General features: G+C 45.4%; 53 protein-coding genes and 1 tRNA gene (1 of these 54 running past the window's edge). 38 read left to right on the top strand and 16 right to left on the bottom strand.

The window, feature by feature from the left end; genetic code table 11:
* The 3 genes from GY843_RS02185 to GY843_RS02195 all read right to left on the bottom strand — a co-directional run.
* A partial coding sequence (locus GY843_RS02185; RefSeq protein ID WP_297306082.1) for an ATP-binding cassette domain-containing protein occupies window positions 1-354 on the bottom strand: 354 nt, incomplete at its 3' end.
* A 109-nt stretch (window positions 355-463) separates the two neighbouring features.
* Window positions 464-1,939, bottom strand: coding sequence for a ketol-acid reductoisomerase (gene ilvC / locus GY843_RS02190; protein WP_297306083.1), 1,476 nt, complete (start codon window positions 1,937-1,939; stop codon window positions 464-466).
* 1,111 nt (window positions 1,940-3,050) lie between these two features.
* Window positions 3,051-3,127, bottom strand: a tRNA-Met gene (locus GY843_RS02195).
* A 236-nt stretch (window positions 3,128-3,363) separates the two neighbouring features.
* Here GY843_RS02195 and GY843_RS02200 point away from each other — a divergent pair.
* The 28 genes from GY843_RS02200 to GY843_RS02335 all read left to right on the top strand — a co-directional run bounded on the left by GY843_RS02200 (window position 3,364) and on the right by GY843_RS02335 (window position 32,094).
* Window positions 3,364-4,251, top strand: a complete 888-nt coding sequence (locus GY843_RS02200; RefSeq protein ID WP_297306084.1) for a DUF4198 domain-containing protein — start codon at window positions 3,364-3,366, stop codon at window positions 4,249-4,251.
* Between the two features lie 105 nt (window positions 4,252-4,356).
* Window positions 4,357-5,049 carry a response regulator transcription factor gene (locus GY843_RS02205; RefSeq protein ID WP_297306085.1) on the top strand — a complete coding sequence of 231 codons (693 nt, stop codon included), beginning with the start codon at window positions 4,357-4,359 and terminating at the stop codon, window positions 5,047-5,049.
* Entirely contained in the window at window positions 5,046-6,380 is a 1,335-nt protein-coding gene (locus tag GY843_RS02210) for a histidine kinase sensor domain-containing protein (protein ID WP_297306086.1), read from the top strand. The genes GY843_RS02205 and GY843_RS02210 overlap by 4 nt, the downstream gene beginning before the upstream one ends.
* Before the next feature lie 238 nt (window positions 6,381-6,618).
* Window positions 6,619-8,637, top strand: coding sequence for a TonB-dependent receptor (locus GY843_RS02215; RefSeq protein ID WP_297306087.1), 2,019 nt, complete (start codon window positions 6,619-6,621; stop codon window positions 8,635-8,637).
* 315 nt (window positions 8,638-8,952) lie between these two features.
* Complete coding sequence (locus GY843_RS02220) at window positions 8,953-11,019, top strand: TonB-dependent siderophore receptor (protein ID WP_297306088.1); 2,067 nt, start codon at window positions 8,953-8,955, stop codon at window positions 11,017-11,019.
* Window positions 11,020-11,096: 77 nt separating this feature from the next.
* Entirely contained in the window at window positions 11,097-12,815 is a 1,719-nt protein-coding gene (locus GY843_RS02225; protein WP_297306089.1) for a PepSY domain-containing protein, read from the top strand.
* Between the two features lie 85 nt (window positions 12,816-12,900).
* On the top strand, window positions 12,901-13,113 hold the full coding sequence (locus GY843_RS02230) for a hypothetical protein (RefSeq protein ID WP_297306090.1): 213 nt from the start codon (window positions 12,901-12,903) through the stop codon (window positions 13,111-13,113).
* Between the two features lie 153 nt (window positions 13,114-13,266).
* Window positions 13,267-14,025, top strand: coding sequence for a DUF3450 domain-containing protein (locus tag GY843_RS02235; RefSeq protein WP_297306091.1), 759 nt, complete (start codon window positions 13,267-13,269; stop codon window positions 14,023-14,025).
* Window positions 14,026-14,027: 2 nt separating this feature from the next.
* Window positions 14,028-15,401, top strand: coding sequence for a MotA/TolQ/ExbB proton channel family protein (locus GY843_RS02240; RefSeq protein WP_297306092.1), 1,374 nt, complete (start codon window positions 14,028-14,030; stop codon window positions 15,399-15,401).
* Window positions 15,391-15,909 (top strand): MotA/TolQ/ExbB proton channel family protein, encoded by a 519-nt coding sequence (locus GY843_RS02245; protein ID WP_297306093.1) that lies wholly within the window; start codon window positions 15,391-15,393, stop codon window positions 15,907-15,909. The genes GY843_RS02240 and GY843_RS02245 overlap by 11 nt, the downstream gene beginning before the upstream one ends.
* Window positions 15,906-16,316 carry a biopolymer transporter ExbD gene (locus tag GY843_RS02250; protein ID WP_297306094.1) on the top strand — a complete coding sequence of 137 codons (411 nt, stop codon included), beginning with the start codon at window positions 15,906-15,908 and terminating at the stop codon, window positions 16,314-16,316. Before GY843_RS02245 ends, GY843_RS02250 begins: the two co-directional genes overlap by 4 nt.
* The gene (locus GY843_RS02255; protein ID WP_297306095.1) at window positions 16,316-16,957 is read left to right on the top strand and encodes an energy transducer TonB; all 642 of its coding nucleotides are present in this window, start codon (window positions 16,316-16,318) and stop codon (window positions 16,955-16,957) included. The genes GY843_RS02250 and GY843_RS02255 overlap by 1 nt, the downstream gene beginning before the upstream one ends.
* Window position 16,958: 1 nt before the next feature.
* Window positions 16,959-18,161: a hypothetical protein gene (locus GY843_RS02260; RefSeq protein WP_297306096.1), complete on the top strand. Its 1,203-nt coding sequence runs from the start codon at window positions 16,959-16,961 to the stop codon at window positions 18,159-18,161.
* Window positions 18,162-18,167: 6 nt separating this feature from the next.
* The gene (locus GY843_RS02265; RefSeq protein ID WP_297306097.1) at window positions 18,168-18,905 is read left to right on the top strand and encodes a response regulator transcription factor; all 738 of its coding nucleotides are present in this window, start codon (window positions 18,168-18,170) and stop codon (window positions 18,903-18,905) included.
* Window positions 18,902-20,236 carry a sensor histidine kinase gene (locus GY843_RS02270; RefSeq protein ID WP_297306098.1) on the top strand — a complete coding sequence of 445 codons (1,335 nt, stop codon included), beginning with the start codon at window positions 18,902-18,904 and terminating at the stop codon, window positions 20,234-20,236. Before GY843_RS02265 ends, GY843_RS02270 begins: the two co-directional genes overlap by 4 nt.
* Before the next feature lie 134 nt (window positions 20,237-20,370).
* Window positions 20,371-22,326, top strand: coding sequence for a TonB-dependent receptor (locus tag GY843_RS02275; RefSeq protein ID WP_297306099.1), 1,956 nt, complete (start codon window positions 20,371-20,373; stop codon window positions 22,324-22,326).
* Window positions 22,327-22,461: 135 nt separating this feature from the next.
* Complete coding sequence (locus GY843_RS02280) at window positions 22,462-23,127, top strand: PepSY-associated TM helix domain-containing protein (protein ID WP_297306100.1); 666 nt, start codon at window positions 22,462-22,464, stop codon at window positions 23,125-23,127.
* The gene (locus GY843_RS02285; protein WP_297306101.1) at window positions 23,124-23,636 is read left to right on the top strand and encodes a DUF2271 domain-containing protein; all 513 of its coding nucleotides are present in this window, start codon (window positions 23,124-23,126) and stop codon (window positions 23,634-23,636) included. Before GY843_RS02280 ends, GY843_RS02285 begins: the two co-directional genes overlap by 4 nt.
* A 6-nt stretch (window positions 23,637-23,642) precedes the next feature.
* Window positions 23,643-24,476: a DUF4198 domain-containing protein gene (locus GY843_RS02290; RefSeq protein WP_297306102.1), complete on the top strand. Its 834-nt coding sequence runs from the start codon at window positions 23,643-23,645 to the stop codon at window positions 24,474-24,476.
* A complete protein-coding gene (locus GY843_RS02295; RefSeq protein WP_297306103.1) occupies window positions 24,476-24,784 on the top strand; it encodes a hypothetical protein in 309 nt (102 codons plus the stop codon). Before GY843_RS02290 ends, GY843_RS02295 begins: the two co-directional genes overlap by 1 nt.
* The gene (locus GY843_RS02300; RefSeq protein ID WP_297306104.1) at window positions 24,771-25,262 is read left to right on the top strand and encodes a hypothetical protein; all 492 of its coding nucleotides are present in this window, start codon (window positions 24,771-24,773) and stop codon (window positions 25,260-25,262) included. Before GY843_RS02295 ends, GY843_RS02300 begins: the two co-directional genes overlap by 14 nt.
* On the top strand, window positions 25,255-26,166 hold the full coding sequence (locus GY843_RS02305) for a zinc ABC transporter substrate-binding protein (protein ID WP_297306105.1): 912 nt from the start codon (window positions 25,255-25,257) through the stop codon (window positions 26,164-26,166). Before GY843_RS02300 ends, GY843_RS02305 begins: the two co-directional genes overlap by 8 nt.
* The gene (locus GY843_RS02310) at window positions 26,167-26,892 is read left to right on the top strand and encodes a metal ABC transporter ATP-binding protein (protein ID WP_297306106.1); all 726 of its coding nucleotides are present in this window, start codon (window positions 26,167-26,169) and stop codon (window positions 26,890-26,892) included.
* Complete coding sequence (locus GY843_RS02315; RefSeq protein ID WP_297306107.1) at window positions 26,892-27,770, top strand: metal ABC transporter permease; 879 nt, start codon at window positions 26,892-26,894, stop codon at window positions 27,768-27,770. Before GY843_RS02310 ends, GY843_RS02315 begins: the two co-directional genes overlap by 1 nt.
* Window positions 27,767-28,573 (top strand): hypothetical protein, encoded by an 807-nt coding sequence (locus tag GY843_RS02320; RefSeq protein ID WP_297306108.1) that lies wholly within the window; start codon window positions 27,767-27,769, stop codon window positions 28,571-28,573. Before GY843_RS02315 ends, GY843_RS02320 begins: the two co-directional genes overlap by 4 nt.
* 257 nt (window positions 28,574-28,830) lie before the next feature.
* Window positions 28,831-29,472: a helix-turn-helix transcriptional regulator gene (locus GY843_RS02325; protein WP_297306109.1), complete on the top strand. Its 642-nt coding sequence runs from the start codon at window positions 28,831-28,833 to the stop codon at window positions 29,470-29,472.
* A 205-nt stretch (window positions 29,473-29,677) separates the two neighbouring features.
* Window positions 29,678-31,660, top strand: a complete 1,983-nt coding sequence (locus tag GY843_RS02330; protein WP_297306110.1) for a methyl-accepting chemotaxis protein — start codon at window positions 29,678-29,680, stop codon at window positions 31,658-31,660.
* 17 nt (window positions 31,661-31,677) lie between these two features.
* Window positions 31,678-32,094 carry a hypothetical protein gene (locus tag GY843_RS02335; RefSeq protein ID WP_297306111.1) on the top strand — a complete coding sequence of 139 codons (417 nt, stop codon included), beginning with the start codon at window positions 31,678-31,680 and terminating at the stop codon, window positions 32,092-32,094.
* A gap of 136 nt (window positions 32,095-32,230) precedes the next feature.
* Here the strand turns inward: GY843_RS02335 and GY843_RS02340 are convergent, their stop codons facing one another.
* Together GY843_RS02340 and GY843_RS02345 are read right to left on the bottom strand one after the other, a co-directional pair.
* The gene (locus tag GY843_RS02340) at window positions 32,231-32,887 is read right to left on the bottom strand and encodes a FecR family protein (protein WP_297306112.1); all 657 of its coding nucleotides are present in this window, start codon (window positions 32,885-32,887) and stop codon (window positions 32,231-32,233) included.
* A 60-nt stretch (window positions 32,888-32,947) separates the two neighbouring features.
* Window positions 32,948-33,766 carry a pyruvate, water dikinase regulatory protein gene (locus GY843_RS02345; protein ID WP_297306113.1) on the bottom strand — a complete coding sequence of 273 codons (819 nt, stop codon included), beginning with the start codon at window positions 33,764-33,766 and terminating at the stop codon, window positions 32,948-32,950.
* A 222-nt stretch (window positions 33,767-33,988) separates the two neighbouring features.
* Here GY843_RS02345 and ppsA point away from each other — a divergent pair, with 222 nt between their 5' ends.
* Window positions 33,989-36,355 (top strand): phosphoenolpyruvate synthase, encoded by a 2,367-nt coding sequence (ppsA, locus tag GY843_RS02350; RefSeq protein ID WP_297306114.1) that lies wholly within the window; start codon window positions 33,989-33,991, stop codon window positions 36,353-36,355.
* 111 nt (window positions 36,356-36,466) lie between these two features.
* On the opposite strand, the gene rrtA is transcribed toward ppsA, so the two are convergent.
* Window positions 36,467-37,099, bottom strand: coding sequence for a rhombosortase (gene rrtA, locus GY843_RS02355; protein ID WP_297306116.1), 633 nt, complete (start codon window positions 37,097-37,099; stop codon window positions 36,467-36,469).
* 4 nt (window positions 37,100-37,103) lie between these two features.
* Entirely contained in the window at window positions 37,104-39,284 is a 2,181-nt protein-coding gene (locus GY843_RS02360; protein ID WP_297306118.1) for a VIT and VWA domain-containing protein, read from the bottom strand.
* A gap of 204 nt (window positions 39,285-39,488) precedes the next feature.
* On the opposite strand from GY843_RS02360, the gene GY843_RS02365 reads away from it, so the two are divergent.
* On the top strand, window positions 39,489-40,190 hold the full coding sequence (locus GY843_RS02365) for a hypothetical protein (protein WP_297306120.1): 702 nt from the start codon (window positions 39,489-39,491) through the stop codon (window positions 40,188-40,190).
* 184 nt (window positions 40,191-40,374) lie between these two features.
* On the opposite strand, the gene GY843_RS02370 is transcribed toward GY843_RS02365, so the two are convergent.
* From GY843_RS02370 to GY843_RS02380, 3 genes are all read right to left on the bottom strand, one after another.
* On the bottom strand, window positions 40,375-42,057 hold the full coding sequence (locus GY843_RS02370) for a hypothetical protein (protein ID WP_297306122.1): 1,683 nt from the start codon (window positions 42,055-42,057) through the stop codon (window positions 40,375-40,377).
* A 284-nt stretch (window positions 42,058-42,341) separates the two neighbouring features.
* The gene (locus GY843_RS02375; RefSeq protein ID WP_297306124.1) at window positions 42,342-43,073 is read right to left on the bottom strand and encodes a helix-turn-helix transcriptional regulator; all 732 of its coding nucleotides are present in this window, start codon (window positions 43,071-43,073) and stop codon (window positions 42,342-42,344) included.
* 76 nt (window positions 43,074-43,149) lie between these two features.
* Window positions 43,150-43,833: an rRNA large subunit pseudouridine synthase E gene (locus GY843_RS02380; RefSeq protein ID WP_297306126.1), complete on the bottom strand. Its 684-nt coding sequence runs from the start codon at window positions 43,831-43,833 to the stop codon at window positions 43,150-43,152.
* Between the two features lie 118 nt (window positions 43,834-43,951).
* Here GY843_RS02380 and icd point away from each other — a divergent pair, with 118 nt between their 5' ends.
* Window positions 43,952-45,205, top strand: coding sequence for an NADP-dependent isocitrate dehydrogenase (gene icd, locus GY843_RS02385; protein WP_297306128.1), 1,254 nt, complete (start codon window positions 43,952-43,954; stop codon window positions 45,203-45,205).
* 141 nt (window positions 45,206-45,346) lie between these two features.
* Here the strand turns inward: icd and cspD are convergent, their stop codons facing one another.
* Window positions 45,347-45,559: a cold shock domain-containing protein CspD gene (gene cspD, locus GY843_RS02390; RefSeq protein WP_297306130.1), complete on the bottom strand. Its 213-nt coding sequence runs from the start codon at window positions 45,557-45,559 to the stop codon at window positions 45,347-45,349.
* 252 nt (window positions 45,560-45,811) lie between these two features.
* Between cspD and clpS the strand changes: the two genes are divergently transcribed.
* Both clpS and clpA read left to right on the top strand, forming a co-directional pair.
* Window positions 45,812-46,141 carry an ATP-dependent Clp protease adapter ClpS gene (gene clpS, locus GY843_RS02395; protein ID WP_297306265.1) on the top strand — a complete coding sequence of 110 codons (330 nt, stop codon included), beginning with the start codon at window positions 45,812-45,814 and terminating at the stop codon, window positions 46,139-46,141.
* A 12-nt stretch (window positions 46,142-46,153) separates the two neighbouring features.
* On the top strand, window positions 46,154-48,415 hold the full coding sequence (gene clpA / locus GY843_RS02400; protein WP_297306132.1) for an ATP-dependent Clp protease ATP-binding subunit ClpA: 2,262 nt from the start codon (window positions 46,154-46,156) through the stop codon (window positions 48,413-48,415).
* A gap of 164 nt (window positions 48,416-48,579) precedes the next feature.
* Here clpA and infA read toward each other — a convergent pair whose 3' ends face one another.
* The 5 genes from infA to GY843_RS02425 form a co-directional block, all read right to left on the bottom strand.
* Window positions 48,580-48,798: a translation initiation factor IF-1 gene (infA, locus tag GY843_RS02405; RefSeq protein WP_027853708.1), complete on the bottom strand. Its 219-nt coding sequence runs from the start codon at window positions 48,796-48,798 to the stop codon at window positions 48,580-48,582.
* Between the two features lie 130 nt (window positions 48,799-48,928).
* On the bottom strand, window positions 48,929-49,651 hold the full coding sequence (locus GY843_RS02410) for an arginyltransferase (RefSeq protein ID WP_297306135.1): 723 nt from the start codon (window positions 49,649-49,651) through the stop codon (window positions 48,929-48,931).
* A 23-nt stretch (window positions 49,652-49,674) separates the two neighbouring features.
* On the bottom strand, window positions 49,675-50,361 hold the full coding sequence (gene aat / locus GY843_RS02415; protein ID WP_297306137.1) for a leucyl/phenylalanyl-tRNA--protein transferase: 687 nt from the start codon (window positions 50,359-50,361) through the stop codon (window positions 49,675-49,677).
* 39 nt (window positions 50,362-50,400) lie between these two features.
* Entirely contained in the window at window positions 50,401-51,357 is a 957-nt protein-coding gene (trxB, locus tag GY843_RS02420; RefSeq protein WP_297306139.1) for a thioredoxin-disulfide reductase, read from the bottom strand.
* A gap of 64 nt (window positions 51,358-51,421) precedes the next feature.
* Complete coding sequence (locus GY843_RS02425) at window positions 51,422-52,252, bottom strand: CZB domain-containing protein (protein ID WP_297306141.1); 831 nt, start codon at window positions 52,250-52,252, stop codon at window positions 51,422-51,424.
* A 131-nt stretch (window positions 52,253-52,383) separates the two neighbouring features.
* Between GY843_RS02425 and GY843_RS02430 the strand changes: the two genes are divergently transcribed.
* The 5 genes in view from GY843_RS02430 to serS are tightly spaced (at most 49 nt apart) and all read left to right on the top strand, a layout consistent with a single transcriptional unit that may run on beyond the window.
* A complete protein-coding gene (locus GY843_RS02430) occupies window positions 52,384-55,023 on the top strand; it encodes a DNA translocase FtsK (RefSeq protein ID WP_297306143.1) in 2,640 nt (879 codons plus the stop codon).
* Between the two features lie 3 nt (window positions 55,024-55,026).
* Window positions 55,027-55,671 carry an outer membrane lipoprotein chaperone LolA gene (gene lolA, locus GY843_RS02435; protein ID WP_297306145.1) on the top strand — a complete coding sequence of 215 codons (645 nt, stop codon included), beginning with the start codon at window positions 55,027-55,029 and terminating at the stop codon, window positions 55,669-55,671.
* Window positions 55,672-55,720: 49 nt separating this feature from the next.
* The gene (locus tag GY843_RS02440; protein WP_297306267.1) at window positions 55,721-57,022 is read left to right on the top strand and encodes a replication-associated recombination protein A; all 1,302 of its coding nucleotides are present in this window, start codon (window positions 55,721-55,723) and stop codon (window positions 57,020-57,022) included.
* Window positions 57,023-57,040: 18 nt separating this feature from the next.
* Window positions 57,041-57,412, top strand: coding sequence for a fluoride efflux transporter CrcB (crcB, locus tag GY843_RS02445; protein ID WP_297306147.1), 372 nt, complete (start codon window positions 57,041-57,043; stop codon window positions 57,410-57,412).
* 40 nt (window positions 57,413-57,452) lie between these two features.
* Window positions 57,453-57,671, top strand: partial view of a serine--tRNA ligase gene (gene serS, locus GY843_RS02450; protein WP_297306149.1) — the 5' end (the start) only. It continues 1,056 nt past the right edge of the window; 219 of the gene's 1,275 nt are visible here — the first part of the coding sequence; the start codon lies at window positions 57,453-57,455; its stop codon lies beyond the right edge, outside the window.

Consider the following 57,671-nt stretch of genomic DNA (forward strand, 5'->3'; position numbering starts at 1 on the left):
CAGATCAGCATCGAAATCAGGGTTTTCGTCTTTACCTTCTTCAAGGATTTGACGAACCGGGGTGCCCTCAGAGATAACGTCCATAATGTCGGCGTCATCTTTCTTTAACTCACGCTCGATCAGTTCCGCCTGAGCCTCAAAAGAAACCAGCTCAACGCGTTCAGGTAATCCTGATATAGAACCAGAAGTTTGCTCACCAGCTCCCGCCAGAATAGCTGACAATGCAGATTTACCGGAACCGTTTGTACCAGTAACCACCCAGTGCTGATTTTCTTCCAGAGTCCAGTTTATGTTGGAAAGGGTGAATGATTCACCAAATTCAGCGCTGTAATTTTCGACGATGATCTTGTTCATGGTTCTAATAAATAGCTCGATAAAACGCAGTAAAAGGGCAAAAAAAAGCCAAGGCCAAAGGCCCTGGCTTTATCTTTCTATCTAAAAGAAGTGTTTAAGTAATAATGACTTATACGATCTTCTTCATGTCGGCCATGTGCTTACGAAGTTCAGCACCTACTGCTTCTACAGGGTGTGCGCGCAGTGCAGCGTTAACTTCGATAAGGCGAGCGTTGTCTACGCCTGTGTCAGCCAGGTCCAGACCTTTGCCGATTACATCAGTGTCGATGTTTTTCATGAAGTCGCCTAGCAGTGGCAGGCAAGCGTGGTTGTACAGGTAGCAGCCGTACTCTGCAGTATCAGAGATAGTTGCGTTCATTTCGTACAGTTTCTTACGTGCGATTGTGTTAGCAATCAGCGGAGTTTCGTGCAGAGACTCGTAGTAAGCAGATTCAGCGATGATGCCAGCAGCAGTCATCGTTTCGAATGCCAGCTCAACACCTGCTTTAACCATAGCAACCATCAGGATGCCGTTGTCGAAGAATTCCTGTTCAGAAATTTCTACGTCGCCTGCCGGAGTCTTCTCGTAGTTAGTCTCAGCAGTTTCTGCGCGCCAGCCCAGAAGGTTCTTGTCATCGTTCGCCCAGTCTTCCATCATCACGCGAGAGAAAGTACCGTCGATGATGTCATCCTGATGCTTGTTGTACAGTGGGCGCATGATCACTTTCAGTTCTTCAGACAGATCAAATGCTTTGATCTTAGCTGGGTTAGAAAGACGATCCAGCATGTTAGTCACGCCGCCGTATTTCAGAGCTTCAGTGATAGTTTCCCAGCCGTACTGGATCAGCTTAGATGCGTAACCTGCATCGATGCCTTTCTCAACCATCTTGTCGAAGCACAGGATAGAACCAGTCTGCAGCATACCGCACAGGATAGTCTGTTCACCCATCAGGTCAGACTTAACTTCAGCGATGAAAGAAGACATCAGAACGCCTGCTTTGTGACCGCCAGTACCTACAGCGTATGCTTTAGCCAGTGCAAGACCTTCACCTTTAGGATCGTTGTCTTCGTGAACAGCGATTAGTGTTGGTACACCGAAGCCACGTACGTATTCAGCACGTACTTCAGAACCTGGGCACTTAGGAGCAACCATGATTACAGTCAGGTCGTCACGAATCTGCATACCTTCTTCAACGATGTTGAAACCGTGAGAGTAAGACAGGCAAGCGCCTTCTTTCATCAGAGGCATAACTGCTTCAACAACAGGAGTGTGCTGCTTGTCTGGAGTCAGGTTCAGAACAACGTCCGCAGTAGGGATTAGTTCTTCGTATGTACCAACAACAAAACCGTTTTCAGTAGCGTTTTTCCAAGACTGACGCTTTTCAGCAATTGCAGCAGGGCGTAGAGCGTAGGAAACATCCAGGCCGCTGTCACGCAGGTTAAGACCCTGGTTCAGACCCTGTGCACCACAGCCGATTACTACCATTTTTTTGCCTTTCAGAGCTTCAACGCCATCGCTGAACTCGTCCATAGACATAAAACGACATTTGCCCAGCTGTTCCAGCTGTTCACGCAGAGGAAGCGTGTTGAAATAGTTGTTAGACATTTCCTGATTCCGTATTAATTAAGTCAGAGTTAACTGACAGATTGGTTATTATGCGGCTACTCTAATGTATTAGGTGTGTCGCGTAAAATGATATATATCGATTGTTGTGTTGCGTTGAACGCAATATTGAATCGAGTAGGGTGTATAGAAGATAGTAGGGAATTGCTTGTGTGCAAATTTGGTTAGGTGATGGCCGGGTTTGTTGGCTGATCATCAGAGCTAAGCCTATTCACAAATCGCGTGATACTTATAAAGAGCAAGAGTAACCAAGTAACCAACGCTACGTTTTGTGACCGTCCTAAAATAGATCGTAAAGCCTATCTTGGTTTTGGAGATGCATGACCATTTTAGGTGGAGCGGATTAGTAGGGCTGGATTTATTGGTTACAGCTTTAGGCTGTAACCACCCTGCGGGCTTCGCGCTGAAGCGCTCGATTATGATTGCTGCGCAATCGTTGAACCAAGGAATTAAAGGAACAAACTCAGCGCTGTAGCAGAAAATAAAAAGGTCATCCTGGTTTGGAGATGTATGATCTTTTTTGGGGCGAGAGGCAAGGGGCTGGATTTGCTTATTGCAGCTCAGTGCTGCAATAACTCTAACGGGCTTCGCGCATTGCGCTCGGCGATGATTGCTGCGCAATCGTTGAACCAAGGAATTATAGGAACAAACTCAACGTTGTATCAGAAAATAAAAAAGGCCATCCTGGTTTGGAGATGTATGAGCTTTTTAGATGGAGTGTATTAGAGGCTGGATTTGCTTATTGCAGCTCAGTGCTGCAATAACCCTGGCGGGCTTCGCGCAGTGCGCTCGGCGATGATTGCTGCGCAATCGTTGAACCAAGGAATTAAAGGAACAAACTCAGCGCTGTAGCAGAAAATAAAAAAGGCCATCCTGGTTTTGGAAATGCATGACCTTTTTAGGTGGAGCGGATTAGTAGGGCTGGATTTATTGGTTACAGCTTTAGGCTGTAACCACCCTGCGGGCTTCGCGCTGAAGCGCTCGATTATGATTGCTGCGCAATCGTTGAACCAAGGAATTATAGGAACAAACTCAACGTTGTAGCAGAAAATAAAAAAGGCCATCCGATGGATGACCTTTTTTATTTTGAATCTGGTAGCGGGGGCTGGATTTGAACCAACGACCTTCGGGTTATGAGCCCGACGAGCTACCAAGCTGCTCCACCCCGCATCAATGTGGCGCGAATAATATAGAGCGCTTCGAACTTTAGCAAGGTTTAATTTTGCAATTGCGAAATAAATAGCGCGCCTTTTCTCAAACTCGTAAAAAATGTAACAACACTGGGGGTGTCGGGGCGTCTGAATTAGATTGGCATTTTTATTATCTCTTGGGTCAGCTCGACCATTGTCTTCACAGTTTCTAGAAAGCAATAGCAAAGGCAGGGTGCCTGCAATTTAGGTGGAAGATTGACTGATGAAACCAAGAGAGGTGTATCCAAAAAGAGTAAGGATAAGGAGCTGTTGACGGTGAAGGTTGCAAGGGGGATATGTGTTAAAGGAATGGTTTTAGCTATATTTGCCTCTTTGGCATTGGGCGTTCAGGCCCATCCGCGCTGGATACTACCAGGGGAATTCACTATCTCTGGTGATGAAGACCAGTGGGTGAGTTTTGATCTGACGGCATCTCACTCTGTATTTAGCGTAGATAAAGGCATATCGGCACAGAACGTTCGCATCATTTCACCTGATGGTGATCAGAATTATCTAAGAAACTTCTTTACCGGTCATCGTCGTAGCGTATTTGATCTGGAGTTTGAAATGGACGGAACTTATAAGATCTATGAGGAGCGCCCAATTTTCTATTACACCGGCTACAAAACAGGAAAGAGAGAAACGGTAAAATACATTCCCGGAAATAAGGTGGAAGTTCAGGGGCGATTGCCAGAGCGTGCAAGAGAGGTGCGTACGGAAGTTCTTGATATGTCCACGGTGGTTTATGTTACTCGCAATGCGCCCACGGACACCGTTCTCGAGCCCAAAGGGAAGGGGCTTGAGCTAGTTCCTGTAACCCATCCTAGCGATATTGTTGAGGGAGAGGAGGTTACCGTTAAAATGCTATTGGATGGTCAGCCTGCTGCTGGGGTTGAGGTTGAAATAACTCCTAATGGCACTCGCTATCGTGATGAGCGTAAAAGCATACTCTTAACAACTGATGATAGCGGCCTTGTGGTCTTTACTCCGGATCAACCAGGCGCTTGGTTGATGGCTGCTACATTGTACTCTCAAGAAAATTCACCCATGGCTGATGTGCGATGGTCAGCTCGCTATATGACATTTGAAGTTGCTCCTCAGTAGATGTTTGCTGTTATGGGTTATAAATTCATAAATTGATTTATTTCTTCGTTGCAAATAGAATTCATTCGCAAATAGGTATTGTTGTTATTTGATGTGGCGAATGTAATGAGCAGTGCAGCACGTATTCTTATCATTGAAGATGATAGAACCCTTAATCATCAGATTAGCTCACTTTTATCCGAGAATGGCTATGAAACTGATCAGCGCTTCGATGGTAGGCAGGGGTTGGTTTCTGCATTAAGTAATGCTTATGATCTGGTGTTGCTTGATGTGCTGTTACCAGGCCTTGATGGCTTCAACTTATTGAGCAAGCTGCGCAAGAAGCGTCAAACCCCTGTGATGATGTTAACTGCTTGCGGTGCCGAGCAGGAGCGCATTACCGGGTACAGCAATGGAGCCGATGATTATCTTTCTAAACCGTTTAATGTCACAGAGTTTCTACTACGTATAGAAGCATTGTTACGCAGAACGCGTAACAATGTGGCAACGCATATAGAGCAAACGCTCCTACAAACTACCTGCTTCGAGCTAGATCGAAAGAAAAATAGTGTCACTAAAGGCGCTGCAGAACTAACTCTAACCCCAATGGAATTTAAGCTTTTATGGGCTTTGGTTATTCGTAAAGGCGAGGTGTTGAGTAAGCCTTATCTTTATCAGTCGGTTATGAATCGTGATTTTAGCCGTTACGATCGAAGTCTTGATATGCACCTGAGCAGGGTTCGTAGAAAACTAACCAAGGCAGGCATTGATGCTTCGCATATAGAAACAGTACATGGCGAAGGGTACTGTTATAAATGAATCATGGTTTGTTCTGGAAGCTGTTTGCCATTCTAGTGGCGGGCACCGTTGTTCTTTTTGCTGGGATACATTGGCTGGTAAATCATACTGAGCGGGAGATGAGCTATATTGCTGATCATCACCAGCAGGAGATGAGAGCCTGGGCCAACCATGCAGAATCTCTGTATGTAAAAGGTGATATGGATGAACTCAATAGATGGATTATTCAACTACAGGATAAAGAATATACCTGGGTTGCCATTGTTTCACCGGAGCTGCACCTAATCGCCGGAAATAAGATAGATCAGAGTTATGTAGATGAGTTCAGGCTTGGACGAAGTATTGAATGGATGATTCATCTCTATCATAACTACAATCCGGTAATGGACCTGTTTTTTGAGGATGGTGAAACGCACTTCATTATCCGTCTGCCGCAGCGCATGCGGCCAGGTAACCTATGGCAAACCACACAGCTGATGTTGCAGGTGGGCCTACCGTTTTGTGTCTTGGCCGTTGTTTGTTTGTTGTTGTACCGGCATCTAGTTTCCCCAATTCGTAAATTAGAAAAAACTACGCGACAGTTTGCAGCTGGGAATTATGATGTGCGAGTACGTGACTCATTAGGTCGTCGAAATGATGAGCTGGCTAGTTTGGCACAAACATTCGATGCTATGGCTGAGCACACAGGGGGGTTGATAGTTACTCAGCGTCAGTTGATAGCAGATCTTTCTCATGAATTAAGAACACCGATAACACGTATCGAAATGGCGCTTAACGCTAAAGATCAGCAAGCGAGCCAGGATTCAATTGAGCGTATTAAAAAAGACGTAGCTTGTATTCGGGCATTATCTGAGGATGCGCTAACTTTGGCCTGGATTGATACTGAGAAGCCTATCATTAGTTCGGAGCCAATGGACCTGGTCGATCTGCTTGATAGCATAATTGATGATGCTCGATTTGAGTTTTTTGATCGTCGCATCCAGGCATATCTGCCTGATGTTGCGCCAATTGAAGGCTCAAATAACCGTGTCTTGGGGCAGGCATTAGAGAATGTTGTTCGCAATGCCTTGCGTTACACGCCGGTGGGCGGGCAGGTTGAAGTTGAGCTGATTAAGCTCAAAGATCATTTTCAGCTAACTATTGCAGATCAAGGGCCGGGTGTGCCTGATGAATATTTAGAGAAGATATTTCAGCCCTTTTTTCGCGTTGAAAAAGAAAGGGGTAAAGACTCAGGGGGCTTTGGTTTAGGTTTGGCATTGGCCAAAAGGCAGATTGAGGCTCTGTCGGGCCGCATTTCTGCGGCTAATCAGCCACAAGGTGGCTTATTGATTACAGTGACCTTGAAAATCTAGCTTCATGTTCCTGTCCACTCAAACGGCATGATGTCCCTGATTAAAGCAGCAGGGTGGTTAATTTCAGCTCTGTCTTCGAGTTAACGCTTGGCCCTGAAGGCTTGGTTTCACGTGCTCACTATTCTTTAACATCACATCTCTTTTTCTATGAAAAGTAACAAATGTAAACGTTATTACATTTGCTCCCTAAATATCGATAATGCTTCGCAAATGTAAATAGTTATTATTTGGTATTGTAATGAAATCTTCTATATTTTGTAAGCATGGTTTTAAAACCAACGCACTAGCTGCCGCTGTAGCTTTGATTAGCCATGGTGGTTTTGCATGGGCAGATGATACTGATACTCGGGGTGATAAAAGCGGCCAGAATCTGGAAATGATTTATGTTGTTGGTCAGGCTACCGGTGGTATTGATCAATTAATTACGCTTGAAGATATTGAAAAGTTACAAGCAAATAATCTGGATGATCTGTTTAAAGTAGATGCAACAGTGAGTGCTGGCGGGCCTGTAGGATTAGGTCAAAAAGTATATTTACGCAACGTCGGTGAAGATGCGCTGAATATCTCAATTGATGGTGCTGAAGTGGCAGCAGGTATTTTCCATCACTCGGGCCGTGTTTTGATTGAGCCTGAGTTACTGAAACAGGTTGAGATTGAGGCTGGTACCGCAACAGCAACGGCAGGCCCAGGCGCTTTAGGTGGTGCTATCCGGTTTACCACCAAAGATCCTGAAGACTTACTGCGTGGTTCTGAAAATTTTGGCGCTTTGCTGAAAAGCACTTATTACTCTAATGGTGATGGCGTTAAGAACAGTGTAAGTGTTTATGGTCGAGACTCAGGCGGTGTAATTAGCGGTCTGGCAAGCTTCATTCATTCAGATCAGGATGATCTGGAAGATGCTGATGGGAATTTATTGACGGGTACAGAAGCAGAGCGTCAGTTGGGTTATTTGAAGCTGGTCGCTAATGTATCTGAAGAGCACTACCTTTCCTTGAGCTACGAGCAACTGGAAGAGGAGGGGGATATTCATATGCGCCCTGAGTGGATTGGTGGTCCGAGGAATCCGCTTTTCCCAATCGAAGGCTCGCGTGACACGTTTACCTTCAATTACGGATTTGATTCTATTGATAATGAGTTGATTGATCTTTCGATCAATGCCTATCGCACAGAATCAGAGCAGTACCGTGATGAGGAAGACGTCTGGGGATCAGTTGAAACATCTGGGGTAACAATCAAGAACAAAAGTGACATTGGCAATCATGAATTGATTGTTGGTGCCAGCTATCGAAAAGACGATGGTGCGCTGACTTACCCATACTATTCGCCTACATACCCGGGTGGTGACACCGAATCGGGTAAAGTTAAAGGTTTCTTTGTACAGGATATTGTAGAAGTTACCGATGAACTAACCCTGTCTGCTGGCCTGCGTTACGATGATTACGATTTAACTGATTGGCAGGATCATGAATTCAGCGATAGTGCCGTTTCTCCAAATATCAGTGTTAACTATGAGCTAACAGATAGTTTGCACTTTAGCGCAGGTTATGCAGAAGCGATCCGTGGCGTTGAAATTGTGGATTCTTATAGAATCGAAGCTTACAACAATAGTCCAGATCTTGAAGCGGAAGAGGCTCACACTTTTGAGCTAGGTCTGGATTATTATGCTGATGATTTCCATGTGGCGCTAAGCGCTTATAGGACGACTATCGAAAACCCATTTGGGAATAACTATGTTGGCCGCTCTCTATACATTGTCAATTTGGACGAAGACCTAGAAACCGATGGTTTTTATCTTAATGCTGATTATCAACTGGGTGCGTTAACAGCTAAAGCCAGCTTGCATATTGCAGATACTGAAGCAGATGGTGAAATTGCTACGCGTTATGAATATGGCTCTAATGCCAATAGCATCGGCGATACATTGGCGCTTACCCTTGATTATGCGTTTAACAATAACTTGAGCGTTGGTTGGACAGCTGAATTTGTTAAAGGTATCTCAGAGTTTGAAATTGATGCTTATGGCGAGAAAATCACTGCTAAAAAACCAGGATATGGAACACATGATGTTTACCTGAAATGGGTTGGTCTTGAGCAGGATCGTTTAACATTGAGCCTGACTGTGAAGAACCTGTTTGATAAGCAGTACCTGAGTCATGCAAGCACTGCTGACTGGACGGGTAATCCTGGCTACAGCATGATCAAAGGTCACGATGAGCCAGGTCGCGATGTTTATGTCACTGCTTCTTATCAGTTCTAAACCTGATGCTGGGAGTCTGTCTGTGATGGTTGGCAGATAGGCTTTGAGTGCGGAGTTTTTGAGCCTTCGTTAGCGTAGGAGCATAAGTTTCATTGGCTTTCCGGGTCCGCCCCCTTACGGACCTTGATTAGCCCCGTCGGCAATGCTGATGGGGCTTTTCTATTCTCAAGCTATATTTCACTGCCTTGGATGAGTCTTGTTAAAGGGCTGTATTTCGTCTAATTAGGTGCCCATAAAACCAAATGTAAAGATTATTGCAATCAATAACCATTAGCATTTATATTCCATGCGAATTAAAAATAGGAAGGGACATAGATGTTTCGTTATTCATATTTATCCGCATGCATTGCTGCGGTTTCGATAGCTCAAGCTTCAGTTGCAGCGGATGCGGAGGTATTGGACTCAGAAAAGATTACTGTTGTCGCTACTGATGCTACCTCAAAGAAAATGCCTCTAGAACTTGATGCGCAAGTCAGTAAAGTGGGGGCACCTGTTTCAGAATTACCCTATTCCGTTTCTATCATAGACCAAGAATTTATCAGTGAGACTGGCGCAAAAAGCATTCAGGATGCGCTGCTGTACACTTCTGGAATCTATTCTGGCGCGTTTGGTATTGATACCCGCGTTGATTCAGCCAAAGTGCGAGGTGTTGATCCGCTTAAATATCTTGATGGTCTTCGTTCCCATTACAGCTTTTACAACAATGTAAGACCAAGTACATATGCGCTGGAGCAGATTGAAGTTCTGAAAGGACCTTCATCCGTTCTTTATGGTCAAGGCTCAGTGGGTGGCATTTTGAATGCTGTTACGAAACGTCCGAAAGCTGAAGAGCAGGGCGAGTTTTGGGCGCAAGTGGGGTCTTTTGAGCGTAAACAGTTAGCTGCTGACTGGACTGGCGCTGTCGATAACGAAGGTAAAGTTCTGGTTCGTTTGGTCGCTTTAGCACGTGACAGTGGTACACAGGTTGACCATGTCGATGATGATGAATTGCTGTTTAGTCCATCTGTTACTTGGAAAGTCTCTGATGCAACAGAGCTAACTCTGCTGGCTAATTATCAGAAGCGTGAGGGTGGTATCACGGCTCAGTTCCTGCCAACACAAGGAACTTTGGAAGAAGGGCCTAAAGGTTATCTGTCTCCTTCTACTTATATCGGTGAGCCGGATTGGGATCGTTATGATCGCGAGCAGCAGGCCTATACCGCAGAGATTAAGCATCAGTTTAATGATGCTTGGAGCCTTACTGCAGTAGCGCGATATGTTGATGCTGAAACCAGTACGCGGGAGCATTGGGCTAACATTCCAGTACCTCCAGACGCTGATGGCAATATTGGTCGTACAATTTTCACCAGTGATAAAAGTACTCAGGGACTGAACTGGGATGCGCGTTTAAACGGGCAGTTAACGCTGGGTGAGACTTCACATAAAGTTCTTATTGGTGTGGATAGCCAAGATATTGAAACTGATGAGTGGAATCGTTACTACGGGGCTTATGCGGGTACTCCTATTAATGCATATGATCCTGTTTATGGCAGCGTGGCGGCAATCCCAGCAGCGTCAATTACTGATCCAGCTTCAGTTACAACTGAGCAGTTAGGCTTTTATGTTGCGGATCATATTAACTGGGGCAATGTCGTTATCTCATTAGCCGCGCGTCACGATAAAGTGGACACAACTTCAGAAGGCTCATCTACGACCACCTCAAGCGCGACAACAGGTCATGCAGGCTTGATGTATCAGTTCGCATCGGGCATTTCGCCTTATGTGAGCTACTCGGAATCTTTCGAACCTAATACTGGAACAGATGGTACCCCTGCTAATAACTTGCTTGAGCCAACAGAGGGTGAGCAGACGGAATACGGCATTAAATACCTGTCCCCAGATAATAGCACCTCTATTACATTCGCATACTTTTATATTGAGCAACTGAATAGAGTGACCAATGGAGTAACCCCTGGAGGGGTTCAGCAGGTTGGTGCTGAAATTGATGGCTGGGAACTGGAAGTAAGGAAAAACTGGAATCAGCTAAGTGTACTGTTCAATTATTCTGATTTGGACGCAAAAGATGTTAATGGAGGTCGTTTACCGTACCTGGCTGAAAGACAGTCTTCTATCTGGACAAGTTATAAGTTTGGTAACGGTTTCCGCAGCGGCTTAGGTGTCCGTTATGTTAGCAACAATGTTGGTTGGGGCGGTTCCCCGGTTGTTGATGGCGTTACTTTGGTTGATGCGATGGTTGGCTACGAAACTGCAAATTGGGATTTCACTGCAGATGTGAAAAACCTGGGTGATAAAACCTACGTTTCTTGGTGCCGATACGCATCCGCAGACTGTGGGTTCGGCGAAGAGCTGAATGCTACTTTGAATGCCCGTTACAAATTCTGATTTTTTCTAAATAAGAATTTAGCCCTGCCTAACCCCTTCAGGTAGGGCTTTTTTGCGTTAAGTCTTTGGTAAATCTAATGACAATCACAGTAGACAAAAAACCGTATGCCCCAACGGTATCAAATAAGAAAAAGAAACTTTCACGACAATATATAGCTTACCTAATTCACAGCTTCGTTGGATTAAAGCTTACCTTACTGCTAGCGATAGTTCTGCTTACAGGTGCCTTGGCTGTTTTTCAGCAAGAGTTGGATTGGTTGATCTATCCAGAGATGAGAGCGGAAATTCAGGAGGATAGGCTAAATGCTGGAGAGCTGCTTGATCGCTTGCAAGCGGCTTATCCTAATAACGGAATGTTCTTTTTTCGGACCAGTGAAAATTACCCCCACTTAAACGCTTATGCCCGTTTCATTGATGACAATGGAGGTTGGCGTCATGCCTGGATAGATCCATATTCCGGAGAGGTAAAAGGGGATACAGTTCTCCTATCAATAGGTCAATTCATTGGCTTCCTGCACGCTACACTTTTTTTACCTGCAGTGGGTAACAGTGTGGTAAATGCCTTGGGATTGTTCGTCTTAATCTCTTTGGTCACAGGGATGCTGACGTTTCCAAAATTCTGGCGTTACTTCTTTCGTAAACCGCGAACCGGCAACCTGAGAGTCTTTCTTGGGGATTTACACAAACTGATTGGATTATGGAGTTTATGGATCGTTCTTGTGATTGGGATCACAGGAAGCTGGTGGTTCTATCAGGATCCTTTTGTAAAGTATTTTGGTGCGCCAAGTAATGTCGAAGCCTACGAGCGTAAGCCCTTGTTATCTTATGACGATCTGGATTCTATAGGTGAATCAGGCACGCCGCAGATGCTACCAGTAAAAGAGATAGTAAACAGAGTGCAATCTGCATATCCGTCTATGCAAATCAATATTATTAATCCTCCTGAACATAATGCTGATCCATATGAAATTGTAGGTAATAGCGGTGAAGTGCTGCTAAGCGAATGGCGCGGTGATCGCATCATGGTCCATCCCTATAGTGGTGAAATTGTGGCTGCCTTCCTTGCAGACGACTTATTTATGACGCAAAGAACGGATCTTGCGATGGCCCCTGTTCATTATGGAACTTGGGCTGAGCGCGGAGCTTGGGATCTTGTAGTTAAAGCTTTTTACTTTCTTGGCGGCCTGGCTATGACTTTTCTTGCAGTTAGTGGGTTGCTTATAAGCTACAAGCGATCAAAACGAGCTGTTCAAAAAGTAAAAAAACACTCTGCGCTGGTTCAAAAAATATCGTCAGGGTGGAATGTACTTAAGCCTTGGGGTGGGCCTATGGGAGTATTTAAGTACCTCAACTTTATAGCTTTGGCTGGAATTATGATGGGGACGGGGATAGCACTTACCCTGAGCAGCCAGGGAACGAAGGGGAGTGGTTTTGTATATAAAGAAAGAGAGCTTGGCCCATGGATGGTTTCAGCAAATGCTGTAGCTGGTTTGTTGGAGAAAGATCTGCCGCCAATCCGCGAAGGGGGGCAAACTAATCTCAATGTAACTTTAGATCGAGCGGCGTTAAATGAAATTAAATTCATTTATGCGCGTGTAGGTAAGCCAAGGTCTTTGCGCGCTCCTGGTACCTTAATTCATGGGCCTGTTGGGGCAAAGCATGTGCATTTGAGGCTGCCTAGATCATTAAAGGATGATAGTGAGCTTTGGATAACAGCTGTGACATGGGGAGGGGAGTCGTATCAGACTTCGTGGAGCTTAATGCCAGATGGAAAGGAGACAGTCGATGCGCGTTAATATCATTTGGGTGTTCTTGTTATTTTTTTCACTTCCAGTTTCAGCCCACAGTATTTTTATGGACTGTAAACAGGAGGGCGCAGATGTGAGTTGTCTAGCCTCTTTTTCTGATGGTAGTTCGGCTGAAAATATCGCCTATGAGGTTCTCTCGTATGAGGATAAAGTTCTTCTTAAAGGTAGGACTGATCTCAATTCTGGTTTTAAGTTTCCAGTCCCTGTGAATGATTACTACGTTCTACTGGATGCTGGTCCAGGCCATGTTGTTGATGTTGATATGACTGATATACACACCCCATAAGTGGTTAACACCCCCATCTCTTGTTCAGAAGAGGTGGGGTATTTCTCATCTTCTGCGCTTTTCTGCTTTCTGTAAAAAATGTAAAGAGCGTTGAATATCACTAGAAAATAAAAGATAATCATTCTCATTTTAATTATCAATGTACATAATCGTATGCGCCTTAATTTATCTAAGCTGATTTTCGTAGGCTGTTTAACAAGCCTGGCTGGGCACGCTCATTCAAATGATTTAACGGCAGGCACCTCTAAAACCATTTCCATTCATCAGAAAGACAAGCAGTCGCAACAGCGGATAGATGCTGCAGATATAGCGATAAAGGAAGCTGTAGATGAGTATCTAAGTAATGAGCGCATTTCAGACGTAACCGAGGCATACAACCGACAGGTTAGCGCACTAATATCCTCGCAAGAACAAGAAATTGTTGATCTACAAGCTCAGATCGATTCGCTTGAAGAGACAGATCGCGCTGTTTTGCCAATGTTGAATCGCATGCTTGAAACCCTGGCTAAGTTTGTAGAAAAAGATACACCATTTCTATTAAGTGAGAGAGCAGAGCGGGTTGAGCGGTTGCGCAAGTTGTTGCTGCGCGCTGACGTTAGTGTTGCAGAAAAATACCGTCAACTGCTCGAGGCTTATTCTGTTGAAGTACAGTACGGACGTACTTTCGAAGCTTATCGTGGCGCAGTTCAAGCTAATGGTTTGCAGCAGGTGACTTTTCTTCGTTTAGGTCGTTCGGCTCTGTATTACCAATCTTTGGACGGTTTGCAGAGTTATTTGTGGCAACCGTCTGTTCAGTCATGGGAAATGCTTGGCGATAGTCAGAATTTGGTTGTGACTAAAGCTATTCAAGTTGCTCAACAACAGAAAGTGCCTACTTTGCTGAACCTTCCTTTGCCTGAGATGGAGCGATAATAATGTTAAAGAAAATTGCTCTGGGTCTTTCCCTGTCACTTGCTTCACTCTCATTACCTCTATGCTCCTCTCACGTGCTTGCTGAGACCGCGCCACTGCGAGGTCTATTAAATGATGTTAAGCAAATTAGCAATGCAGATTCTGAGTCCAACCGTAAGCGTGAAGCTGAGTTCAATGCTGATCTGGGTCAGCAGAAACGAATGTTAGCTACAAGCAGGCAGCGTTTGCTTGCTGCAGAAGAAGAACAGGAAAACCTTAAGTCCCAATTCGACGAGAACGATTTGAAGCTCGCTGAGCTAGAGTCTCTGTTACAGCAGCGCTCAGGACAATTGGGTGAGGTTTTTGGGGTTGCTAAAGAGGTTGCGGCTGAGCTTAGTCCAATATTACTAGATTCAATGACAAGTGCAGATTATCCGAACCGTACGGATGAGCTTGCTTTTGCTGAATCAAAGCGTGTTCCTGAGTTGAAAGATCTGCAGAACCTCTGGTACCAGCTTCAGCTGGAGATGACTGCATCCGGCGAAATCAAACAATTTGAAACAGCTGTTACAGATATTAATGGCCTATCTGAAGAGACAACAGTATTACGGGTTGGGCCTTTTGCAGCGGCGACCGCAGATGGGCGTTTCTTGGGCTGGGATCTGCAGCAGCAACAGCTAGCTGTATTACCAACACAGCCAGGTCCTTCTTCTCAGCAGGATATGGCGCAGTATCAGCGTGGTGAGAATACAGATGTGCTGATTGACCCAAGTCGTGGCCAGTTATTTATGCTGCTGGACCGAATGCCAAAACTCAGCGAACGATTGCATCAGGGGGGCGAGGTTGGTTACCTGATTATCGGATTGGGAGTTATCGGTTTGTTAGTTGCTCTGTATCAAATGCTGCGCATGACAATAACTGAACTTCAGGTGCGAAAGCAGCTGTCACAGCCCGCTCAGTTAGAAGACAACAATCCTTTGGGTCGTGTTTTGCAGGCTGTTAGCCATTCCGGTTTAGGTTTGGATCAGCTGGAGCTAAAAGTTGACGAAGTGATCCTGAAAGAACTTCCTAAAATTGAGCGTGGTCAGAGCATTATCAAACTACTCGCTGCTGTAGCTCCGCTTCTAGGTCTTTTGGGGACAGTTGTGGGGATGATCGCTACATTCCAGAGTATTACGCTGTTTGGTACAAGTGATCCTAAGTTAATGGCGGGTGGTATCTCACAGGCTTTGATGACAACGGTGCTAGGTCTGGTCGTAGCAATACCGCTACTTTTCTGTCATAGCTACTTGGCAGCAAAAAGCCGTCGCATTACCCAGTTACTCCAAGAAAAAAGCCTTGGTTTACTGTCTGTCGAGCCTCTAAAAGCGGATGAAAGAATTGCTGATGCTGCCTGATATTTATGATTGGTTGTTTGCATTAGGGCAGTTTTTCCAGACAGGGGGCTGGGTTCTTTACCTGATTCTGGCTGTCAGCTTTCTAATGTTTACCCTCGTGTTGGAGCGAGTGAGTTTTCGGCTATGGAGCTACCCCAGACAGCGTAGTAATACACTTTCTTCAATGCGGAAGGAAAGCCTGCCAGCTAAAAGGCTAAGCCTTTTATGCGATCTTGATATGGCGTTATCAGATCAGTTTTCAATGATCAAAACACTAATCATGTTGTGCCCTTTGATTGGCTTGCTGGGCACCGTAACCGGGATGATTCAGGTGTTTGATAGTTTGGCTCTCTACGGTACTGGCAACCCACGGATGATGGCGGCTGGCGTAGCCAGTGCAACTTTCCCAACAATGACAGGCATGGCAGCTGCTGTTGCAGGGCTTCTATTTTATAACCGTTTGTCGCGCTGGTCTGAATCTGAGCGAAAGAATCTACGGTTGAGTTTAAATGAGGGCGTTTGCCAATGAGACAGCGCGTGCTTCTTTCACAGCAGCAGGATGATGCGGAAATCAATATGACACCTATGCTGGATGTGGTGTTCATCATGCTTATCTTTTTTATCGTATCTACCTCATTCGTGCGTGAAGCGGGGATTGATGTTAACCGTCCCAGTGCGGAGAGCAGCGAATCACAGAGCAAAACGGCAGTGCTCGTTGCAATCTCGTCGGATAATGAGATTTGGGTTGATCGAAAAGCAGTTGATGTTCGAATGGTTCGTCCTGCAATTGAGCGCCTAAAAAGCGAACAATCTGAGATCAATGTTGTTATCCAGGCAGATGAAATGGCGACGACAGGTCAGTTAGTAAAAGTTATTGATCAGCTGCGTCTGGCCAAAGTTCAGTACACCGTCGCTACCCAGGCTGGTGCTGAGTAATGTTTCGTACAATTCTTGTCGCGCCTGCCGGACTGTTTATGGCCTTGTTGCTGTTCTATGCACTGGCCATGCTGTCTGGCATAGGTGCTCGTGTTGAGCCTAAGCGTGAATCAGTACCAGACCTTAACTTTCTCATGGTGCGTCAAGATAGTCAGATAGAGTTAAGGAAAAGAGAACTGCCTCCTGAGCCTGAAGATATTGTGCCTCAGACTCAGCCTGAAATGCCGCAGATGCAGAAGGAGGTGGTGGCTGTAAATTCACCTGTGCCAACGGTCAATGTTCCGGATATCAATGTAGGTGTTGTGCTATCGCTTACACCTACCCTGAATAATCTAGTAATGCCTACGCCTGAGCTGATTCTTGATACAAACCCCGTGGCGTTAAGTCAGGTGCCGCCAAGTTATCCGCGCAGAGCTTTGCGTAAAAAGTTAGAAGGCCGGGTCATGGTCGAGTTCCTGGTTACTGAAGCTGGAACTGTCAAACCAGGTTCTGTGGTGGTGATTGAATCTAAACCTGAAGGTGTTTTTGATTCCGCCGTATTAAGAGCGATACAGCGCTGGCGTTTCAAAACCCGTGTTGTAGACGGTAAAGCAGTGCCTTTTAAAGCTCGTCAAGAACTTGAATTTAAATTGGAGCGATAACATGTTGAGAAAATTTGTTCTCCTCTTTCTTTTGCTTTTATCACCGGTGGCTTTTGCTGCTGGGAATCAGCTGTCCCAGTACGAGTATAAACAGCTTTCAGGAGCATTTAAGCTCATGGAGGAGGGAAGTCTGACGCAGGCGCGTAAACTCCTAAAACAGGCTCAGCCCAATATGAAATCTGATTATGCCAAAGCGCTGGTGTTCCAGAATTTGGCCCAGATTGCACTTCATTCTGAGCAGTTTTCAGTTGCATTGAAAAATCTGAAGCAGGCAAAAGTTTTAAATGCTTTGCCTAAAGATCAGCAGGATAACCTTGATCATACATTAGGTCAGTTGTACTGCATGCAGGAGAGCTGGAGTAGCTGCATAAAACATCTAAAGCAGTGGATGGCAGCCGTGCCAGGCAGTGTGAAGCCCAGTGATCATCTATTGGTTGCTCAGGCATATTCACAGCTTGAAAGCTGGAAATTAGTTCTGCCTCATATCAGCAAGGCGATCAATGCAAAGAAAATTGCACCGCAGAATTGGTATCAACTTAAGGTTGTTGCACATGTCCGCTTAAAACAATGGTCACAGGCAGCAAAACAGCAGCAAGTATTGCTCAGGCACTACTCTGATAAGCCAGGAGAGTGGCGTCAGTTGGTTTCACTGCAGTTGCAGGCCAAGCAGCGTAAGTCAGCTTTGGCTACCCAGCGCCTGGGATATAACCGCAAAATCCTGCGTAAACCCACCGATTACACTTTATTAGCTCAATTACTAATGAATCAGAATATCCCTTATCAAGCCGGCATAGTTTTGCAGGAAGGTATGAAAGCAAAAGTTGTTAAAGCTTCCGTACGCAATCTAAGGATATTAAGTCAGGCATGGATCGTAGCAAAAGAGATGGATAAGGCGATTGGTATTCTTAAGCGCCTTAATCAGATTGCTCCCAATGAAAAAACAGCGGCACAGTTAGCACAGATACAGATTCAGGAGCGCAAGTGGAAAGGTGCGGAAGCCACCCTTGTGAAAGCGCTGAAGAAAAGTGTTGAACCTGCCGAGTTGCAGCTGATGCTGGGCATTACTCGTCTTAATATGAAGAAATATGATGCTGCGCGCAGTGCGTTTGATCAGGCAGGAAAAAGCAGTAAATACGAAAAAACTGTAGCTGGCTGGATTCGTTATCTGGATCAAATGAATGCTGTAAATGAGTTGAGAGGCTAAAAGTTAATGAACTCACTAACTATTCCCGAATTATCTGAAAACCAGAACGATACTTCATTTAACCCCGCTCGCATCTTGTTGATCGAAGATGATCGAGAGGTCAGTCATTCAGTTGCTGAGCTGTTACGCAATAAAGGCTATCACTGCGTTCAGAGTTTTAATGGCCGTGAAGGTCTGGTCATGGCCATTAATCAGAACTTTGACCTGATCCTTCTCGACAAAATGCTACCTGAGTTAGATGGCCTTGAGTTGTTGCAGCGCTTAAGAAAATACAAAGATACACCGGTTTTAATGCTTTCCGCCTGTGGTGCTGAGCAGGATAGGATTGATGGATTTAACGGTGGTGCGGACGATTACCTTCCTAAACCCTTTAACACAACAGAATTAGAGCTGCGTATTGTCGCCTTACTGCGTAGAAGTCGGAATCACAATAAGCCGGTTAGGTCCGGTGCGATTATCACAGATGGTGATCTGGTTCTGGACACACATAATCAGCAATTGACTATCGCAGGGCAAGAAGTCGAGTTAACCCCAATTGAGTTTGAACTACTTAAAACTTTTCTAGGCCATAAAGATGAAGTGTTAAGTAAGCCTTACTTGTATCAGTTGGTACTTAAAAAACCATTTAGCCGTTATGATCGCAGCCTTGATATGCATGTCAGTAATCTGCGTTCAAAAATGAATATGCCCGATGAGGCCAAGAGAATTCATACGGTACGTGGCCAGGGGTACTGCTATAAATGAGCAGGCGTCTTTTCTGGAAATTGAATTTCAGCTTCCTTGCCGTTTCTCTAATCGTTTTCTCAAGTCTGCATTACGTTTCATCGGTTTTGACTGTCTCAATGACTGAGATAAGCAATGATAATCAACAATTACTATTGTCGTACGCCGAGAGGGCGGAAGCGCTTCACAATCAAGGGGATTCTGCTGCTATTGTCGCTCTTACTCAAGAGGTAAGGGACGAGTTAGATGTTTGGTCTGCGGTTGTATCGCCTGATAATCGAATTATTTCTGGTAAAGCTTTACCAGGCCACCTTAATCTTGGTTTTCAAAGGTATGTTTATTGGCCTATTCATCACTTCATGAAAGATGTGGTAATAGGCTTGGACTTCACCGAAAGCAATGCATCTTTTGTGATTGAGCTGCCTTCTTTTATGTATCCAAACGTTAATACCGCGCTGATACATAATCTGCTCACGATCGTAATACCTTCTCTTATGCTGATGTTGTTTTGTTGGATTGTGTATCGCTATCTTATGCGGCCGCTTGAAGCGCTGAATAAGGGGACAGTCAAACTATCAGAGGGAGATCTTAGTGCTCGGGTATTGCCTGAAATTTCTGCTAACCGAAAAGATGAGTTAACTCAGGTAGCTGCATCATTCGATAGTATGGCTGATAGGATCGAAAGGTTAGTTACTTCACAGCGACAGCTATTAGGGGATCTTTCCCATGAATTACGTACTCCTCTTACACGCATCGGACTGGCAATAGATATCTGTAAACAGGATGGAGAAGATACCAAAAATTTCCTGCCTAGATTAGAAAGGGAGGTTGGGCAGATGCATGGATTGGTTGAGGATGCCCTGACCCTGGCCTGGTTGGAAAGTGAACCTGTTCTTGAGCAAGAAGGCGACTTTAATCTGGCAACGTTGTTGAACCTGATTAGCGAGGATGCAGAGTTTGAGTATCCTGGAAGGTCAATTCACAGAGATTATCCGGCTGATTTGTATCTGTCAGGCTCATCACAGCAGGTTTTATCCCAGTGCATTGAAAATGTCCTGCGCAACGCATTGAAGTATGCGCCGGCTGATGAGTCTGTTGAAATTTCGTGTCTCATACAGCAGGAAAGTTACCTGCTTATTATTTCTGATCGAGGAACGGGTGTTCCGGAAGACTGCTTAGAGAAGATATTTGAACCTTTTTATCGGACGGATAAAGCCAGATCCAGAGAGCAGGGCGGCTTTGGTCTTGGTCTAGCCCTTTGTAAGCGCCAAATGACTGCTATAGGCGGAAAGATATGGGCTGAGGTGAATAATAATGGTGGCCTCAGCATCAAGTTTCTTATTCCTAAATAGATCTCAGGTGGATCTTATTTCCCCAAAAATTTGGATTCCAGTTTTTATCTGTAAGTTTTGTAAAGATTGTCACAAAGCTATGATTGATACGTATAATGCGAACGATTCGTATTAAGTATTATCTGGTGAGTTAGATGAAAAAGTTTGTTAATGCTAAAAAATTGCCACTTGTTTTGGCGGTTGGCATGGCGACCCAGGCATGGGCCAATGATGCGGTAGTAGAGAATGAAGCGCTTCAGGTTTGGGGAACAGAGATAAGCAGTGCATCCTCGATGTTAAGCGACGACATCGCACTTAAGCAGGCGGATCATTTGAGTGATCTGCTTCGCGATCAGCCGGGTGTAGATATTGGCGGGGCTCACTCTACTAACCAGCGCATCAGCATTCGTGGCCTTCAGGATCTGGATCTTGAAATCACAATCGATGGTGCTCGTCAGAATAACTTCATGTATCACCATATGGGTAACCTGCTGATCAACGCCGATATCCTTAAAGCGGTAGATCTACAAGTGGGTACAAACTCTGTACTAAATGGCGGCCTTTCTGGTGGCATCGCATTTGAAACTAAAGATGCAAAAGATTTGCTGCGTGACGGACAGCAGTTTGGTGCGCGCATTTCCGGAACAGCGGCTAGCAACGACTATTACGGATATTCAGTAACTGCTTACGGTCAGCTAAACGATCAGCTGGATATTCTGGCTTACTTCAATCAGAACGATCGTGACAATCCGGAAGACGGCGACGGTAATGAATCTGTTGGTAACGACGGCGAACTTGATAACGGTCTGTTTAAAGTTGGTTTTGATATAGACGAATCCAACCGCCTGGAATTTAGCTATGACAACTATCAGGACGAAGGTAACTATGCTCCGCGTCCTGATATGGGTGTGCTGACAAACTCTTCAATCACGGGCGTTGTGGTTTATCCGACTCGTTTTGAGCGCGAGACAATGACTCTGTCATACGAGCTGGATCTGGGTGATTTGATTAACCTGCGTGCAACGCTGTACCGAAATGAAATTGATCTTTGGCGTGATGAAGCTGCGAATACTCGTGCTTCATACCGTTATGCTGAAGGTGATTCGGAGCACACAGGCTTCAATCTATTAGCTGAGAGCATTGTTGATTCAGGCGATATCACGCATACAGTGCGTTATGGCTTAGAAACCTACGATCATGATACAGAGCTGCGTCATGACGGCGCTCTGGTTCGTCCTGAAAATGCTGAATCTCTGGCTGTATATGTCGAAGATGAGATCGATTTTGCAAATGGTCTGACTGTTACTCCTGGTGTGCGTTACAACAGCTATGAATTAGAAACTAATGTGGCTACAAAGAAATTTACCGACACTACTTTTGGTCTGAACGGTTCTTATGAGTTGAATGATGCATGGACAGTGCGAGCTGCAGCAACTCAGCTGTTCCAGGGGCCAAACCTGTCAGAAGTATTTATTGTTCCACGTACGACTCCAGCAGAAAACCCGGGCCTGAAGCCTGAAACGGGCTTGAATAAAGAAATTGGTGTTTCTTACAGTCAAAATGATGTGATGAATTTGGATAAGCTGTCATTCTCCCTGACTCTGTTCCAGACGGATATTGATGACTATATCGACGACGAAGGTGTTGCAACGCTACGTAATATTGGCGATTACGAAGTTGATGGCTTTGAGGCTAGCCTGTCTCTAAGTAAGGGTAATCTGGATGCTCGTCTGACTTATGCTAGCTCTGAATCAGAAAATGTTGATTCTGGCGAGCCATTGGGTCGTCAGGTTGGTGACAGCATCTCTCTGGGGCTGGACTACTATGTGCCAGCGGCGGATCTGACACTTAACTGGACAAGCTTGTTCACTCAAGAAGAAGACTACTACGATAAGCCAAAATTCGATGTTCACAACATCACTGCGCGTTGGGAACCACGTTCTGTTGATGGTCTGACTCTTACAGCGGGTGTTGAGAACCTGTTTGATGAGTACTACACATCTCACTCATCACGACTTGGTGATTCATTCCACCCAGTGTTTGGAGCGCTTCACCTTAACGATTACGAACCAGGTCGTAACGTTAAGCTGACAGCTGCTTACGTTTTCTGATCTTTTCCCCCTTCTGGAAAGTGATGACCCCAGCGCCTTAATTCCTTAAGGCGCTTTTTCTGTAAAGAATGTAACGATGATAGGGGAAAGGGTGCGTATCCATTAACGTAACGCTTTTCATTCTCACTGATGTCTATGAACCAACTCGTCCAAACGACTCTTGAAAGCAAACTTGATACTGGGTCGAAATCCAGAATCAAGAACAAGAGCAATCGATTAATCAGAACGCTGCATGTCTACACATCTATGTTGATGCTGCTGATTATGCTGTTCTTTACGATTACCGGTATCACGCTTAATCATCGTGATTGGTTTTCTTCCACTGAACCTGCCTTTCAGACTGAAATTCCTCTGCCCGATTCTTTTGCGACCACTTCCCAATGGGAGAGCGATCCCTTGCAACAGGGGCATCTCTTGCGTCGCTGGCTGCAATCAGAGCATGCGGTTTATGGAAATAAAGTTAGTTATGAGTGGGAGCCGGAAGAGTTTCTTCTGGTAATTGATATCAAGCAACCAGGTGGCTTCAGCATTATCGAAGCAGACATTGAGTCTGGTTTGATCCTACTAGAGCAACAAGACTATGGGTTTATAGCGACACTTAATGATCTGCATATGGGGCGTTACAGCGGTGATCTGTGGAGCCTGTTTATCGATCTTTCAGCTCTGGTCATGTTGTTTTTTACATTAACTGGCTTCTGGCTGGTAATCCCTCAGAAAAAGAAACGTACAAAACTGTTTGCACTCACCGCAGCGGGAAGCGCTGTTATGGGTGGTACATATCTAGGAGTGATGCTCTTGTGAAGAATAGAGCGAAGAAAATTATCAATACCGCATTACTAGGTTCAGCGCTGCTTTGCTCGCCATTGGTACAGGCAGAAACTGTAACAATTGATATGCAGTTGCCTGCGCTAAATACCTCTAAATATCAACGTCCATTTGTGGCTGTTTGGGTTGAACAGAAAGGCCAGCGCCAAGCAGTTAAAACAGTCAGCGTCTGGTTTGATGACAAAAAATGGCTAAAGGATATCCGACGTTGGTGGCGTAAAGCGGGTCGTTATGACCAGGCTGTAGATGCTGTTACTGGGGCAACAAAACCTCCTGGCAAATATCAGCTGCAGTGGGATGGTACAGATCTCCAGGGCAATGCTCTGCCTGCGGGTGAGTACACCCTGTATCTGGAAGCAGTAAGAGAACACGGCAACCGTACATTGTTAAAGCAAAAGGTGACACTAGGTGCGGGCAAAGTACAGGAATACACACTGACTGCCGGCGATGAACTAGGCCCGGTCAGTATCAGAGTTGGAGACTAAATAGTGATGATTAATAAAGTAAAGACACTGCTTAAAGGTTGTGCCCTTGCGGGAACCGTGTTGGTAGGCTCTGTGGCACAGGCACATCCAATGTGGATTTTGCCCCATGAATTCAATGTTTCAACCGAGGAAGGCAAAGGGGAGTGGGTTACTTTTGATGCCAGCGCTTCTCATACGATCTTTGGTTTTGATAAAGGGCTTCCTCTTCACACCGTAAAGATCTTTTCTCCAGATGGCGACAGTAATTATATTGGAAGCTATTTCAAGGGGCACCGTCGCAGTGTTTTTGATCACTACATCGACCAGGAAGGCACTTACCTGTTCAAGGGACAGCGCCCACTGTTCCACTTCACTAGTTATAAATCGGGTAAGCGTGATACACCCAAACGGATGATGGCAAACAAACAGCAGGCTCAGGCTCGTTTGCCGAAGAACGCCCGTGATGTATCCACGTTGCTTATTGATCTAACGTCTTCTACCTATGTAACAAATAACAAGCCATCTGATGCTGTTTTAGCTACAACTGGCAAAGGGCTGGAAGTAAAGCTGGTCACTCACCCAAATGACATCGTATCGGGTGAAGAAGTCGAGTTTCAGATGACTCTTAACGGTAAACCAGCTGAAGGTGTAGAAATTGAAATTACGCCGGGTGGAACTAAATACCGCGATGATCGTTCATCTATCAAGTTGGAAACAAAAGCTGATGGTTTAGTTATTTTCACTCCAGAGCTGCCTGGTCCCTGGCTATTTTTGGCAAGCAAACAGAGCAAAGTAGACACGCCTTCAGAGGACTTCAAACTATCGATGCGCTACATCACATTTGAGGTTCAGCCAGAATAATGAAGGCTAGGAGATATCTTATTGGGGCTGCAATGGCATTGCTGTGCAGTTCCACCACTTATGCCCACTACCCAATGATGGTATGTTCTGCAAAGGAGCAATTAATCCGTTGTAATGTGGGCTTCAGTGATGGTAGTAAAGCGGTAGGAAAGCCTGTGAAACTATACGATTATGATGAGAATCTGATCGTTAAGAAAAAGGCGGATAAGTTCTCACGCGCCGAGTTTGTAATGCCTGAGGGAGAGTTCTACATCCAGTTTGATTCTGGGCATGAGTTTCCGGTAGAGGTTGACTATGGTGAACTCTGATTCTGGATATTCTGAACGAGTAGTTCCTGACAACGGCCGACAGGAGACCTCCTGGCTGGTTGGCTCTATTGTGATCATCCTTGTCTTTGCCGCTGTAACACTTAAATTTAATCAGCAGGCTCCTGTACTCAAAACAGAACATCTTGAGTTGGACGTGACGGGAAAGGCAGTGCTTACAGCACTACGCAACGCCGCTGATGAAATTAGCTTTATCAGTGATGGTCATCATCTGCCATCAGTAGATGAGTTAATTGACAGTGCAGTACCACCTTTTGCTGATGATACAGGTGCTTTTTCTGACTATAGCTGGCAAAAACTCGATTCTAATTGCTACTACGGCCAGAACAAAAACGGTTCGCCTGACTTTGTTCTTAAATTTGGTGACCACGCTGGAATCTATTGGCATTCGGCTGGTGCTACCTCTCTGCAAAGCTGCACGACGCTTAGCGGCTGGCAAACGGCTCACAATCATGATTAAACAGTTTTTAACGCTATTCGTATTCTTGTGTTTTGCTCTCGTAACTCATGCTAAACCGTTGAAGGTTGGCATTACGCTGCACCCTTATTATTCCTATGTTTCAAATATCGTTGGAGATCGTGCAGAAATCGTACCCCTGGTCGATGCAGGCTTTAACCCACATAGCTATGAGCTACAGCCAGCTGACCTTAAGCGTTTGCTGACAATGGATGCTTTAGTTGTGAATGGCATTGGCCATGATGAGTTTGCATTTCGCGCTTTAGAAGCACTGGAGGCGCAGAATAATAAACAACGCCATAAGATCAAGGTGATTGAAGCAAACAAGGATGTGCCTCTGCTTGCAGCAGAGAATACGGCAGGAGCCTGGAACCCGCATACCTTCGTTTCTATCAGCGCGGCAATTAGACAGGTCTACAGTATTGCACGTGAACTTGGCGAGCTTGACCCCGAAAATGCCCGCTACTACAAAAAGAATGCCGTTAGATATGCCCGCAAATTAAGGGTAATGAAGAACAGCTATAGCAAAGAATTATTGGGATTAGATCTCAGTGGAATTCGCATCGCCAGCACCCACAATGCCTATGGTTATTTCCTGCAGGAGTTTGGTATTGGTATAGATACAGTTATTGAGCCCGCTCATGGTGTAGAGCCTAGCGCGAGCCAGTTACAGGGCACCATCGATCGTATTCGTGATGCAAAAGTTCAGGTGCTCTTTACAGAACTGAATATGGACTACCGCTATGTGGAGACAGTCGAAAAGGCCACAGGAATTCATCTTTATCATTTCTCTCATCTGACATTTGGGCCTTACGATCCTGATCTTGTTTACCGTGAAATGGAGTTGAATCTGCAAACTCTGATAAAGGCATTGAAAGGTGCACTTGCAGAAGGAGGGCAGGGATAGATGAAATCTAAAGCTATAGGGCCTTCAGTTACTCTAGATAAAGTAAGCCTGTCGATTGACGGCAATAGAATACTTAAACCTATCTCAGCTCACCTTGAATCAGGCCAAATGCATCTATTGATTGGCCCAAATGGAGCAGGGAAAACCTCCCTACTGAAATCTATGCTGGGACTTACCCCGCATCGTGGTGAAATCTTCCGTCACTGGCCTGATAAGAAAATGCTACCGGCTTACATTCCTCAGCAACCTCGTTTTGATCAAGTGTTACCTGTTACAGTTGCCGACTTTCTATGCGCGGGTTTGACTAACAAGCCAATTTTCTTTGGTCGGAAAAAGTGGGTAGAAGATAGAGTAACTGAGTTATTGGGACAGGTAGGTCTTCAGGGAAAAGAACGGCTCTCTTTAGGGAAGCTGTCTGGTGGTGAGCGCCAGCGGCTGATGTTTGCCCAAGCCTTGAGTCGGAAAACCGATCTCTGGTTCTTGGATGAACCGATGACTGGCCTGGATGCTGATGGACAGCAGTTGATAACCGAGCTGATGATTTCTTTAAGAAATGCAGGGAAAACACTGATAGTGGTGCATCACGATATGAGCTTTGTAGAGCAGTATGCGGATAATGTTCTGCTGATAAATGGAGGCCTAATTAGCGATGGTTCTGCTAATGAAGTGGATCTGAGTTTCTTTAATACTAGCCACAAACCCGTCCCGGTCGAGGCGGTAGCCTAATGGAAGCATTACGTAACTGGGTTTTCCAGCTTCAGGATGAGGGTGTACTACCAGGAATCTTTGAATACGGCTTTCTAATTAATGCGCTGGTTGCGGCTTTGATTATAGGCCCCTTGTTGGGCGGGATGGGTAGTTTAGTTGTAATCAAACGCCTGGCCTTTTTCTCTGAAGCGGTGGGGCATGCGGCCCTGACGGGAATAGCAATTGGTATTCTGCTGGGTGAACCTGCGGCTCATCCTTACGCTTCTTTATTCAGCTTCTGTCTGATTTTTGCTTTATTGCTACATTGGATTAAAAGCCGAACTTCAGTGCCTTACGATGCCCTGGTAGGCGTCTTTCTCGCGGTTGCTATAGCCATGGGTGCGGCGCTGCTGCTATGGGTAGCACGTAAGGTCAATATCCATATTCTTGAGAACGTGTTGTTTGGTTCGATTCTCACGGTGCAGGATCGGGATCTGTTTATTCTCGCTGTAATAGGAGCGATATGTCTCCTGTTAGCCATTATGTTTGGCAATCAGGCATTGCTAGCCTCGCTTAATCCCGAGCTTGCTAGAGTTAATGGGATTAATCCCCGCCTGTTTGATTACGTATTTGTAGTGTTGATTGCGCTGATTACAGTAGCTGCGGTAAAAATCGCTGGGGCCATTCTAGTGGGAGCAATGTTGCTCATTCCTGCAACTACAGCACGTTTGATTACTAATAATATACGCCAGTTCTTTTGGACCAATATCGTGCTTTCAACGGTTTGTTGCATAGTCGGAATCATCCTACCAATGGCGCTGGATCTACCTGTTCCATCTGGGGCATCGATTGTTCTGCTGGCGAGTTTAGCTTTCGTAGTTGCGGTTGTGTGTAACCGTATCAGGAGTTTTGTATGAACCTGTTTAGTCGATGCCTGATCTCATCATTACTTGTTATCTCTTTTAATGCATTTGCAGAAGAGAAAGTGGTAAGTGCGCTACCTGTTTTGCATAGTTTGAACCAGGCGCTATTAAAGGGGACTGATATTGATCCAGTATATCTACCTCCGAAGCGTCTACCTGTTTCTCGAATCAGCAACTGGATAAAACATAAAAGCCGCAAGGCGATTGCTAAACAGGGACCTGTTACCGCATTTTCTACAGTGGAATCGATTTGGCCAGACTATGCATTATTCCCCAACTTAAGAATCGGCAATGTACGGGTTATACCGGTTGATGGAGCCAAAGAGATTACTGCTGGCGGGGCCCTGATTCGTGTTAGCGAGAGTGATCTTAAAAATCATGCTTACTTTTGGATGGTGCCGGACAATCTTATCGTTATGAGCCAGATCATGGCCCGTGACTATGGGCGGATCTGGCCAAGTGAGGCGGATAAAATTCGTAAAAACCAATTTGAGTTGCAGCAGATAATCCGCAAATTCGCTCTGCAAATGGATCAGTTACTTCTTGAGCATGAAATTGATAGTGCCTGTACAGACGAAGAACCTCTGAAAGCTCTTGCTAGAGCAACTGAACTGCCAACTGAACCTGCAGAAGACTGCTCGCTAGAGGCTATTTCGATAGTTACAATGCTTCCTAAAGAGCAGGACGAGAAGCGTTTCTGGGTTGTTAACCCTCTAAATAAACCATTAAAAGCAAACATAGACCAATGGTTAGATCAGAACCTAAAAAGTTTGGAAACAGGCTTAGTAAAAAATTAAAAGTTTGATCTTGTTCCAAGATCGGAGAGTTAAACCTTAAAAATCAAAGACTCCATAGCTCCAGGGCAGGCTTTTCCTGGTTAATTATTAACCCGTCAACAAGCTATCGAGCAAGGGAATTGAGCTTATCGAGTTGTTTTACAGTAAATTAGTCCAATCTTGTCACTTTTAACGCTTCATTTCGCAAATAGCCCTACAAAAAAATTCTGAGTCTAATAGAATCGTGTTCTTTAGCCTGTAGGAACCGACACGTCAGTATGCTTGGAACCGCCGAAGCCATCATTGTGGGTCGCCAGCCTCTCTTTGTAGAGGGCGTTGCGCTTCTCATGCGTACGGTCCGGCCAAATGTTGTGCTGCATAAGGTAGGTGTTCAATCTTCCCCTGAAGAACTTTCCGAGCTGAAGGCTAAAATTATTCTGTTCTGCTGCGCTGGTGTTAATGATAAGCCGGATGAGCTGCTAGCCCGTTTTACTAATCAGCCCGAAGCAGAGTACGAGAAGATCGTCGTTTTCTGCCCACTTGTCAGCTCTCATATGCGAACAATCTTTGCTGAATCAGGGATTCTGGTACTTCCGTTAGCTGTCGATCTTGAACTGGGTGCAGAGTACCTGGACGATTATTTCCGGGCACCGCATTTTCAGGTTGAATATAAAGCAGCGGGCGATAAACGCCTCCTCGATCTTTACCTACCTGATTTTGATGAGCTGACTGCACGCGAAAAAGAAGTACTGCTCCATGTCAGCCAAGGCTACAGTAATGCAGATATTGCTGTGAAGATGGAGATTCATATCAACACTGTAAAGGTTCATGTACAGAAGATCTGTCGTAAGATTGGTGTTCAGAACCGAACAGAAGCTGCCAGCAACTATTCTCGTCTTCTTAATGCGGGTTATTCCTGAACTCCTCTTTCTTAATTGATTAATTGATTGCTTTCCTATGAATGCCAATTGCAGCAATTGATTAATTCATTCTTTTCCCTGGCTTTAGAACAATTCTCTAACTTATTGAAATCAAAGACTCCTTCGTTGTTGTTGAAGGTCTGGCATTGAACCTGCTTATTGGTCGATGACCAATTTGAAAGAATAAAAATAAGATGGGGTAGTTATGAATCTTTCGATTAGCCAGCGTATTGGCTCTGGCTTTGTCGCCATGATGGTTTTGCTAGGGATATGTGGCTTTGCAGGTGTTTATGGCGTGCAAAAGCTAGCTTCCTCACTGCTTTTTGTTACGGGGCCAGCATTGCAGGCGAGCAAAGGCGGAATGCAAACAACACTAAATATTCAGGGAGAGATCTTTAAGGCGCAGCAGATATTGCTAAACGAGATAAGTCCAGCGGAAGGCACTAACTCTATTAAACAGTTACAGGCTGAAGGTAGATCATCATTTGATGCCATCCAAAACAGCGGGCTAGTGGATTCGGCATTATTACAGGAGACGACAAAGCTTCTGGGAAGCTATCAAGAGCTTCAGACGCAGTATATCAATAAGCATCAGAACATAATGAGCCAGAGGCGTGAGCTGGTTGATCTGACAAATCAGTTGTTAGAACAGCTCACTATTGCTGAAGAAGACACAATGATCCTTATTGATGAGCACTATTCGGACCGCTATCAAGTAGAAAAATTTGAAGATATTGAGCAAGTGCTGGGAGAGGTCCGAACTTCAGTATTGATCCGTAACTACACCCTCCAGCAGGTGTTTGAAGGTGTGGACGTTAATTCACAACTGCGAGCAATGCAGGAACAGTACAACCAGCTTAAACCTTCTTACGATCGTCTCTTAGTGATGATGACAACCCAGAAGATGGATCATCATGTAACCGATATCAGTGCGAGCTTCGATCGCTTGCTAACTCTTTACCAACAAGTCGTAGATGAATTCTTACTGTTTACATCTATCTACGAGAAGGCGTCTGCATCAGCTGTTCAATTACTTTCAAAGCTTGAGATGGTTAAGCAGCGAGGGGAGCAAGCTATTGATAGTGAAACCCATTTGGTTGACGACCTGGTCACTCGCTCAAACAGCTTTATATGGAGTGCCATTGTTCTTGGCTTCCTGGCTGCATTGGTCGCGATGTGGCTGATCTACGCTACTGTAGTAAAACCGGTGCAGAATGTAGCAGACAATCTGGACCAGATTGGCGCTGGGGAAGGTGACTTGAATGTATCTCTTCCAGAAAACGGCGCAGCAGAGCTACACAAAATATCCGTCGGCTTTAACCATTTTGTGAGCAAGATCAGAGATACCATTCAAGGCGTGTCCGGTGCGGTGAATGAGCTGGGTACCGCTGCGATTGAACTGAAAAACATTAGTGCAGAAACCAATGATGCGATCGTCCAGCAACAGCAGCAGACTGAGCAGGCGGTTATGGCGATAAAAGAGATGGCATTCAGCACCAATGAAATTGCACAGAGCGCATCTTCTGCAGCTGATGCAGCAAGTATAGCTGATCAGTCCTCTCAGGACGGTCGACAAGAGGTCGGGCAGATGATCAGCGCCATACACAATCAGGTACAGCAGCTGGAAAATACGAGTCAGGCGATGGAGAAACTATCGCAAGACAGCCAGCGCATTGGCAGTGTTCTTAGCGTGATAGATGACATAGCAGAACAGACCAATCTACTGGCATTGAATGCTGCCATAGAAGCTGCCCGAGCGGGTGATAAAGGCCGAGGCTTCGCAGTTGTTGCTGATGAGGTGAGAACTCTGGCAAGTAATACGCAGAGAGCGACGACTGAAATTCAGGACGTTATAGGAGAATTACAACAGGCGGCATCAGCTGCTGTTATCTCGGTTAACAGTACATTGGATATAGCAACTAACAGCGTAACTCAGGCAGAGCAGGCAGGCGGCTCTCTGAATGAAATAACTCAATCGGCTTACACCATCAATGATATGAACACTCAGATAGCGAGTGCGGCAACCCAGCAGAGCGCTTTAGCGGAAAACATCAACAAAAATATTCAATCGATCAATCAGCAAGCCATAGAAACTAATGATGCTTCTGCTCGTATTAACCAATCGACTGATGGACTGGCAGACCTGGCTGAAAGCCTTAAGGCTCTTGTTGGACAGTTCCGTTATTAAGGGGAAGGTGAAGAACTATGTTGATTGAAGTCTATATGCTGGCCGTTGAAAATTCAGAAGGGAGTTTTCAGCTAGCAAACCACAAGCAGGGTAGCGTTGATATGCCTTTGTGCTTTTCTGAATCTCATGCTGAATTTATGTTCAAGTTTGCAGAGCAGAAAGCTGATTACAGTGTAGGGGATATGGTCTTGTTACTGAAAGGCTGCATTGATATGACTGCGTTTAGCGACAGTCAGAATTTCTCAATGGATTTTATCCATAAGCTGTATACGGAACAGAGCCTGTCCAGTTGGCAAGTGCTTAAGAAAAGAGAAGCTGAATGCAGTGCTACCGATTTATACCGCAACAAAGTGATGACTGAGCTTAACCGTCATCACATAGAGCTGCTTAATAATAGGGGCTGGTTTTCTAGTGATAATCAGGGGATAAATTAATTCCCCTACAAATTGCAATGATACTAAGTTGGAATTCCATATTTCTCTTAGTTATATAAGTATATACCCGTATCGTTTTAGATACCTACACTAAGCTCCTTAAGGCATCGATCGCAGATCGGTGCCTTTTTTTTACTCAGTAATCAAATGAACTGGATCCTTGAGCCTTTTTCTTCACTTCTGTCGCTGCTGCAGCTTTGATTAATTTATCCTGACTCCATTTCTTTACAGTGGATGGAGCCATTCCAGGCTTAACCATGGTGCCATCTGTAGCTTCAGTCAGCTCAACCCGTCCCAGCTCATTTTCTACATAAACGCCTTTTCCGCTTAGCATTGTTACATCAAGCGCATCAGAGAAGATCATACCTCCCCAAAATTCAGTGCCACGCACACCTATAGTAGCGATTGGCGTATGGATCTCGAACTTAGGATTTTCTTGCTTACCAATTTTGCCGGTTAGGGTACGAAAGGCTCCTTTGAGCATTTTGAAACTGACATCGGATTTAGTTTTACCAAACTCATACTTAGATAGTTCGAACTCGGTATTTTCGGCCAGTGAAAGGGTTGTCTTGTCGTTGAACTTTATCAGGATGCGGCTTCCCACCGGCGTGATTACAGTGTCGTTTTGAAAGAGCTTGTCGTTACGTTTAATAAACAGGTGCTGTTGCTCCCGGACGACAAGGGGGCTTCCTTTGACTAGAACCACCTTGCCAATTGCGTCAGCAAAACTTAATGAGGGAAAAAGCAGCATTAGACACAGTACGCGCAGTGGGCTTTTAAATAGGCTTAACATCGCTTTTCCTTTTGTGAATTTATCCGGGCAGGCAGGTTTATCTGCTCGTTATTTAGGATTTTAGTTCATTCTCCGCTCAAGTCCTGCGTGTGCCATGATCCGAGTGGAGATCTCTTCGATGGAGAAGTTTGTTGTGTTGATGGAAGGGATATTCAGTTTTTTAAACAGCCTCTCCACTTCGCGAACCTCAAAATCACATTGATCGAGTGAGGAGTAGCGACTGTTGGCACGTCGTTCATGACGAATTGCAGATAGCTGGAATGGGTCAATCGTAAGGCCATACAGCTTGTGTTTAAATTCTGCCAGCACATCGGGAAGTTTATTGAATTCCATATCCTCTTCAGTAAGAGGGTAGTTAGCCGCTCGGATACCAAATTGCATCGCCATATATAGGCAGGTAGGTGTCTTACCACAGCGAGAGACGCCCACCAGAATAATGTCAGCATTTTTGTATTGACGTGTACGAGCGCCGTCATCGTTATCGATCGCGAAATTTACGGAATCGATCCGCTCTTTATAGCGAGTACGCTCGACAATACCGTGTGACTTACCGACGGAGTAATTGGAGTGAGAATTGAGCTCGCTTTCCAGTGGCTTGAGGAAACTGGAAAATACATCAGTTTTGAAGGCATTGGATTGAGCGATAATATTGCGAATCTCTTCGTTTACGACGGTATCAAAGATCAGCGGCCGTTCGCCGTCTTTCTCTGCTGCCTGATTGATTCGATGTACAGCCTCATGAGCCTTTTCGATACTGTCCACATATGGCAGCGTAATCTGTTCGAATTCAATACTATCAAACTGAGCCAGAAGACTATGCCCCAGGGCCTCAGAAGTTAGTCCGGTACCATCAGAAATAAAGAATGCAGTGCGTTTCATTGTGTGTTTACAAGTACAGCTGAAGATAATCTGCGCACTATACCAGAAGAAAGACTATAAATTTGTACTGAAATAGAGCCAGGTCATGCAATTCTCACGTAAATAGGTGGGATTGGCGGATTTCGGTAAGGATTTTTAAAACGTACTACAGTAAGATTCTATTGCGCTAAAAAACATATAAGAACACAGTATTCGCACTATCTGAGTAGAGGAGATATAGCGTTGCAAAACTATGTGTTACGCCTGGACCAGGTTGGCATGGGTGATGTAGAGAAGGTGGGTGGTAAAAACGCTTCTCTGGGTGAAATGTTACAAGAATTAACTGGTGCCAATGTTAAGGTGCCAAACGGTTTTGCAACAACCGCAGATGCTTTCAGGGGTTTCCTGGAACATGGTGGTTTGGAAGCACAGATTAATGAAAAACTGCATCAGCTGGATACCAATGATATTCAGGCTCTGAAGGATGCGGGCATGACTATCCGTGGCTGGATCATGGATGCAGAGTTTCAGCCGCAACTTGACCAGGCTATCGATACGGCCTGGAAAGAGATGTCTGAGGGCAATGAAAACCTGGCCGTTGCTGTCCGTTCCTCGGCAACTGCTGAAGACCTTCCTGATGCCTCATTTGCTGGCCAGCAAGAAACTTTCCTGAATGTTCGCGGGCTCGCCAATGTAAAACACTCTATTAAAGAGGTGTTTGCCTCTTTGTATAACGACCGTGCGATCTCTTACCGTGTTCACCACGGCTTTGAGCATCATGAAGTTGCTCTGTCTGCGGGCATTCAGCGCATGGTTCGGAGTGAGACCGGTTCGTCGGGCGTTATGTTTACACTAGATACCGAATCCGGTTTTAACCATGTGGTGTTTATCACCTCTTCTTATGGTTTAGGTGAAACCGTTGTGCAGGGTGCAGTAAACCCTGACGAGTTTTACGTTTATAAACCAACCCTAAAAATGGGGGCTCCTGCGATTATTCGCAAAACCATTGGCTCTAAAGCAATTAAGATGGTTTACGCACCAGAAGGTTCTGCTAATCCAGTTGATACCGTGCAAGTTGATCAGGAAGAGCGCAACCAGTTCTCTATTAACGATGCCGATGTGCAGCAGCTAGCGAAAATCGCACTGGAAATTGAGGCGCATTACGGCCGCCCAATGGATATCGAGTGGGCTAAAGATGGTGATACTGGCGAATTGTTTGTAGTACAGGCCCGCCCAGAAACAGTTAAGAGCCGTAGCAATCAGGCGGTTATCGAACGTTATCTACTAAAAGAAACCAGTGAAGTTCTGGTCGAAGGCCGCTCTATCGGTCATAAGATCGGCTCTGGTCACGTTCGCATTGTTAAAGACATCAGCGAAATGGATGTTGTACAACCGGGTGAAGTCTTGGTTACCGATATGACCGACCCAGACTGGGAGCCGGTTATGAAGCGTGCGGCAGCAATAGTCACTAACCGTGGTGGCCGAACTTGTCACGCGGCTATCATTGCACGTGAACTGGGTATTCCTGCGATTGTAGGCTGTGGCGATGCTACCGATCAGTTTGTGAATGGTCAGTTAGTCACTGTTTCTTGTGCGGAAGGTGATACTGGCCGCGTTTATGCAGGCAAGCTTGATTACGAACACCAGTCCAACAGTGTCGAACAGATGCCGGATCTGCCTTTCGATATCATGATGAACGTTGGCAACCCGGATAGAGCTTTTGATTTTCAGGCTCTACCTAATGCTGGTGTTGGCCTGGCCCGTCTTGAATTTATTATCAATCGCATGATCGGCGTTCACCCTAAGGCACTGATCAACTTTGATAGCCAGCCGCCTGCATTACAGCAGACTATCTCTCGTCGTATCGCCGGTTATGATAACCCGGTCGATTTCTATGTAGATCGTTTGGTTGAAGGTATCTCAACTCTCGCGGCAGCGTTCTATCCGAAAAAAGTAATTGTGCGCATGTCAGACTTTAAGTCGAACGAGTACGGCCATCTGATCGGTGGCGACATGTTCGAGCCAAGCGAAGAAAACCCAATGCTGGGCTTCCGTGGTGCTGCGCGTTATATCTCTGAGAATTTCCGAGACTGCTTCGAATTAGAGTGTCGTGCGCTTAAACGTGTTCGTGACGAGATGATGTTAACTAATGTTGAGATCATGATTCCGTTCGTTCGTACTCCGGGTGAAGCTAAGCAGGTTGTGGATCTTCTTGCTGCCAATGGCCTTAAGCGTGGAGAGAATGATTTACGTGTCATTATGATGTGTGAAATCCCGTCTAACGCACTGCTAGCTGATGAGTTCCTAGAGCACTTTGATGGTTTCTCCATCGGTTCCAATGACCTCACACAGCTGACATTAGGTCTGGATCGTGACTCCGGCGTTATTGCTCATTTATTTGATGAACGTGATGGTGCAGTTAAGAAGCTGCTTTCAATGGCAATCAGTGCGTGTAAAGCGCAGGGCAAGTATGTTGGTATCTGTGGTCAGGGGCCTTCTGACCACCCGGATCTGGCGCGTTGGCTGATGGAGCAGGGGATTAGCACCGTATCCCTGAATCCAGACTCCGTTCTGGATACATGGTTCTTCCTCGCCAATAATGATAGTTAATCTATTCATATATACTTGGCTGATAAAAAAGGCGGTTTAATAACCGCCTTTTTTAGTGTGCAGCAATAGTCACCACTTGCGGGCAGGCTCCCTTCGATTTTCATAACTCTATCAGTCTTTTCCGGGCCGCATAGAAAAGTAAATAACAAAAGCGGTGAACAAGCCAACCAGATGCGCAGGGTAATAAACTTGCCAGCCATCATTCATAAATACAGCCGTTCCGCTCAGCAGCTCTAGAGCTGTTTTTCCAACGATTAGAACCAAAGGTAGATACGCTATTAACTGACCATATCTCTGTTTATTCAATCGCGCCCAAAGAAAAGCTGTGAGTGTGATCAGGGTGTATACAGTACCCGAGATACCTGTATATGCAGCGATATCAGATAATGGGGATAGTAAAAACAGGTTCAGAGCACTCGTGCAGACTAGCAGGCCAGTAAGGAGTATTTTTCGGCTATGGTATTCCAGATAACAACCTGCAGCTGTGAAGGTAATCCAATCCCAGAAAAGATGATCCCATGAGCTGTGTGTTAGATGCCCAGTAATCAGCCTCCAGTACTCACCTCGGTCTAAAATAGCCTCATAATTAAAACTCAACAGGTTCAGCAGAGATGGTATTTCGAGAGCAGATACCGTAAACAGCAAAACCAAGCCGCTAATACTGAGTGTAATTCGCGGAATTTTATAATCAGATCCACCGCCCAAAAGGGCGATGGATGAATTTTCTGAAGTCGATACTGACATGAGGTTAGTCCCGATCAGTAGTTTTAAAGCGACGCAGTTGAATTAGCGCAATGCTTGCTGCAATCATAATTACTAACCATGGAGATACAGCACCACCACCGGAACCTGAGCGGGAAGGGGATACAGTTGCACGCTGTTGGCTTTGGTTAGGTTTAGCAGCGGACTGATCAACAAACATAGGCTGCTGTTTGTCTACTCGGTTCTGCTGAGCTGTAATGGGCTGATTTGCTCGAACCTCTCGTGCTTTCTGCTCCTTCTCCACTCGCTTATGGTTGTTACGCTCAATATTCATTGCCTTAAACACTTCATCACGTAGCACGATCATGGAGGTGTAATCTGTGACCAATCCATACTCAACAGCAGTATCGACTATAGCCTGTTCTGCATCTTGATCTGAGCCCAGATAATCAATCTCTGCCTGTAGCTCCTCGATGGCAGCAAAGGCCCAAAGGCGCTCCAGTTCCGGATTATCAGTAGCTGTTTCCGGTAATGTGAATCGTGTCTTATAGATTTTCTTCTGGCCGTTAACTGTGCCGCTTAAGCGTACTTCTGCTTCACCTGGTTTATAGTAATGGCCAAATACTGTCAGCTGCTGACCGTGATAAAGGGTATTGGCAAGACGGGGTTTAACTAATTCTTTACTACGCACACCGTCAATTTCGATTTTGACATCTCGCATTGAGGCATGGCTCATCTTGCCTTGCGCCAACATCAACTGGCCGACGATATCATCAGAGTTGGATATAGACATAGCGAAGCCATTTGAGACGCGAGTCATCTCTTCGAGAAGAGGGCGGTTGGCACTATTACCCATAACAAAGGTAAATAAGCGTAGATCTTGTTTCTCTAGCAGATCGAGGAACTGGGACTTCTGCGTATTACCAACGTTAGCGACACCATCTGTAACCAGAACCACCGCAGTACTACGGTCTGAATCAAGTTGATCAATACCGGTTTTTAAACCTCCATAAAGGTTAGTGCCTCCACCAGGGCGCACCTGATCAAGTTTTTGTATAGTGGTCGCTACCGTGTTCTGATCAGCTGGAAGATATCCGTTCGTTAAACTTCGCGCCTGATTGTTAAATAGCACAATACGGAAACGATCATTAGGGTTTAATTTCCCAAGCCCCTGGCGAACACCTTCGATGAGCGAGGCATATTTACCCTGCATGGAGCCCGATATATCCAGAACAAATACCCAGTCACGGCCCTGATTGATAACAGGAAGATCATTTCCTGGTGTCAGTGTTAATTTAAAGGTTCCTTTACTGCTGTCGGCTTCCTTATGGGCAAGCATATCTACACTGGCGGGCAGGTTTGGCTTATGCCTCCAATAAAGCAAAATATCTTTGTCCAAGGTAGTGACAGTGGCTGAAGATAATGACGTTTCTTTAAGGTTCTCTGTTGCTACTGGAGTCCCTGCGTTTGTTTGCTGTGAGGTAATATCATCATCGCTGATGCTTGTTGCTACAGCGTTATTGATCAGTGAGGCGCTCCACTCATGCTCATTCAACTGCTGCAATGTCGCATTGGGGTGTTGTGGTAGACGCAAGCCATCCACGGGGTAGCTTGTGCGAAGTTTTACATCAAAGGAAAACTTCTCTTCGACCACTTCGTTGCGACTCCAGAAACTCAATTTCTGCTCATCAACTCCACCATCCTCAAGTGGATATACGTATCGGCCAATACCTGTATCCGTCTGCGTATTTTGCAGATAAACCAGCTTGATCTTTACGTCCTGATTCGCTTTTACTGGGAAGACTGAGATATCAAAAGTTCGATACTCGTCTTTCTCTACAATAGCCGTTTCTCTACCCTGCTGTTTTTCATGCTCGTAGATCTGGCGTGCACGCTTTTTTTCAACTACTTCACCGATAACCGGATTACCATCAATCCAGTAGCTGAATTCGCCTACTGCGGCTTTCTCTGGAACGGGAAATGAATAGATGGCTTCCAGATCGCTTGTGTTGGGGTTATGAAAAACCTGCTCAACTGTGGTTGTTGCATACATATCTTCAATAACCACATCTACATGATGTTCTTTTATTTTTAGTTCTGAGTAGTTGGCATTATTTGGTTTGAGTAATCCTGCTGCATTTGTTACTGGAGTTATCACCAAAAAAGCGCCTAATGTTAGTGCAGAGATAAATGGTGCAGGTTTTGATTTTTTAAATATATGATTCATTACGTGGTCCTCGTTTAACGACAAGGCCAAGCCTGATTTTTTTATGTAGCTAGTGATATCAATTCGAATCAGGTTTCAGATTAATGCGCCGTAAGTATCAAAATACAATACTTGGCAAAGTGGACGCCTTGGCCCAGAGTTTGCTGTACAGAAACGACGGCAAACCAATGACTTCTAAGATCAATCAGGGACGGTGTAAAAAGCATGTATATCCAAGCGAATCACACTCAAAATCAGCTATCAGGCGTTACAGGCGCTGAGCAAAAGGCTCAACAGGAGGCTCTTCAGGCGGCAACTATTGGCCGCTCAGAGAGCGTTAACGGCAAAGATATCTCTGTATCTGAAGAGGCTAAGCGCCTTAATGAGTCAAACTCTGTTTATACTTTAAGTACTGCGGGTGGGGATAGAGAGTATGATCTTGATAGTTATTTCGAGCCTAAGCCTGCTCATGAGGCGAGTCTTTTGGATCTTGATAGCGTGCTTCTGCCCAACACTCAAAATGTCTCAGTACTTCAGGATCATTTATCGAAAATCTTTCCTGAATTTCTCTCACGGCATGATATTCCAGAAGCGCCTGAAACCATTCGCTACGATTACGCAGGCCAGGTAGTTCTCCCTGCTGATTACCCCTATGCAGACCAGCTAAAGCAAGCGCTCAAAGAAGAGCCTGCTATAGCTAGGGAGCTTAGTACAGTGAATGCACTTGCTTCACATCTTGCTGCGCTTAAGGAATTAGAGCCGTACCATCAGGAAATGGAAAAGGCTGCAACTAAAGCCGAAATTGATGCCGTAATTGATAAGTACAGCCATCTTTTAAGTGACAATCGTAGCTATCCCGAGGTTGAGTTGTCATTCATAAAAGAAGGGCAGGTAACAGTTACCAGTAAAGGCAATGCAGTTGCCTGATTGCCGTCGCTCAAAGCTGTCTCCCTCCCTTAAATCATACTTACTTTCGGGACAGTTAGTGTCGGTATAGTTGCTTTGGATACGAATGCTTAAGATAGTGATACATCCGGAGTCTCGCTTTAAGTAGTTGGCGCCAATCAGGACAACGCCTAAATTAGGCTGTACGGATTAGCGCACACAGTTTTTATACTTTAAAAAGCTCATCCAGACTGAGCGCTTCGCGGCTCTCTTGGATAAGGCTAACTAGCGTTTCAGCATATTGTTCTGCCCGATCACTCGTCATCCAGTGTTGGTAATCAATCATAGCGAGGTTTTCTTGTTCGCCTAATAGCCAGGCAGAGTCAATATACCGGATAATCTCGTCCTGATTAGATATCAGAAACTGCTCAAGAGAGGCGTGGCTTGGATGGATACTTCCGTCTTGCAAAGAGCCAGCAGGGCGATTGAATCTGAAGTTTTCAACAATGGCGTTTAGATCTAGCCCTTGTAATGGTTGGCCAAGAACAGATTCAAATAGCTTTCTTTCAAGCCGCTCTGCACGCTGTGTAACCTCATCAATCATCTGCTGTTGGATTTCTCGACTCTGGCCCTCAAAATTGTATAACCCTTGCTCCCACAAACTTTCACGCAATAAGCGTGCATTAGGGCCAGTTTCCCACGGCTCGATACCATACTGCAGGTATACGGCTTGCTCTACACGTTGCCTGTTACTATCGATCTCTTGCCATTCAAAGCGCGTTTTTGGAAAGTTATCTAATTGATGCTGTTTATCAGCAATAGCATCCAAGCTTTGTTTATATGTATCTGCAAATGCTTGTATTAAATCTGCTTGAGGGTGTAATGAATCGCCACTTTGTCCTGCGGGAAGCTCTTGTTTTATGTTCTCCAAAAGATCCTGCAAACTAAAATTCGGCTGGAGATCTGCCAGTTTTTCATAAAATGCAGCCTCTATGGGCTGATATAGCGTTTGATAGGCTGTTACCAATCCGGCCTTTTCATCATGCATCATTTTGCTGGCAACAGCATGATTCAGAGATCGGGCATCACCAATACGCAGGGCCATTTCCAGCGATCTCTGCATTAAATCAGTTGTAGCTGATTGGTCACCACCCCAAGCCTGATGGGGTGAAAAGAGATCGTTAAAAACAGGTAGGGAGCCTTCGCTCGAGAGGGTTTCACCATCACCATAACGGTTTAATTTTGTCTGGGCGCTTTCAGCAAGTGCAGCAGAAGTTTGGTGAGAGCCACTCAGGCCGCTATAACGGTGTTTGTCGATAATTCGATCTACTTCGCTTGAACGCTCCACCTTCTCTGAATCTAACCACTCAGATAAGGTATTAGGCATCGCTTTTAACTGATCATAATGGGCAGTCATCTCTAGTATTTCAGACTGGTGTTCCTGCCAAAATTGATTAAGTTTGTCTGATTTCGGTAGTTCGCTACCGTCCATATTTATATGCGGTTCGCGTCCTGCATCAACATTATCAAGTAGTTGATCGAGTTCAGCGGAAACTGGATAGTCATCTTGTAGCAGTTCGGCTAATTTATTCGAAAGGGTAAAATAGTCATCAAGATAATTTGAAGCATGGCTACGACGAGTTGAAACCATCTCCTGTAAATGCTGAGCAGCTTCCTTACCGGCTTCTCCTTCAGACATTAACGCCCACCACTGACTGTTTGCCTGCTCGCTCCATTGAGTGAAGCGAAACTCATCAATAGTTTCTTCGGAGATAACATTTAAGGCCGTACTAAATTCTCCAACCAGCCCTTCCTGTATCAGTTCTTGAGCTTCCGCTCTCGTGGCATTATGCGAATGTATTTTTCCCGGTGAGGTATTAGGCAAAATTGTTGATAATGATATCTGCATCGCATTTTCCTTATGCTAAATGGCTCGAAATGTTCTAATTGCCCATCCATAAAAAAAGCGGCATCAGGCTAAGTAATACGAGAAATCATGCAGTTATCATTCCAATCGTTTGTGTTGGGGGCGCTATTTCAAAAGCCATCCGCTTTTTTGGCTTTTTTTAATTGGTTGCGCTGTGTAAGGCGGTCAGAATCTGATTAAAGAATGTTGTTTTGTTATATACAGGCGGCAATAGAGCGGCAAGGGCTTAGTTTTACTCGGCAAAGATCATCCCCAAGAGTGCGGGACTACTTAGAGATTTTTTTAAATAAAGAGTATTGCCACTGGCGGATTGCCAGCACCATGGTCGTACCGTGTTTTTTGTTATTGGGTGCTGAATGGTCTTCCTGCATAAGCTCATTAAATTCTGCTGCTAAACGCTCCATCTTTTTCTGCAATCGAGCATTAGAGCTATCAGTCAGAATGGCATTGGTAACTATCAGTTTTTCATTAGATTTATCAAAGCGAGAGCTAAAGAAATCCTGTTCGACCTTCTGTTGGAAAAACTGCTGTATAGGGCCGTTGGGTAGCCAGTGAAAGTTGGGAGCGACCAGAAGCTTAACCCGGTTGCCGGGAAGCAGATCAATAATCTTTAGTCGGTCTAGCTTAGCAAGTTTCTGCACACACTCTGTTTCAAGGATGTCATAGACATTAAGGATGTCTTGATAAGTCATTCCACTGATAACGCTGACGGTGACCAGCAGTAGTATCAGGTCATTTGCAATCTCTTTTTCCTGATCGCGGGTAAGCTGAGTTAGATGTCGCTGAGTCTTGCTCATCTTTTGGACAAGTTCAGACAGTTCTAGGTTAAGCATGTCGCAGATGCTTTCTAGTCGCTGTAGGGTAAAGTTCTTTTCTGCAAACAGACGCTTAACAGAAGCCTCGCTGAGGTCCAGCGCTTCGGCAACATCTATGTAAGTTTTCCCTTGAGCCTTTAATTCCCGCTTAAGGGTGTCTATTAATGGTCCTACCTGCGCCATGAAAAGAATCCTTGTTTCTCAGTATTCCATAGAGTTTTAGAAAATATACAGCAATGCTTTGTATAAATTCACTCGCTTAGCGGTTGTTTGTTCGCCCCCTAGGGGTTTTCTCTCTCGAGTCACTATGTCTAGAATTATGCCTAGAGTTATGCCTGTTGGAGGAGTTCGAGTGTTTGGTGCTCCGCCTTGAAGGTGAAGAGGGCTTCTTTGGTATATTGATCTGAACATCCAGTAGCTGACTTTCCCCTTGCTGAAGCTGATCAATAGTCCACTCTCCAATCGCATATCTGATTAACCTGAGAGTTGGAAAACCAACGGCTGCCGTCATACGACGTACTTGCCGGTTTTTACCTTCACTGATTTTTAGTTCTATCCAACTTGTAGGAATGTTCTTTCTTTCCCTAATAGGAGGATTACGCTCCCAGATATCTGGCTCATTAATCAATTGAGCTTTTGCTGGGCGAGTCATGCCATCTTTAAGCTCTACTCCTTTGCGTAGAGCAGACAATGCTTCTTCAGTTACAGCCCCCTCAACTTGAGCCCAGTAGGTTTTCTCCATTTTAAACTTAGGATTTGCCAAGTAGTGCTGAAGAGGGCCTTCATCAGTAAGGATGAGCAAACCTTCTGAGTCGTAGTCCAATCTACCCGCAGCATAAAAACCTGGGTGATCAATATAATCAGCCAAAGTAGCTTTGCCATCATCACTGGTGAATTGGGTAAGTACCTGAAAAGGTTTGTTAAATAAAAGAATTTTCGACATTAAATCTCTTTGTAGTTTTGCTACATCTTTGCTTAGGCTGTTCTATACTGACTGAGAAGCCTGTCCATAGGCTCTTCTATAAAAATAATAACATTCTGCTGCGTAGATGGAGTTATACATGGGATACAAGAATATCACTGTTCCTGCTGGTGAGAAGATCAGCGTCAACGAAGATTTTTCCCTTAATGTTCCAGACAATCCTATTATCCCTTATATCGAGGGCGACGGCATTGGTGTCGATGTTACACCGCCAATGTTGAATGTAGTAAATGCTGCTGTAGAAAAAGCTTATAGCGGCTCAAAAAAAATCTCATGGATGGAGGTTTATGCGGGCGAGAAAGCAACCTCGGTTTATGATCAAGATACCTGGCTACCAGACGAGACACTTGAAGCCTTTAAAGAGTTTGTTGTAGGCATTAAAGGCCCCTTAACCACCCCTGTAGGAGGTGGTATCCGCTCCCTTAATGTAGCTTTACGCCAAGAATTGGATCTTTATGTATGTCAGCGCCCTGTGCGTTGGTTTAAAGGCGTACCCAGTCCTGTCATTAATCCGCAGGATGTCGACATGGTTATCTACCGTGAAAACTCTGAGGATATTTATGCTGGCGTTGAGTGGAAGGCGGGAACCCCTGAGGCAGATAAAGTGATTAAGTTCCTCAAAGAGGAGATGGGTGTTACCAAAATCCGATTTGATCAGATGTGTGGTATCGGGGTTAAACCTGTATCGGAGGAGGGCACCAAGCGTTTGGTTCGCAAGGCCTTACAGTACTGTGTTGATAATGATCGTGATTCTATGACCCTTGTCCATAAGGGCAACATCATGAAATTCACAGAGGGAGCATTTAAAGATTGGGGCTACGAGCTTGCAAAAGAAGAATTTGGTGCTGAATTACTCGATGGAGGTCCGTGGATGACCTTCAACAACCCAAACACGGGTAAACAGATCATTGTTAAAGATGTGATCGCAGATGCGATGTTACAGCAGATACTGTTGCGTCCTGCAGAGTATGATGTGGTAGCCACGCTCAACTTGAATGGTGACTACCTATCAGATGCTCTCGCAGCAGAAGTTGGCGGTATAGGTATTGCTCCAGGGGCTAATCTTTCAGATAGCGTTGCTATTTTTGAGGCAACCCATGGCACTGCACCTAAATATGCAGGCAAAGACATGGTAAACCCAGGCTCATTGATACTGTCCGCAGAGATGATGTTGCGTCACATGGGCTGGATTGAAGCAGCAGATCTGATAATTAAAGGTATGGACGGAGCTATCGCCGCTAAAACTGTAACTTATGATTTTGAGCGCTTAATGGACGGAGCGGAGCTACTATCTAGCTCGGAATTTGGTGATGCGATCATAGAGCAGATGTAGCTCGCTATTCTCGCCGGGGCAGATTCAGGTCTGCTCCGCACCTAATTCAAAAAAATGTTACTTAAACAAAAAAACCAGCTGGCTGGCTGGTTTTTTGTTCTTACTGCATTAGTTTCGGTCCTTGAATGTTTATTCCTGTTTTTATTGTTTTTCGAGCGGCTTTATCTGAACTGCATGGGTTCCTTTTGGTCCCGGCTGCGTATCAAATTCCACAGACTGCCCAGCCTTAAGGCTTTTATAACCATCTACGTCAATCGCAGAATAATGAGCAAAGAGATCTTCTTCATGTTCGTCGGACAGGATAAACCCGTAACCCTTCGAATTATTAAACCACTTTACTTTCCCTGTCTGCATAACTAACTCCCGTCTCCAGTACTACATTTGGATTGCGAACCTGAACGCGCATCCCTTAACCTGCTAGAATAGAGGCTAAAGGTTGTTCTCAATGATGCAGGTACAACGAGGGTCTTACCTATCCTGCTAAGTGTGATTATAGCACCTGAGACTAAAAGTGTGACAAGTGTACAATCACTGTTCATTAGTTAATTGTAGTAAATTCCAGAAGATAATTAAATGAGTGTTAATTTTGAACGTTACTCTATCCACATGTCTAATGAAGATCATGGTGATGAGTTTGAGCATGATCACGGCGTTGCAACTCAAGAAGCAGAGCCAGAAGTTAAGCGACCATCAATGTATCGAGTGGTATTAATGAATGATGATTACACGCCGATGGACTTTGTAGTGGCAGTGTTAATGATGTTTTTTAGTATGGATCAGGAAAAAGCTACGCAGGTTATGCTGGCTGTCCATACCCAAGGTAAAGGTGTATGCGGAATTTTCACTCGTGATGTGGCTGAGACAAAAGCAGCTATAGTTAATCAATATGCGAGAGATAATAACCATCCACTGCTATGTGAAGTCGAGAAAGTCTGAAGAGGAAGCGTTATGTTAAACCGAGAACTCGAAGACACGCTCAGTGCAGCTTTCCAGGCCGCAAAGGAAAAGAGACATGAATTTATTACTGTCGAACACCTATTGTTAGCCTTATTGGATAATTATGAGGCGCATGAGGTCCTGTCTGCTTGTGGGGCGAATTTTGACGGTATTCGTAAAAACCTTATAGAGTTTATAGAAGAAACAACTCCTCTATTATCTGAAACACTGCCTGATCTTGATACGCAGCCCACACTTGGATTTCAACGCGTATTACAGCGAGCAGTATTTCACGTTCAATCCTCTGGAAAGAATGAAGTTACCGGCGCAAATGTGTTGGTAGCCATCTTTAGTGAACAAGAAAGCCAGGCAGTGTATATCCTGCAGCAGCATGGTATTGAACGCATAGACACAGTTAATTTCATTTCTCATGGAATTAGTAAAATTTCAGAGAGTGAGCATGAGCATTCAGAAACACCTCTCGAGAATGAGGGGCTTGCTGAAGAAAACGATGACAGCCCACTGATCAAATATTCGATCAATTTAAACGTCGAAGCAGAAAAGGGGCGTATTGATCCCTTGGTTGGACGTGATTCCGAAGTGGAAAGGGTGGTTCAGATTCTTTCCCGTCGCCGCAAAAACAACCCTCTACTAGTAGGTGAGGCAGGTGTAGGTAAAACAGCGATCGCTGAAGGCCTCGCAAAACTGATTGTTGAGGGCGAAGTACCTGAAATAATCAGCGAATCAGTTGTATATGCGCTGGATCTTGGTGCGCTATTAGCCGGCACCAAATACCGTGGTGACTTTGAGAAACGCCTTAAAGGCCTACTTAATGAAATTAAAGGCAAAGATCACGCAATTCTCTTTATCGATGAGATCCATACAATTATCGGTGCAGGCGCTGCATCTGGTGGCTCTATGGATGCATCAAACCTGCTCAAACCATTATTGAGCTCCGGTCAGATTCGCTGTATCGGCTCTACAACTTTCCAGGAGTTTCGCGGCATCTTTGAAAAAGACCGTGCGTTGGCACGCCGCTTCCAGAAAGTGGATGTTTTAGAGCCAAGCATCGAGGATACATACTCTATCCTTAAAGGACTGAAGCAGCGCTTTGAAGAGCATCATGAAATTACATACAAAGATGAATCACTCAAAGCGGCAGCAGAACTGGCTGGACGTTATATCAATGATAAGCATATGCCGGACAAGGCAATAGACGTGATTGATGAAGCGGGCGCATATCAGCGCTTACTTCCGCAAGAACTGCGCAAATCAGAGATCGAGGTCACGGATATTGAGGCGATCGTAGCCAAAATTGCTCGCATTCCACCGAAAAGCGTGTCTGCATCCGATAAGACGCAGCTGGCTAAGCTCGACAGCAACCTGAAAATGGTTGTATTGGGTCAGGATGAGGCGATTGATACGCTATCCTCAGCTATCAAGCTGTCACGAGCAGGCCTTAAAGAGCCTGACAAGCCTGTAGGCTGTTTCCTGTTTGCCGGACCTACCGGTGTCGGTAAAACTGAGGTAACAGCACAGCTAGCGCGAATCATGGGGATTGAGCTGGTTCGTTTTGATATGTCTGAGTATATGGAACGTCATACGGTTTCACGCCTTATCGGTGCGCCTCCGGGTTATGTTGGATACGATCAGGGCGGTTTGCTGACGGAAGCGATCACTAAATCACCTCACTGTGTTCTCTTGCTTGATGAGATAGAAAAAGCACACCCTGAAGTGTTCAATCTACTCCTTCAAGTGATGGATAACGGCACATTGACTGATAACAATGGTCGTAAAGCTGATTTCCGAAATGTGATCCTGGTTATGACCACCAATGCTGGTGCTGAGGACATGAGTCGCGCATCAATTGGTTTCACCAAACAGGATCATGCTTCTGATGGCATGGCGGCTATTCGTAAGATGTTTACTCCTGAATTCCGTAACCGTCTCGATGGCATTATTCAGTTCAAATCGCTCACCGTCGATATTATTAAAGGTGTTGTTGATAAATTTATCGCAGAACTGCAAGTGCAGCTGGACGAGAAGCATGTGGTACTACACCTTGATGAAGCGGCTCGCGGTTGGTTTGCGGAAAAAGGCTATGATGAGCAGATGGGCGCGCGCCCAATGAAACGCCTGATTCAGGAAAAACTGAAAAAGCCTCTGGCAGAGATGATTCTTTTCGGGGAGCTGGCAGAAGAGGGTGGTGAAGTTGCAATCACTGTTGATGAAGACGGTGAGTTGCAGGTTGAACCGATGAATAGCTGTGTTTGATTAGTATGAGCGGTGCCCTCACCGCGAAAGACTACCTCTGAGCAGCATTGCTGAGGGGTAGCTCTATAATCATTCGGCGTGGGACACGCCTCCAACCAAGCAACAAAAAAGGCAGCTGATTAGCTGCCTTTTTACTTTCTGCAAAACAGAAGAAGAAGCGAATATTAACGCGCGCGGTAAACGATACGACCTTTGCTTAGATCGTAAGGAGTCAGCTCAACCTTAACTTTGTCGCCAGTCAGGATGCGGATGTAGTTCTTACGCATCTTACCGGAGATGTGCGCTGTTACAACGTGACCGTTTTCCAGCTCAACGCGGAACATAGTGTTTGGCAACGTATCAACTACGGTGCCTTCCATTTCAATGCTATCTTCTTTTGCCATTAATACTTTACCTTGATTTGTGGTCTCCAGACATCTGGGCCGTATAATTGCGCGGTATTGTGCCTGAAATAACCATGTATATCAAAGATAAATATAGCATTAGAGGGATTTATCTGCTTTTAGCTGATGTTTATTTTCGATCGGTCTGAATCAGCGTCCAATGACCATCAATCAGCAGCTCAAATGGCTTGAAAGCAATCTTGTAGCTCATTTTGCGACAGCTTTTTACCCAGTAGCCCAGATAAAGATACTGATAGCCTTGCTCGATACTGTATTTTATCTGCCAAAGGATACAGAAAGTGCCTAGACTGCGCTTGTCGAGGGACGGGTCATAGAAAGTGTATATAGCGGATAAGCCTTGATCCAGCATATCAACAACACTGACCGCAACCAGCTGGTCATTCTGATCCCTGAACTCAAAGAAGTAAGTCTGTTCTTCACCTTCAACTAGAAATGAGGTGAATTGATCCAGGCTTGGAGGGTACATATCTCCATCCTGGTGGCGCTCATTGATATAGCGGGAGTACAAAGTGTAATACTCCTGAGTAAAACATGGCTTGCAGCGTTTTACGGTCAGGTCTTTGTTTTTACTCATCACTCGCTTTTGACTCTTGCTCATTTTGTAGATAGCAAGAGGAATTCTTACCGAGATGCAAGCCTGGCAATCTTCGCAATGGGGGCGGTAGATATGCTTACCGCTACGCCTAAAGCCCATGTCAGACAACTGGCTGTAAGCAGACTGGCTGATCTCAGCATGCGGATCAACAAACAGCGTTTTAGCAGTTTTATCAGGTAAGTAACTGCAATCGTGCTCAGGTGTTGCGTAAAAATGTAGAGTACGGAGGTTTGTCACTGTATTCCTGCCTGACCTATATTTTACTCATCAAACTGCCAGCTATGCTCTGTTTCTTCATCTAGATACAGAGTTAAGTAGTTCTGAAACTCAGATCTTGAAATCTCTTCGGCACCTAAGCTGAAGAGGTGGTCATTACTAACTTGGCAGTCTATTAAAGCATAGCCCCAGATTCGCAGCTGTTCGACCATTTTTATAAATGCGATTTTTGATGCATCTCTGGCGCGACTAAACATTGATTCGCCAAAAAATAGTTTCCCCATCGCCAAACCATACAAGCCGCCCACAAGCTCTCCATCAATATAAACCTCAACGGAGTGGGCAATGCCTTTATTGTGAAGGTCACAATATGACTGCTTCATCTCTTCAGTAATCCAGGTACCACCATCATCATCCCGCGGGGATGAGCATGCCTCAATTACAGCCGGAAAGTTACGATCAAAACAAACGGCGTAATCCTTTTTTTTCAAACGCTTACGCATACTTCTTGATATGTGGATTTGATCTGGTTTGACTACGCAACGGGGATTAGGGCTCCACCAAAGGATGGGTTCGCCAGGACTATACCAAGGAAAAATTCCGGAACGATACGCAGAGATCAGGCGCGTAGAAGTAAGATCGCCGCCGGCAGCCAGTAGGCCATTTGGGTCATCCAGGGCATGGTCAATAGGAGGGAAGGGTTCTGTACTGTATTGCAGCCAGGGGATCATAAAAAAGCGGAGATCTTGCGATGATCTCCGCCCTCACATTTATTTATTCAGATCATCCAGGAAGCGCTCTGCATCAAGCGCAGCCATGCAGCCGAAGCCAGCTGAAGTGATTGCCTGACGATAAATATGATCGCAAACATCGCCTGCAGCAAAGACACCTTCGACACTCGTCTGAGTAGCATTACCTTCCAGACCAGACTGAATCTTCAGGTAACCATCTTTCATTTCAAGCTGGCCCTGGAAAATATCAGTGTTAGGTTTGTGACCGATTGCGATAAATACACCCGCCAGATCCAGTTCCTGGGTGGAATCATCCTGAGTGCTCTTTAGGCGAACACCCGTTACGCCAGTTTCATCACCCAGAACTTCATCAAGCGTGTGGTTCCAGATAATGTTGATATTACCGTTTTCAGCACGCTCCAGAATCTTATCCTGCAGGATCTTTTCAGAACGCAGGCTGTCACGACGATGGATCAGCGTTACTTCTTCTGCAATATTGGAAAGGTACAACGCTTCCTCAACAGCGGTGTTACCACCACCAACAACCGCAACTTTCTGGCCACGGTAGAAGAAACCGTCACAAGTCGCACATGCAGATACACCTTTTCCGGCAAATGCTTCTTCAGATGGAAGACCCAGGTACTGCGCTGAAGCACCAGTGGAAATAATCAAAGAGTCACATGTGTACTCACCCATATCACCTTTCAGGCGGAAAGGGCGGTTCTGCAGATCAGTCTCATTGATATGATCGAAGATTACCTCCGTGTCGAATCGTTCTGCATGAGCCTGCATGCGCTGCATTAACTCAGGGCCTTGAACGCCATCAACATCGCCCGGCCAGTTATCTACATCGGTCGTTGTGGTTAGCTGACCACCGGCCTGCATGCCTGTAATAACAACCGGTTTCAGGTTAGCTCGTGCAGCATAAACAGCTGCTGTGTAGCCCGCAGGGCCGCTGCCTAGAATGATCAGGCTGTGATGTTGTACGTCGCTCATGGTAATAAAAAATAAATCCGTTAAATAAATTGATTATAAAGAGATGGGGGCGGGTGCTACTTTATCAACCCGCCAGATTCACTTTATCGTTGATCTGATTGTAGAACTTGTTCAGAGAAAGCATCATGAAATTGATGCCGGAAGGGTCACGAACATAACCCTCAATAGGTTCAGCTCGATCCATAGACTTAACTTTATCCATAGAAACAGCGGAATAATCGATAATATCCCCGATATCGTCCAGCACAAGGGAGAACCAAGGCGTTCTGCCATCCTGAGTAAGGTGCAGGACAATTGGATGAATGCTGTTGTTCAGATAGTCGGTAATGTAATCGAGCACTCGAAGTAGCTTTTTCAGCGTTGTCTGCTTCTCGATCCGAAGCTCTTCGACAGCCTGATCACGGTGGCCAGCAGCAGTCATATCCAGTAACTTGTCTGCAAGGGAATGGATATGCATGTGCGGCAATTCGATTTTATCGAGTAGCGTACGCAGGCCTTCATCATCGGTTTCAAAACTATAGAACCACTGACCAAAAGCACACATTCTTGGGTTACGTGGCTTTGTGAATGGCTCGTCAGTCATAATCGAATGTTCTAGGGCGTTAACCCAATCGATATGAGCTTGTTGGTAGGTTTTAATTTCCCCAACCAGTTTCAGTAACTCATCTCGCTCTTTGTTTTGCGAAAGTGCCGTTGCGCATTCAAATACTCTTACCAGCGTGTTTCTGAAGTCCAGGTAGCCAATAAATCCTTCCACATTCTGAGTTGCGTACTTGATTTCTCCGTAACTATCAGAGAAAGAGAGTATGTGGCTTACATCAATGCCGAAGAGGCTATCACCAATTGAAAAAGTGAGCGCTCGACTGGTTTCTGTATGTAAATTAGACAACGACATGAAGTTACATCCAGTTATTCGATCTTTGTTAGCTAACTATGGATTATTCCTTGCAACTCATCAACAGCGTTTAGGTAATTTATGTTATTGTTGCCCCAGCTTTTTTGTTAAATTTTGATGGAGCTCCAACCTTGAGTGTGACCGATAACGGACAGCGTTTAAGTTTTTCTCAGTTATTGGCAAGAATTAGTCGTGAATCCTTCCTGATCATCACGATTGCCCTCTGTGTTTTTTTATTTGTAGCGCTACTAGGATTCGACCCCAAAGACTCAGGCTGGTCTCATTTGGGGTATCAACCTGAAGTCAGTAATTTTACCGGACCGGCAGGTGCTTGGCTGGCTGATCTGTTTATCTCTGTATTGGGGTTAGGCGCATATCTAGTTCCAGTGCTTGTTCTATATCCCGTTATTCGCTTTATGTTTCATAAAGAACATAAAGTGATTGATGCCATACCCTATTTTATTCTTCGCACCACCGGCAGCATTATCCTGCTAATCGCTTTTTGCTCTCTGTGTGCCACACATATCTCTAATTCTGCGATGGAATTCCCGTTTACCAGTGGTGGAATTGTTGGCGAAGCTATCTCTGACTGGTCTGTTTCCTGGTTCAGCATTGTAGGCAGCTCCGTAGCACTGTTCACTCTGCTTCTGTTCGGCCTGACTCTTCTATTAGAAATGGGCTGGGCTGGACTACTCGAATATATGGGCGAGTCTGTTGTAGACGGTAGCCAGAAGGTGTTACCTGAAGGTAAGAAAGTTGAAGCGCTTAACCTTTCTGAGGAACAACTAAGAGAGGCCGAAGACTCATTCCGTCGCGACCTAATGGAAGAAGGTGTTTCTGAACAAGCACCACCACTCGTCAAAGATAAAGTTGAACCTTCACTATTTGACCAGAACCCTGAAGAGAACACCCTCAAAGTCGAACAGAGTTATTCTCAGCCTGCAGCTGAATCAGTACCTGAATCTGAGCTTGAAGAAAAACTATCTGAGATTCCTGTTATAAGTTCGATGCGCTCAACTGAACAGACCTCGAGCCCTGAAGCCACACCTAATGTCATTCATAAAGCCGCGCCCGAGGTGCCAGTTGCAGCAAAAACGGCTGACATCGCGCCTTTCGAGCCTTCGTCAGCTCCTGAATTCATTGATGCCAAAACTACTGCTCAGGACAAACCGCAGGTCAAAATCGTACCGCTTTCCGAGACTCACAAGCCAATGCAGGACACTGAGTTGGGCTTAGATGAAGCGGCAGAGGCACCTAAGCGTAAGCCTAAACGATCTATACCGCCACTTGATCTTCTGGATCCTCCCGAACTCAATACAAACACTGGGTACTCTCCAGATGAATTGGAGCAGATGTCTCGGTTACTAGAAGCCAAGCTTAAAGACTTTGGCGTAGTAGCAGAGGTAGTAGAAGTTAACCCTGGTCCTGTAATTACCCGATTTGAGATTCAGCCGGCACCAGGCGTCAAAGCCAGTAAGATTACCAACTTGGCCAAAGACCTTGCACGTTCCATGGCCGTCAGCAGCGTTCGTGTTGTAGAGGTCATTGCAGGCAAATCCGTAGTAGGTATCGAGATTCCTAATGAAACGCGCCTGACTGTTCATCTAAGCGAGGTATTAAGTTCCAAGCCATACCTGTCAGCCGCCTCAAAAATCACTATCGGTTTAGGTAATGATATTGCTGGTAACCCTGTTGTAGCCAATCTGGCAAAAATGCCTCATTTGTTGGTTGCCGGCACAACGGGTTCAGGTAAGTCGGTAGGTGTGAATGCGATGCTACTATCGCTTTTATTTAAAGCGACACCTGACGAAGTGCGACTAATCCTGGTTGACCCTAAGATGCTGGAGCTTTCTATTTATGAAGGTGTTCCTCATCTTTTGACTCCTGTTATCACGGATATGAAAGACGCGGCCTCGGGACTGCGCTGGTGCGTAGGGGAGATGGAGCGCCGCTATCGTTTAATGGCTAAGATGGGTGTGCGTAATCTTGCAGGCTTTAACGACAAGATCGAAGAAGCACGTAAGAATGGCGATCCTCTGCGTGATCCACTTTGGAATCCGGAAGAGCATGGTGAGCCTTTTGGTACACCTGCACCGGAACTGGAACCGCTGCCATATATCGTTGTTGTGATTGATGAGTTTGCCGATATGATGATGATCGTCGGCAAGAAAGTAGAAGAATTGATTGCGCGTATCGCCCAGAAAGCTCGTGCTGCGGGGATACATTTGATTCTGGCCACACAGCGACCATCGGTTGATGTCATCACAGGCCTAATCAAGGCCAACATCCCAACCCGTATCGCATTCCAGGTTTCGTCCCGTATCGACTCACGAACTATTCTGGATCAATCCGGTGCTGAGCATCTGCTGGGCTGGGGTGACATGCTCTATCTGCCAGCTGGCACAAGCTTGCCGAACCGTGTTCATGGCGCATTTGTGAGCGATGATGAGGTTCACAGGGTTGTTGAAGCGTGGAAGAAACTAGGCACACCAGACTACATCACCGAAATAACTGAAGGAGAAACTCTTTCAGACGGCGGAGGTTCAGGTTCACTGTTCGATGATGAGCAAGACCCACTCTATGACGAAGCAGTGGCATTTGTACTGGAAACCCGCAAAGCATCGATATCCAGCGTGCAGCGCAAACTAAAAATTGGTTACAACCGCGCAGCGCGAATGGTAGAAGCGATGGAAATGGCAGGAGTGGTCAGCCCGGCAGGTAGCAATGGGCAGCGGGAAGTACTGGCACCAAATGCCAACGGAGAGATGTAATTAATGGATAAGGTTCTTTCATCATTCAAAGCTCTATTCGGCGTGATCTTGTTAACACTTTCAGCGGTCGCATCTGCTGAAACAGGTGCGAAAAAGCTGGAACAGTTACTACAGGGATACGAGCAGTTTTCAACAAAATTTCAGCAAGTAACACTGGCTGACAATGGCCGTGAAGCACAGAAAACAGAAGGCACATTACAATTAGCAAAGCCTAATCGTTTCCGTTGGGAAACGCAGATGCCATTTCCGCAAGAGATTGTTTCGGATGGCAAATACATCTGGATCTACGACCCTGATCTAGAGCAGGTAACACAGAGAGCTGCTGATTCTCAGCAGGGCAGTGCACCAGCCCTGATTCTGAACGGCCAGATTGGGCAGCTGCAGAAAACTTACAAAATTCGTTTGGTTGAAGATACAGGCTCAGAGCAGATCTTTGATCTAACCCCCATCACTGAACAGCATAGTTTCAGCCAGATCCGTTTAGCATTTGCGGATAACGTGATTTCAGAACTGATGCTGGAAGATGCGCTCGGACAGAGAACATCGGTAGTTTTCTACGAACAACAACTGAATCCGGGGCTAGATGCAGAAACGTTCTATTTCAGAGTTCCTGCAGATGCTGATCTGATAGTGGATATTGAGGGTTAAGGTGGATCTGTTTTCCCAAGCTCCTGCATATGAACCTTTGGCCGCGAAAATGCGGCCATTGTCGTTAGCAGAATACTATGGTCAAACCCATCTTCTGGGTGAGGGGAAACCACTTCGTACCGCACTCGAGCAGGGTTCTGCTCACTCAATGATTTTCTGGGGACCTCCCGGTGTAGGTAAAACCACACTAGCCAAGCTGATAGCTCATCATGTGGATGCGCATTTCATCACGTTGTCTGCCGTACTTTCCGGTGTTAAGGATATACGGGTAGCAGTTGAGCAAGCGAAACAACATTCAGCGCAGAGCGGTCGTAAAACCATCTTATTTGTTGATGAGGTACACCGCTTTAACAAATCCCAGCAGGATGCATTTCTACCCTATATTGAAGATGGCACCATCATTTTTGTTGGTGCGACCACAGAAAACCCATCGTTTGAGCTAAACAACGCACTGCTTTCCCGCGCCCGTGTTTATCTGCTTCGTTCGCTTGATGAAAGCGACATTCTGGAAGTGCTACAACGGGCCTTAAATGATTCTGAAAAAGGGTTAGGAGATCGACAGCTAAATATCTCTGACGAGATGTTAAACCGATTGGCTCAGGCTGCAGATGGTGACGCCCGCCGCTCCTTAAACCTGCTTGAGATAGCAGCCGATCTTGCCGAAAAGCAAGCCGACGGCAACGAGCTGATTAATGAACAGGTCCTAGAAGAAGTACTGCGCTCTAGTGGCCGTCGCTACGATAAGCAGGGTGATCTTTTCTATGACATGATCTCTGCTTTTCATAAATCGGTTCGTGGCTCATCTCCCGATGGTGCGCTGTACTGGTATTGCCGAATGTTAGACGGCGGTTGCGATCCGCTTTATGTGGCGCGCAGGCTTGTCGCTATCGCATCGGAAGATATTGGCAACGCTGATCCGCGAGCGATGCAGGTTGCACTGTCTGCCTGGGACGCATTTGAACGCGTAGGACCAGCAGAAGGTGAGCGCGCGATAGCTCAAGCTGCTGTGTATTGTGCTAGTGCACCTAAAAGTAATGCGCTGTATCAGGCATTTAATCAATGCATGGCTGACGTTAAAGCTCAGCCCAGCTATGAAGTACCCGTACATTTAAGGAATGCGCCGACCAGCCTTATGAAAGAGATGGGCTATGGCGATGAATACCGTTATGCTCATAACGAACCAGATGCCTACGCCGCAGGGGAATGTTATCTTCCACCGGAAATTGCAGAACAACAGTGGTACCATCCGGAAAGCAGAGGCTTGGAACTAAAAATTGGCGAAAAGCTTCGCCATCTAAAGAATCTGGATATGCAAAGTCCACAGCGCCGATACGCTGACGATAAGTCCTAGAAAAGGGAAAGTGCTAGCATGCAACATCTGATCGCAATTGCCATTGGAGGTGCTTTAGGAGCCATGGGTCGCTATTGGATGAGTGGCTTGCTGAACAATGCTGCTTACAAAATTCCTTATGGCACGCTGACTTGTAACGTACTTGGTTCTTTCCTGATGGGTGTCTGCTTTGTACTGATTCTTGAGAAATCCAAACTTAGCCCAGAGATGCGGCCACTTCTAATGGTTGGATTTATGGGTGCATTCACCACTTTTTCCACTTTTTCGATGGAAACTATCGCAATGCTGCAAGAAGGGCATGTTATGTCGGCAGCGATTTATATATTATTAAGCGTCCTTTTATGTCTGGTCGCGCTTTACGGCGGCCTGTGGATCACACGCTTGTTTTAATCCTTGGTATTTAATCTGAGATAAGGTGTTTTAAAAGCTCATGCTTGACGCAAAATTTGTTCGTGCAAATCCTGAAGAAGTTGCACAGCTACTAAAGAAAAAAGGTTTTGAATTCCCAGTTGAACAGTTCGTAGAACTGGAAAATCAGCGTAAGCAACTGCAGGTCGATACAGAGAACCTGCAGAACGAGCGTAACACCCGTTCCAAAGGTATCGGTAAAGCAAAAGCAGCAGGCGAAGATATTCAGCCTCTGCTGGCA

Origin of the sequence: Neptuniibacter sp. (assembly GCF_024231755.1) — a bacterium.
In the GTDB taxonomy this organism is placed as follows: domain Bacteria; phylum Pseudomonadota; class Gammaproteobacteria; order Pseudomonadales; family Balneatricaceae; genus Neptuniibacter.

Coding starts and splice junctions, on each gene's coding strand:
- GY843_RS02360 (WP_297306118.1), bottom strand. CDS start 39,284: ATGAATCATATATTTAAAAAATCAAAACCTGCACCATTTATCTCTGCA.
- cspD (WP_297306130.1), bottom strand. CDS start 45,559: ATGCAGACAGGGAAAGTAAAGTGGTTTAATAATTCGAAGGGTTACGGG.
- clpA (WP_297306132.1), top strand. CDS start 46,154: ATGTTAAACCGAGAACTCGAAGACACGCTCAGTGCAGCTTTCCAGGCC.
- GY843_RS02345 (WP_297306113.1), bottom strand. CDS start 33,766: ATGAAACGCACTGCATTCTTTATTTCTGATGGTACCGGACTAACTTCT.
- GY843_RS02255 (WP_297306095.1), top strand. CDS start 16,316: ATGTTTCGTACAATTCTTGTCGCGCCTGCCGGACTGTTTATGGCCTTG.
- GY843_RS02220 (WP_297306088.1), top strand. CDS start 8,953: ATGTTTCGTTATTCATATTTATCCGCATGCATTGCTGCGGTTTCGATA.
- GY843_RS02375 (WP_297306124.1), bottom strand. CDS start 43,073: ATGGCGCAGGTAGGACCATTAATAGACACCCTTAAGCGGGAATTAAAG.
- GY843_RS02305 (WP_297306105.1), top strand. CDS start 25,255: ATGATTAAACAGTTTTTAACGCTATTCGTATTCTTGTGTTTTGCTCTC.
- GY843_RS02240 (WP_297306092.1), top strand. CDS start 14,028: ATGTTAAAGAAAATTGCTCTGGGTCTTTCCCTGTCACTTGCTTCACTC.
- GY843_RS02425 (WP_297306141.1), bottom strand. CDS start 52,252: ATGTCGTTGTCTAATTTACATACAGAAACCAGTCGAGCGCTCACTTTT.
- GY843_RS02280 (WP_297306100.1), top strand. CDS start 22,462: ATGAACCAACTCGTCCAAACGACTCTTGAAAGCAAACTTGATACTGGG.
- lolA (WP_297306145.1), top strand. CDS start 55,027: ATGGATAAGGTTCTTTCATCATTCAAAGCTCTATTCGGCGTGATCTTG.
- aat (WP_297306137.1), bottom strand. CDS start 50,361: ATGATCCCCTGGCTGCAATACAGTACAGAACCCTTCCCTCCTATTGAC.
- GY843_RS02270 (WP_297306098.1), top strand. CDS start 18,902: ATGAGCAGGCGTCTTTTCTGGAAATTGAATTTCAGCTTCCTTGCCGTT.
- GY843_RS02260 (WP_297306096.1), top strand. CDS start 16,959: ATGTTGAGAAAATTTGTTCTCCTCTTTCTTTTGCTTTTATCACCGGTG.
- infA (WP_027853708.1), bottom strand. CDS start 48,798: ATGGCAAAAGAAGATAGCATTGAAATGGAAGGCACCGTAGTTGATACG.
- GY843_RS02315 (WP_297306107.1), top strand. CDS start 26,892: ATGGAAGCATTACGTAACTGGGTTTTCCAGCTTCAGGATGAGGGTGTA.
- GY843_RS02335 (WP_297306111.1), top strand. CDS start 31,678: ATGTTGATTGAAGTCTATATGCTGGCCGTTGAAAATTCAGAAGGGAGT.
- clpS (WP_297306265.1), top strand. CDS start 45,812: ATGTCTAATGAAGATCATGGTGATGAGTTTGAGCATGATCACGGCGTT.
- GY843_RS02310 (WP_297306106.1), top strand. CDS start 26,167: ATGAAATCTAAAGCTATAGGGCCTTCAGTTACTCTAGATAAAGTAAGC.
- GY843_RS02245 (WP_297306093.1), top strand. CDS start 15,391: ATGCTGCCTGATATTTATGATTGGTTGTTTGCATTAGGGCAGTTTTTC.
- ilvC (WP_297306083.1), bottom strand. CDS start 1,939: ATGTCTAACAACTATTTCAACACGCTTCCTCTGCGTGAACAGCTGGAA.
- GY843_RS02275 (WP_297306099.1), top strand. CDS start 20,371: ATGAAAAAGTTTGTTAATGCTAAAAAATTGCCACTTGTTTTGGCGGTT.
- GY843_RS02235 (WP_297306091.1), top strand. CDS start 13,267: ATGCGCCTTAATTTATCTAAGCTGATTTTCGTAGGCTGTTTAACAAGC.
- GY843_RS02290 (WP_297306102.1), top strand. CDS start 23,643: ATGATTAATAAAGTAAAGACACTGCTTAAAGGTTGTGCCCTTGCGGGA.
- GY843_RS02205 (WP_297306085.1), top strand. CDS start 4,357: ATGAGCAGTGCAGCACGTATTCTTATCATTGAAGATGATAGAACCCTT.
- GY843_RS02320 (WP_297306108.1), top strand. CDS start 27,767: ATGAACCTGTTTAGTCGATGCCTGATCTCATCATTACTTGTTATCTCT.
- GY843_RS02440 (WP_297306267.1), top strand. CDS start 55,721: ATGCGGCCATTGTCGTTAGCAGAATACTATGGTCAAACCCATCTTCTG.
- GY843_RS02330 (WP_297306110.1), top strand. CDS start 29,678: ATGAATCTTTCGATTAGCCAGCGTATTGGCTCTGGCTTTGTCGCCATG.
- GY843_RS02215 (WP_297306087.1), top strand. CDS start 6,619: ATGAAATCTTCTATATTTTGTAAGCATGGTTTTAAAACCAACGCACTA.
- GY843_RS02325 (WP_297306109.1), top strand. CDS start 28,831: ATGCTTGGAACCGCCGAAGCCATCATTGTGGGTCGCCAGCCTCTCTTT.
- GY843_RS02300 (WP_297306104.1), top strand. CDS start 24,771: ATGGTGAACTCTGATTCTGGATATTCTGAACGAGTAGTTCCTGACAAC.
- icd (WP_297306128.1), top strand. CDS start 43,952: ATGGGATACAAGAATATCACTGTTCCTGCTGGTGAGAAGATCAGCGTC.
- GY843_RS02380 (WP_297306126.1), bottom strand. CDS start 43,833: ATGTCGAAAATTCTTTTATTTAACAAACCTTTTCAGGTACTTACCCAA.
- trxB (WP_297306139.1), bottom strand. CDS start 51,357: ATGAGCGACGTACAACATCACAGCCTGATCATTCTAGGCAGCGGCCCT.
- rrtA (WP_297306116.1), bottom strand. CDS start 37,099: ATGTCAGTATCGACTTCAGAAAATTCATCCATCGCCCTTTTGGGCGGT.
- GY843_RS02210 (WP_297306086.1), top strand. CDS start 5,046: ATGAATCATGGTTTGTTCTGGAAGCTGTTTGCCATTCTAGTGGCGGGC.
- GY843_RS02265 (WP_297306097.1), top strand. CDS start 18,168: ATGAACTCACTAACTATTCCCGAATTATCTGAAAACCAGAACGATACT.
- GY843_RS02340 (WP_297306112.1), bottom strand. CDS start 32,887: ATGTTAAGCCTATTTAAAAGCCCACTGCGCGTACTGTGTCTAATGCTG.
- GY843_RS02370 (WP_297306122.1), bottom strand. CDS start 42,057: ATGCAGATATCATTATCAACAATTTTGCCTAATACCTCACCGGGAAAA.
- GY843_RS02365 (WP_297306120.1), top strand. CDS start 39,489: ATGTATATCCAAGCGAATCACACTCAAAATCAGCTATCAGGCGTTACA.
- GY843_RS02225 (WP_297306089.1), top strand. CDS start 11,097: ATGACAATCACAGTAGACAAAAAACCGTATGCCCCAACGGTATCAAAT.
- crcB (WP_297306147.1), top strand. CDS start 57,041: ATGCAACATCTGATCGCAATTGCCATTGGAGGTGCTTTAGGAGCCATG.
- GY843_RS02295 (WP_297306103.1), top strand. CDS start 24,476: ATGAAGGCTAGGAGATATCTTATTGGGGCTGCAATGGCATTGCTGTGC.
- GY843_RS02250 (WP_297306094.1), top strand. CDS start 15,906: ATGAGACAGCGCGTGCTTCTTTCACAGCAGCAGGATGATGCGGAAATC.